We start from the raw sequence: 44,016 nt of genomic DNA on the forward strand, positions 1-44,016 counted from the left end.
AGAAAGTTATAAAAACGACATTACTGATGAGTTCATTGATCCAATTGTAATGGTTGATGGCGATGACAAACCAGTAGCAACTATTCAAAATGATGACGTTGTAATTTTCTTCAACTTCAGAACTGATAGAGGTCGTGAATTGACAGAAGTGCTTTCGCAAGAAGATTTCCACGAGCAAAATATGCATAAATTGAACTTGTACTATGTTACAATGACCAATTATGATGATACCTATAAAAATGTACATGTGATTTATGACAAAGATAATTTGACAGAAACACTTGGAGAAGTTATAGAAAAAGCAGGAAAAACTCAAATTCGTATTGCCGAAACTGAAAAATATCCACACGTTACATTCTTCTTTTCGGGCGGAAGAGAAATTCCATTTGTAGGCGAAACTAGAATTTTGAGAAATTCTCCAAAAGTTGCCACTTACGATTTGCAACCAGAAATGAGTGCTTATGAACTAAGAGATGCACTTGTTCCAGAATTAAACAAAGGCGAAGTTGATTTTGTATGTTTAAATTTTGCTAACGGCGATATGGTTGGGCATACAGGTGTTATGGCAGCAGCAATAAAAGCTTGTGAAGCCGTTGATGCTTGTGTAAAAGATGTTGTAGAAGCAGCTTTTGCAAACAATTACACTACAATAATAATTGCTGACCACGGAAATTGTGAAACCATGATTAATCCTGATGGTTCTCCAAACACAGCACACACAACTAATCCAGTGCCAATTATTTTAGTTGACAAAGAATTAAAAACAATTCATGATGGCGTTTTGGGAGACATCGCTCCTACTATTTTAGAGTTGATGGGAATTGAAAAACCCGCTGTGATGACACAACATTCGTTGTTGTAAAAATCTGATTTAGCAAAAGACAAAACCTATCTAGCCCTGATAGCAATGAAAATAAAAAAGTCCCGAGTGTTTCGGGACTTTTTTATTGTAATGGATAGCAGGAAAAGGGAAAACAAAAATTCCCAAGCTATTCGCTCCTACTACATTTTATTGAATAATTCGTAATACTCTCTTTCGATGCTTTCTTGGTGATTTGGATGTGCAATTCTTACCAATTCGGCAGCACGTTGTTTCAATGTTTTTCCGTATAAATCGGCTATTCCGTTTTCGGTAATTACATAGTGAATGTGTGCTCTTGTGGTTACAACACCAGCGCCTTGTTTTAAGAAAGGAACAATTCTGCTCAATCCTTTTTTGGTAGTTGATGGCAAGGCAATTATTGCTTTTCCACCCTCACTTAATGATGCTCCACGGATAAAATCCATTTGTCCTCCAACGCCAGAATACATTTGTGGCCCAATAGAATCGGCACAAACTTGCCCTGTCAAATCGACTTCGATAGCTGAATTTATAGCTACCATTTTTGGATTTTTTCTAATTCTTGCCGTATCATTTACCATTGAAGATTCTTTCATTTCGATAAATGGATTATCGTGAACGTAATCATACAAACGTTTTGAACCCATTAAGAAAGTTGCTAAAACTCTTCCGCGTAAAGTTCCTTTATAATTACAGTTGATTACATCACTTTCTATTAAATCGATTACACCATCAGAAAACATTTCGGTGTGTAAACCTAGATTTTTATGATTTGTCAATTTGCTTAAAGCAGCATTTGGAATAGAACCAATTCCCATTTGAAGCGTACTTTCGTCTTCAATTAAAGAAGCAATATAGCCTCCAATTTTTTCTTCTTCGTCAGTAAACGGAACAACATCGTGACCGTAAATTGGGGTATCAACCTCAACTAAATAATCAATTTCGGAAACGTGCATAATTCCGTCGCCAAAAGTTCTTGGCATTTGCGGATTTACTTGCGCTACAACAACTTTTGCGTTCTCAATTGCGGCAACGGTTGCTTCTACAGAAACACCGAGCGAACAATAACCATGTCTATCTGGAGGCGAAACGTGTATGAAAGCGACATCAAGTGGTAAAACATTTTTACGAAACAGATGAGGCAATTCACTCAAGAAAACGGGCGTATATGAACCATTTCCTGCTTTAAGAGTATGACGAACATTGGCTCCCATAAAAAACGAATTCACATGAAAACTGTCTCTTAATTCGGGGTTAGCATACCGAGCTTCTCCTTCTATATGAAGGTGACAGACCTCTACGTCTCTTAATTCTGAGGCTCTTTCGGTTAATGCGTTTGCTAATATAGTTGGTGCTGCTGCGGCAGCTTGAAGATAAACTCTATCTCCAGATTTTACGACTTTTACAGCTTCGGCTGCAGTAACATATTTACTCATACCTTTTTTAATTTTAAGCAAATATACGAGGTTTGATTAGTATGAAATATGATAAAACTCATTTCAAAATATGAATCTATAATTTATTAAATAAAAGTTAAAATTTCATAATCAATAGTATTACTATTATATTTGCACTTAACTTTGCTGTTATTAATACTAAACAATATTAATCATGAAAAAAATATTTTACATATTAGCGTTATTACTTGCATTGTCAAACTTATCTTTTGGTCAAAACAATGAAAAAGAAAAAGAATTTACAACACTAAATGATGCCTTAAAAAGTCCTGAAAAAGTTTTTCGTTTAAACCTTAGCAACCAAGATATTTCTATTTCAAGTGAGCAATGGTTACGATTTATAAATTTGGAATATTTAAATTTAAAGAACGATCATTTAAAAGAAATTCCAATTGCTATTACAAAAATTAAATCACTAAAAACGATTGACTTGAGCGGAAATGATTTTACAATTTTGCCAGAGGAGTTTTCAAATTTGACCAATTTGGAAGAAATCTATTTGAATGATGAAAAGAATATGAATCTTCCTAAAACGCTGTCAATTTTGGCAAAACTGCCTAAGTTAAAATCGTTACATCTTGAAAATGATAATTTATCGAAATTGCCAAGCGAAATTTTATTGTTTAAAAACTTAGAAAACTTGTACCTAAATCAAAATAATTTTAAAAAAATTCCTGAAATTCAATCATTAGATCATTTAAAATATCTTGATTTAAAAGACAACAACATCAAACCTGAATTACAGGATATGAAAAACCTAAACTTCGGATTTAAAATAAACTTCTAAAAATACAATCATGATAGATGCTTTAATACCTTTACTTTCCTTAATTGCATTAGAAGTAATTCTAGGAATAGACAACATCATTTTCATTTCGATACTTGCCGATAAACTTCCAGAAAGTCAGAGAAACAAACTCCGTTTTTGGGGAATTGGTTTAGCTATGGTAATGCGATTGGCTTTACTTGCTTTTATTTCATGGATACTAAAATTAGATAAAACGTTATTCTCACTTTTTGAAATTGACTTCACCGGAAAAGGATTAATTCTAATTTTAGGAGGATTATTTTTAATCTACAAAAGCACCAAAGAGATTTATCACAAAACAGAAATCGCAAATTCACACGAAGCCGAACTTCCAAAAAAAGGGAATTTTAGCAAGCTTTTGGGTGAAGTAATTCTGTTAGATTTAGTTTTTTCAATAGATTCAATTATCACTGCAGTTGGTATGGTAGACGAACTTTGGGTAATGTATACTGCTGTAATTGTAACCGTAATCATTATGTTATTTGCCTCTAAACCAATTAGTGGGTTTATCTCTAAACATCCATCTTTCAAAATATTAGCACTTTGTTTTTTAATGATGATTGGAGTTTCACTTATTGCAGAAGGCTTCCACTTTGAAATACCTAAGGGATACATCTATTTTTCAATGGCATTTGCCTTTTTAGTAGATGTAATCCAAATGAAAACGATTCCGAATACTACTAAAAAAGATTAATATCATGCAAAATATACTTTCAAATATCATCATTTCTGTCAACGACAAATTGTACGTAAAAAACCCTGAAACATCAGAATTGGGCAAAAAAATTATCGAACAAAGTATTCTACTAATTGACGAAATCGGATTTGAAAACTTTACTTTCAAAAAATTAGGTGAAAAAATAAGTTCCAACGAAAGTTCTATTTATCGTTATTTTGAGAGCAAACACAAACTAATGTTATATCTTTCCTCATGGTATTGGGGCTGGATAGAATACAAATTAGCATTTGCCACAACCAACGTTTCCAATCCGATGGAACGATTAAAAAAAGGCATTACCATTGTTACCGAAAAAGTAGAAGACGATTCAACAACGTTGCATATTAATGAATCTGTTTTAAATAAAATAATCATACAAGAATTCACTAAAACCTTACTTACCAAAGAAGTAGACGAAGAAAATAAAGAAGGTTTTTTTCTAGTTTACAAAAGAGTAATCAACCGAATTATTGAAATGATTAACGAAGTAAATCCGCAATATGCTTTTGCCAAAAGTTTAGCATCGTCTATTGTAGAAGGCGCATTGCACCAGCACTTTTTGAAAGATCATTTAAAAACGATTACTAATTGTAACGAAAACGTTTCTCCAACAGATTTTTATATTAATCTAATTGAAAACACATTAAGATAATCATGAATCAATCACCTTTACAACGTTATTTTAATTTACTAAAACTAGATAAGAGAGATATTTCTCAAATAGTTTTTTATGCTGTTTTTGCAGGATTAGTAAGTTTATCATTACCATTAGGAATTCAAGCTATTATAAACTTAATTCAAGCAGGACAAGTAAGTGTATCATGGGTTGTACTCGTGGTAATTGTGGTAATTGGTGTAGCTTTAGTTGGAATTTTGTCCTTAATGCAACTAAGAATTACCGAAAACTTACAGCAAAAGATATTTGTTCGTTCCTCTTTTGAATTCAGCTATCGTTTGCCTAAAATTAAATTTGAAGAACTCTACAACCAATATCCACCAGAATTAGCCAATAGATTTTTTGATACTATTTCGATTCAAAAAGGAACTTCAAAATTACTAATTGATTTTTCTACGGCACTTTTACAAATTCTATTCGGAATAATTCTGTTGTCTTTATATCATCCTTTCTTTATTTTTTTCGGAGTTTTACTACTTGTGTTGCTCTATTCTATATTTAAATTCTCGTACAATTCAGGACTTGCTTCAAGTTTGAAAGAATCAAAATACAAGTATAAAGTTGCGAGTTGGTTGCAAGAAATAGCTCGAAATAATTTCAGTTTTAGAAAACAAGACAACTTTGATTTTGCTTTAAACAAAAACAATATCCTAGTAGATGAATATTTAAATTATAGAGAAAAACATTTTAAAGTAATCAAAAGACAATTTTCACAACTTATTGTTTTCAAAGTAATTATAACAGCAGCTTTATTGTTAATTGGTGGTTATTTAGTTTTAAATCAAAAGATGAATATCGGTCAATTCGTAGCCGCAGAAATCATTATTTTGTTAGTAATCAACTCGGTTGAAAAATTAATTGTAGGATTAGAAAGTCTTTATGATGTGTTAACTTCGGTAGAAAAAATTGGTCAAATTGTAGATTTAAATATTGAAGAACCTCAATCTAAAAATCAAGATTATTGTTTTACCAATATCACTTTAGAAACTGAAAACCTTCGATTCAAATTTCCAGATTCTATGGATGATGTTCTAGATAAAATAAATTTAAAAATTGATCAAACAGAAAAAATTTACCTTGAAGGTGATAATGGCTCAGGAAAAACAACACTTTTGCGCATATTATCGGGTGCAATGCAACCAACTTCGGGTTCCTTTTTTATAAATGACGATACCTATCGCAAAATTGACTTAGCACAATACCGTTCGCAAATTGGAACTATAACGCAAGGCGAAACGCCATTTGAAGGAACTATTTTAGAAAACATTACTTTCAACAATCCATTAGTTCCGCATGAAGACATAAAATGGGCGATTGAAAGCGTAAAATTAGGAACGTTCATCAAAACATTACCAAACGGATTAGACACTAAAATATTCCCAGACGGACGACAGTTATCGTCTTCCAATGCACAGAAAATTCTATTAGCTCGAAGCATTGTGGGTAAACCTAAAATCCTTTTCTTTGAAGATCCTTTAGACAAAATGGATGCAGAAGCAACCAAAGAAATCATCGATTTTATTACAGATGCCAAAAACAAATGGACCGTAATTGTCTCTTCTAAAAATGAGTATTGGAAACAAAGATGCTCAAGAAGAATCAAAATGAAAGACGGAAAAATAATTGCTGACACAAAACAATAATTGCCATGCTGAATATTTCTAAAAAAAATCCGATAACCGAAAAAATTGATCAATACAGTACTATAAGAAGTCTTGCCAACAGACCTCATTACAAGATATTGAACAAAATAATCCTATATGTTTCCTTACTTGGAGTTGTAATTTTATTCCTTCCTTGGACGCAAAATATCTCAGGTTCAGGTGCTGTTACTACATTAAAACCAAATCAACGACCACAAACTATTCAATCAGCAATTGCAGGACGAATAGAAAAATGGTACGTTCAAGAAGGTGATTTTGTAAAAAAAGGTGATACTATTTTGTTCATTTCCGAAATTAAAGAAGATTATTTCGATCCAAACTTAGTTCAAAATACCAAAAGCCAAGTGGATGCTAAAAAAATGGCAGGACAATCTTATGGTGGAAAAGTAACTTCCCTTTCTGCTCAAATCAATGCCATTGAAAACGAACGCGTTTTAAAATTACAACAAGCTCAAAATAAAATTCGTCAAGGAATTTTAAAAGTAAAAAGCGATAGTATGGATTTGGAAGCTGTAAAAACCCAAATAAAAATCGCCAACACACAATTCAATCGTTCAGTAACATTAAACAAAGAAGGTCTAAAACCTTTAACTGATGTCGAAGAAAAAAGATTGAAATTACAAGAAGTAGAAGCTAAAATCATTACACAAGAAAACAAACTTTTAGCAAGTAAAAACGAATTGATAAACGCCAAAGTTGAAATTAACCGAATCAGTGCCGAATATGCAGAGAAATCCTCAAAAGCACAAAGTGATCAATTCACGGCTTTGAGTAGCCAATATGATACCGAAGCACAAGTAAATAAACTTGAAAATCAAGTGGTAAATTACCAAATTCGAAACGGAATGTACTACATAAAAGCACCGCAAGATGGTTATGTAAACCGTGCCATTCAATCGGGAATTGGTGAAACTATTAAGGAAGGAACTCAAATTGTGAGCATCATGCCTTCAAAATACGACATCGCAGTAGAAACTTATGTTTCACCAACTGATTTACCTTTAATTCACAAAGGCGAAAAAGTCAGAATTTGGTTCGATGGTTGGCCAACAATAGTATTTTCAGGTTGGCCTAACATGAGTTACGGAACCTTTGGAGGAAAAATTGTAGCCATAGAAAACTTCATTTCTCCCAACGGAAAATTCCGAGTTTTAATCGCACCAGATGAAAAAGAAGATGCTTGGCCAAAACAAGTTAGCATTGGTTCAGGTGCGCAAACACTGGCTTTGCTAGACAATGTACCTATTTGGTTTGAATTATGGCGAACATTAAATGGTTTTCCACCTAATTATTACAAACCAAAAGGCGAAACATCAAAAGAGAAAAAGTAATGAAACAAGTTCAAATTATAGTCTTTCTGTTTTTCTGTAGCTTTGTTTTTGGTCAAGAAAAAAACCTTCAAGAACTCACCTACAATGAGTATTTGGGCTATGTAAAAAAATACCATCCCATGGTAAAAAGTGCCAACCTTGAAGTCAATAGCGCTCAAGCTAATTTAATGATGGCACGTGGTGGATTTGATCCAAAAATTAAAGTAGATTTCGATAAAAAACAATTTAAAGACACCGAATATTATTCGCTTTTAAACAGCAGTTTCAAGATTCCAACATGGTATGGTATTGAAGTAAAAGCAGGCTTTGACAATAGCGAAGGTGTTTATTTAAATCCGCAAAATACACTTCCTAATCAAGGATTGACTTCGCTTGGAATCACAGTTCCATTAGGACAAGGATTATTGATAAACCAACGAATGGCCGATTTACGAAAAGCAAAAATCCAAATCCAATTAAGTCAAGCCGAACGAAAGTTACAAGCCATCGAGGTTTTATACAACGCATCAGTCGCCTATTTTAATTGGAAACGAAATTACAGCGAAGTACAACTTTATACAGAATATTTGCAAAATGCAGAAATACGCTTCAAAGGTGTTTCGAGTTTAATAAAAAACGGCGACAAACCAGCAATAGACAGTGTTGAAGCCGGAATTATTGTAAGAAATAGAAAACTAAGTCTTGAAGATTCGCAGTTGAAATTGGCAAAAGCCAAACTAGAATTGTCCAACTTCTTATGGCTTGAAAACAATGTTCCTTTGGAATTACAAGACACCATAATTCCAGAGATAAAACTTGAAAACACAATCAAAGAAACTTTAAAAACAAACGAACTTTTAGTTGAAACTATTTCGATAGAAAACCATCCAAAAATCAATTCACTTCAAAGTAAATTGGATATTCTAGAAGTAGAACGCAAACTAAAAGCCAACAGTTTGTTACCAAAAATAGATTTGGGTTATCACTATTTATCAGAACCGAATTATTGGAATGATACAAATTTTAACAATTATAAAGTCGGTATGAATTTTAGTTTTCCGTTATTTCTAAGAAAAGAACGCGGCGGATTACAATTGGCGAAATTCAAAATTCAAGACACCAAATATTCACTTGATTTAGAACGCGTTCAACTTAAAAACAAAATCAACGCACAACAAACCGAAATCAATTCGTTAGAAAGACAACGTAAATTAATAAGTGATTTGGTCAAAGATTACAATACGATGTTGACTTCAGAAGAGCGTTTATTCTCTTTTGGAGAAAGTTCAATTTTCTTAATCAACTCGAGAGAAAACAACTTAGTAAGCTCACAATTATCAGAATTAAGTTTAGAAAACCGTTATTTAATTTCGAATGCCGAATTGTTTAAGATTATGGCTAATCCAGATTGATAAATGTTTATTTTAATTTCCATAAATCATTTTTGAATTTGAAATTGTTATTGCAATTGAATTTGAAATTGTTATTGCAATTGAATTTGTTACTTTTGCATCAAGAAATTTAGAAAAATGATTATCCCAAAAACAAGAGAAGAAATTGAATTAATGCGTGAAAGTGCTTTAATCGTTTCTAGAACATTAGGTGAAGTTGCAAAAATCATCAAACCTGGTGTAACAACATTACAATTAGACAAAATTGCAGAAGAATTCATTAGAGATAATGGTGCTATACCAGGATTTCTAGGATTATATGGCTTTCCAAATACGTTGTGTGTAAGTCCAAATGCACAAGTTGTTCATGGAGTTCCAAACAATAAACCACTTGAAGAAGGCGATGTTATATCGGTAGATTGTGGTGCTTTAAAAAATGGATTTTATGGCGATCACGCTTATAGTTTTGAAATTGGAGAAGTTGCTCCAGAAGTCAAAAAACTTTTAAAGGTTACCAAAGAAAGTCTTTATGTTGGTATAAAAGAATTTAGAGCTGGTAATCGTGTTGAAGATGTTGGAAGTGCCATTCAGAAATATTGCGAAAGTCATGGTTATGGTGTTGTTCGCGAATTGGTTGGTCACGGTTTGGGAACCAAAATGCACGAAGATCCCGAAATGCCAAATTATGGTAAAAAAGGTCGCGGAAAATTATTCGTAGAAGGTATGGTTGTTGCTATTGAACCAATGATTAACATGGGAACAAAAAACGTAAAACAACTAAAAGACGGTTGGACAATTCTAACAGCCGACGGAAAACCAAGTGCTCATTTTGAACACGACGTTGCTTTAATCAATGGAAAGCCTGAAATTTTATCAACTTTCAAATATGTTTATGAAGCTTTGGGAATTGTGAGTAATGAAGAAGATGAGTTTCGTTCCATAAAACTATAGATTTCCACACGAATTTCACCAATTTACACGAATTATTATTACGCATAAATTTCACTAATTTATACGTGAAAAACATAAAACTATAAGCCGAAAATGACATTAATCAATATACGCCATGAATGAAATTTATTTAAAAGAAGAAGTTTTTAAAATTGTTGGTTTATGTATGGAAGTACATAAAATTTTAGGAAAAGGGCACAGTGAAGTTGTATACAAAGATGCTTTAGAATATGAGTTTAGAATAAACAACATTCCATTTGAAAGAGAAAAAGAATACAAAATTCATTATAAAGATATTATTCTACCAAGAAAATACAATGCAGATTTTGTTGTTTACGAAGAAATAATTTTTGAAGTAAAAGCAATATCTAATTTGACTATTAGCGACACAAAACAAACATTAAATTATTTAGCATCATCCAAAAACAAATTAGGCTTCTTAGTAAATTTTGGAGAAGACAGCTTAAAATATAAACGAATTATTTTATAGATTAAATTCCATAAACGAAGTTTAAAAATTCGTGAAATAATTAGTTCAATCTAATTCGTGTAAATTAGTGAAATTCGTGTAAAATTTTCATTAATATATGGTATCCATATAAAACAAAAAACTTCCTGAAATTCAGGAAGTTTTTTTTATGAATAAGTTTCAAAAATTATTGCGCTTTTAACTCAGTTGCTTTTGGCTCTTCTTTTTTAGTTTCGTCTGGTAAAACGTTTCCTTTGATAGTCAATACTTTTGTAGCAGCACCTTCAGCATTACTTGTAATAGTAACCGATTTTTGGAAACTACCAACTCTATCAGTAGCGTATTTTACACCAATAACCGCTTTAGCTCCTGGAGCAATTGGTTCTTTTGGATAAGTTGGAACAGTACAACCACATGAACCTTGAGCATTTGTAATAATAAGTGGTTTGTCACCATTGTTAGTCAATACAAATTCTCTTTTTCCATCAGCATTGTGAGCAATTGTTCCATAATCAACAGTTTCTGATTCAAAAACCATTCCTGCACCAGTTACTTTAGCAACTTCTTTTTTTGCTTCAGCAATAGCTGCACCTTTAGTAGTTGTAATTGTTTTAGTAGTTTTAGCTTTAGCTTTTTTTGCTACAGCTTTTGTTTGCGCAGAAGCAGTCGTTAATCCGAATGCTGCTAATACAGTAATTAAAAGTATTTTTTTCATTTTTCTAAAAAGTTTTAAAGTTTAATGAAGCAAATTTATACAAAAAACTTGCCAACACTCACAATGAAGTTTAAATTTTTATTAAATGAAATGTTAATGCTAAATTTTAAATATAAATAATTAAATTCGTCAACTCAATTTAAAATCAAAATTCCCTTGTCATCAAAAGAAAAATCGGTAAAAGAAACTCCTTTAATGAAACAATACAACGAGATTAAAAGGAAATATCCTGATGCTTGTTTGTTGTTTAGAGTAGGTGATTTTTATGAAACTTTTGGAGAAGACGCCGTTCGAGCGTCAAAAATTTTAGGAATTGTACTTACCAAACGCGGTGCTGGTTCTGAAACCGAAACCGCTTTGGCAGGATTTCCGCATCATTCTTTAAATACCTATTTGCCTAAATTAGTAAAGGCAGGTCTTCGAGTGGCTATTTGCGACCAATTAGAAGACCCGAAAATGACCAAAACAATTGTAAAACGAGGCGTTACCGAATTGGTTACACCAGGAGTTTCGATGAATGATGAAGTGTTACAATCCAAATCGAATAACTTTTTAGCTTCGATTTATTTTGCCAAAAAAAATATCGGCATTGCTTTTTTAGATGTTTCAACAGGTGAATTCTTAACAGCTCAAGGAAACGAAGAATACATTGACAAACTATTACAAAATTTTCAACCAAGTGAAGTTTTAATTCCGAAACAAAATAAAGGTGATTTCAAAGAAAATTTTGGCGATGATTACCACAGTTTTTATCTCGAAGATTGGATTTACAAAGAAGATTACGCCTTTGAAACTTTAACCAATCATTTTCAAACCAATTCACTAAAAGGTTTTGGAATTGAAGAATTAGCCGATGGCATTATCGCTTCAGGTGCGATCTTGTATTATTTATCAGAAACGCAACACAATAAAATTCAGCATATTACCAATATTTCGCGTATTGCAGAAGATGCCTACGTTTGGATGGATCGCTTTACCATCAGAAATTTAGAATTATACCATAGTTACAATCCAAATGCGGTTACCTTACTAGATGTAATCGATAAAACGCTTTCGCCAATGGGCGGACGACTGCTAAAACGTTGGTTGGCTTTACCATTAAAAGACCTCAACAAAATAAGAAGTCGTCACGAAGTTGTTTCTTTTTTGAAAGAAAACAAAGAAGTACTGTCGAAAATTCAACTTCAAATCAAACAAATTTCTGACTTAGAACGTTTGATTTCCAAAATTGCCACCGGAAAAGTTTCGCCACGTGAGGTTGTTCATTTAAAAGAATCGCTTGATGCTATTATTCCAATAAAATCATTGGCTTTAGAGAGCAAAAACGAAGCTTTAAAGATTATTGGTGATAGTTTGCATAGTTGTGATTTGCTACGAGAAAAAATCAAATCAACTCTAAATCAAGAAGCTCCAGTTGCTGTTGCAAAAGGAAATGCAGTCGCAAAAGGCGTAAACGCTGAACTTGACGAATTAAGAGCTATTTCAACATCGGGCAAAGAATTTTTAGAAGGAATTGAAAAAAGAGAATCTGAGAAAACAGGAATTTCCTCTTTAAAAATTTCATTCAATAACGTTTTTGGTTATTATATTGAAGTTAGAAATACGCACAAAGACAAAGTTCCAGAAGAATGGATTCGTAAACAAACTTTGGTGAATGCCGAAAGATACATTACCGAAGAATTAAAAGAATATGAAACCAAAATTCTGGGTGCCGAAGAAAAAATATACAAACTCGAATCTGAAATTTTCGATCAATTAGTAGCTTGGATTGCAACTTATATAAAACCAGTTCAACTCAATGCCAATTTGGTTGCGCAGTTGGATTGCTTGACTTCGTTTACACAATTAGCCATAGAAAACAAATATGTTTGCCCGTCGCTAGATGAATCATACGAATTAGACATAAAAAATGGTCGTCATCCAGTAATTGAAAAACAATTGCCGGTTGGAACACCTTATATTGCAAATGATGTTTTTTTAGATAGAGAAACACAACAATTAATCATGATTACTGGACCAAACATGTCGGGTAAATCAGCCATTTTACGTCAAACAGCTTTGATAGTTTTGTTGGCACAAATGGGAAGTTTTGTTCCTGCTGATAGTTTGCAAATGGGCGTTATCGATAAGATTTTCACACGTGTTGGAGCAAGCGATAACATTTCGATGGGCGAATCAACCTTTATGGTCGAGATGAACGAAACAGCTTCGATTTTGAATAATATTTCCGATAGAAGTTTGGTTTTATTAGACGAAATAGGTCGCGGAACAAGTACTTATGATGGAATTTCGATAGCATGGGCAATTGCCGACTATTTACACGAACATCCATCAAAACCTAAAACGCTTTTTGCAACTCACTACCACGAGCTAAACGAAATGTCTGAATCGTTGTCCCGAATTCAGAATTACAATGTATCGGTCAAAGAACTGAAAGACACTGTTTTATTTGTTAGAAAATTAGTAAAAGGCGGAAGTGCTCATAGTTTTGGTATTCATGTTGCCAAAATGGCTGGAATGCCACAAACAGTAATTTTGAAAGCACAAAAATTATTAAAAAAGCTAGAAAAAGACCATTCAAATGATGCTTTAAACGGAATAAAAGCTGAAAAGGAAGAAATGCAAATGAGCTTTTTTAATCTTGATGATCCTTTGTTGGAAGAAATAAAAGAAGAGATTTTAAACCTCGATATTAATACACTAACACCTATTGAAGCGATGATGAAACTCAACGAAATCAAAAGAATGTTGGGTAAAAAATAAAAAAGCAATTTTTAAAGTTCAAGCAATCAAATCATTAGTAAATTATAAAGTTTTTTTAATCAAAACCCTTGTGTAATTAAATTAATGTTATAAATTTGCATCCGCAATACAGTTAAGTATTGAAGTTCTTACACAGACAATCACGCGAAAATAGCTCAGTTGGTAGAGCGCGACCTTGCCAAGGTCGAGGTCGCGGGTTCGAGCCCCGTTTTTCGCTCAAAACCATATTCTGCTGATAATTTTAATAATTAAAAGCAAATTATCAGATTGAAAAGTTATTTGATGTAATCATCAAACATCTATTCAAAAAGAAAAATGCTCGGATGGTGTTCTCTTTACTTAATTTTTTCTAAAAATTAGCTAAAAAAACATTTAAAAGCAAAATGCTCGGATGGTGAAATTGGTAGACACGCTGGACTTAAAATCCAGTGAACAGCAATGTTCGTGCGGGTTCAAGTCCCGCTCTGAGTACAAAAAAGCTTCAAAGAAATTTGAAGCTTTTTTTATTTATTCAAACTTGGAATTTGGAATTTAATTTTTTGGAATTTTAAAAACTTATGGGCGCATTTGTTATAAGCAAACGTTTTGACGATAGATATAAATATGAATTCACTTCAAGAAAAGGGAAAACTATTTTTAGTAGTATTCCGTATGAATTGAAGTTTGAATGCATTGAAGATATTGAGCACATTAAGCAAAATCTAGCAAATTGCGTGTTTGAAAAATCAAAATCGCCTGGCGGAAAGTTTTTTTTCAAAATGACTTTAAACGAACGTTTTCTTGCTATAAGCCGAAAATATACCACCGAATTACGTCTTCAAAAAGGAATTGACGAAATTGTAAAATACGGAGCCAATTCAGAAATCCTCGATTTTACGAGTTCTGAAAACATTTTTGCAGATTAAATTCTTACTATCAAATTTAGATAGTATTTTTGAGCAGATTTTTTCAATACAACATTACATGAAAAAAATATTCAAATTTATCTTAAACACCATTCCAAGACCTTTACTAATTAGGTTGAGTTATGTAGCTAGACCTATTTTAGCTTTTCTTTTAAAAGGAACTAAATTTACTGACCCAATTGACGGAAGAAGTTTCAGAATGTTTTTACCTTATGGTTACGGAAACCAGCGAAACAATGTTTTATCGCCAAGCACACTTTCACTTGAAAGACATCGGCTTTTATGGTTGTATTTAAAAAACGAAACTGATTTTTTTACAGCTCCAAAAAAAGTATTGCATTTTGCACCTGAACAAGCTTTTTACCAACTTTTTAGAAATCAAAAAAACTTAGCTTACACAACTACCGATTTATTTTCACCATTGGCTGATGTGAAAGCTGATATTTGCAACTTGCCTTTTGAGGACAATTCATACGACATTATTCTGTGTAACCACGTTTTAGAACATATTCCAGACGACACCAAGGCAATGCAAGAGTTATATAGAGTATTAAAACCTGGCGGAATGGGTATTTTTCAGATTCCGCAAGATTTGTCTCGTGCGACAACTTTTTCAGATGATTCTATTGTGGACCAAAAAGAAAGAGCTAAAATTTTCGGGCAATATGATCATGTGAGAGTTTATGGCAGAGATTATTTTGATAAATTACGTTCAATAGGTTTCAACGTAATTGAGGAAGATTACACCACAAAAATTTCACCTGAATTGGTTGAGAAATATTGTTTAGCAAAAGGCGAAATTATTCCTGTTTGTTATAAATAAGAGCTCTTTCGTTTAATCAATTGTACCTAAAGCATTAAGTTTACCTTAAAACTTAATTCCTTAACTTTCTTAATCGTTTATAATATTTGTACTAATTTCTATCAGATTTAATCCTTTGGTATAATATTAGATAAGAATATTTGTTATATTTACATTCCTAAAGAATTGATTATGCTTAAAAAATGGTTCATACTTAGCGTTTTTCTTATTTCAAATTTTGTAGCTTTTTCTCAAGTTCAAAAAGAAATTGCAGCACCCTATCATATAAAAACAATTACTTTTGTTCAAAATGGACAAAATACAATCCCAATATACCGTCTTGGCGATTCTTTTCAATTACAATTTGATGATCTATATGGCAATGAAGCCAATTATTATTATCAAATCACTCATTGCAACTATGATTGGAAACAGTCCGATTTGGCACAAGCAGAATACATTGCTGGCTTCGATAATCAGCGCATTCAAGATTACGTCAACTCATTTAATACCTTACAACTCTATTCGCATTACCGTCTTTCATTTCCTAACCAGTTTACAAGATTTTTAGTTACTGGAAACTATATGTTATCGATTTTAAATGAAGATAGAGAAGTTGTTTTCTCTAGAAAATTTATTTTATACCAAGACCAAGTTCAAGTCCCATTACAAATAAAAAGAGCACGAGAAGTTAAAGATGTCGAATACAAACACAACTTAGATTTTGCCATAAAATCAAAAGATATGATTTTCCAAAGTCCGCTCACTAATGTAAAAGTTATGCTAATACAAAATGGACAGCTAAACAATGCTATAACCAATATAAAACCAATGTACACTGTTGGCAATGACTTAATTTATAAATACGACAAAGAAACACAATTTTGGGCAGGAAATGAGTATTTATTTTTTGAAAATAAAGATGTTAGAGCGGCAGGAAATAACGTAGCAAAAATTGATTCAAATGGAGGAGTTTATAACACTTATTTATTCCCCAATTATGCTAGAGCAAAAAACCCATATACCTTTTTCCCAGATGCAAATGGAAATTTTATTATTAGAAACATAAATGCAGAACAAAACGAAGTCGAATCCGATTATACATGGGTTTTCTTTTCTCTTTCCGCTCCATCCTATTATGGGAAAGATTCAATATATATTACAGGTCTGTTTAACAATTATGACCTTACAGACGAATATAAAATGGATTATAATCGTGAAAAAGGTATTTATGAAAAAGCCCTTATGCTCAAACAAGGATTCTATAATTACAAATACACTATTGCCGATAAATCTGGAAAAATTGATGGTGAAAATGCTATTGATGGTAATTTTTACCAAACAGAAGATAACTATTTTGTCATGGTATATTACCGCGAAAACAATCAACGTTATGACAAAGTCATCGGAAAAGGCATCGCAACTTCAACTGATATAACAAATTAGCAATAATTTAACGGTAAAACCATTTTGAGATTTTATAAATTTTGTAACTTTACAAAAAGTTTCAATATGGTTACCCAAATAACAAGAGGCATAAAAATATCTGTTTTGACGAGTTTTGAAGGTACATACTTCAAAAATCACAAACTGCATTTTGCCTTTTCGTACGAAATAACCATTGAAAATCATAGCAAAGATTCCGTTCAACTAACTTCACGCCATTGGGAAATATTAGATTCGCTAAACGAAATCGAAATTGTAGATGGCGAAGGCGTAATTGGCAAAAAACCCGTTTTAAAACCTGGCGAATTACACACATACAGTTCAGGTTGCCTTCTTTCATCACCGCATGGTTCTATGCAAGGTTATTTCAACATGATTAACTTTACAACTACAAAATCATTTAAAGTAATTGTGCCAACATTCAAATTGAATGCACCTTTTGCGTTAAACTAATTTTTTGAAGCAATCTCCAGCTATACATTGCAATATTTATAGAACAATTCTTTTTTTGTAAGCCCTAAAAAGAGCTTCTATGGTCGCTTTTTTAGCGCAACAAAAAAATAGAATTCTTTCTATAAATGATTTTCATTACTATCTGGGCTAACCTTATCGGTAAGCTAAATTGACTACAGAAAGTTTTGTAACACTTGTTATCAAAAGTTCAAAAAAACCTTTGTACTTTTGTTACAAATTAAATAATTCGCATTTTATACTAAGTCTATCATCTAAAAGTCTAACAATCTAACAGTCTATATCATGCCAAAAGGTTTCTTTAACGTACCCAAAGCGGTCAACGAGCCAGTAAAATCGTATGCTCCTAATTCACCAGAAAAAGCAGGCGTTCTTGCTGCTTATAAAAAAATGTGGAACGAAACAATCGATGTGCCAATGTACATTGGTTCTGAGCAAATAAAAACGGGAAATACACGCACCATGTCGGCTCCACACGATCATAAACACATAGTTGGAACGTACCATTTAGCCGAAAAATCTCATGTTGAAAAAGCAATTGCATCAGCTTTAGAAGCCAGAAAAAAATGGGCAAACATGCCATGGGAACATCGCGCTGCCATTTTTCTAAAAGCAGCCGAATTAATTGCTGGTCCATACCGTGCTAGAATTAACGCAGCAACCATGATTGCTCAATCGAAAACTATTTTTCAAGCAGAAATTGACGCATCATGCGAATTGATTGACTTCTTACGTTACAACGTGGAGTTCATGACGCAAATTTACCAAGACCAACCAGCATCAAACTCAGATGTTTGGAACAAAGTTGAGTATCGTCCACTTGAAGGATTTGTATATGCTATTACACCTTTTAACTTCACAGCTATTGCAGCTAATCTTCCAGCGAGTGCAGCTTTGATGGGAAATACAGTGGTTTGGAAACCTAGTGATAGTCAAGTTTTTTCTGCAAAAATCATAATTGATGTTTTCAGAGAAGCTGGTGTTCCAGATGGTGTTATCAACGTAGTTTTCGGTGATCCTGTCATGATTACTGATACTGTTTTAGCAAGTCCAGATTTTGCTGGAGTTCATTATACAGGTTCAACATTCGTTTTCAAAGAAATTTGGAAAAAAATTGGAACTCAAATTCATTCTTATAAAACATACCCAAGAATAGTTGGTGAAACAGGTGGAAAAGATTTTGTTGTAGCACATCCTTCAGCGAATGTAAAACAAGTAGTTACCGGAATTACTCGTGGTGCATTTGAATTTCAAGGACAAAAATGTTCGGCAGCATCAAGAGCTTATATTCCACAAAGTTTATGGTCAGCTGTAAAAGAACAATTAATCATTGATGTAAATTCAATGAAAATGGGAAGTCCAGAAGATTTTTCAAACTTCATTACAGCAGTAATTCACGAAGGATCATTTGACAAATTAGCAAGTTATATTGACCAAGCTAAAAAAGATGCTGATGCCGAAATTATCCTTGGTGGAAACTATGATAAATCAAAAGGATATTTCATTGAACCAACTGTTATTGTTACCACAAATCCAAAATATACCACAATGGAAACGGAGCTTTTTGGTCCAGTTATCACTATCTATGTTTATGAAGATACCAAGTGGAACGAAACATTAAAACTAGTTGATGAAACTTCAGAATATGCCTTAACTGGAGCTATTTTCAGTCAAGATAGATATGCTACAATTGAAGCTACAAAAGCTTTAGAAAACGCAGCAGGAAATTTCTATATCAATGACAAACCAACTGGTGCTGTTGTAGGAATGCAACCTTTTGGTGGAGCAAGAGCTTCTGGAACCAACGATAAAGCAGGTTCTATGCAAAATTTATTGCGTTGGGTTTCTCCAAGAACTATTAAAGAAACATTTGTAACACCTGAAGATTATAGATATCCATTTTTAGGAGAATAATTTTAAGGTACGAGTTACGAAATTAGAAGTGCTTAATATTTTAAAAAGTTCATTCAGTGATGTTTGGACTTTTTTTATATATTTACATCTCAAAACAAATAACAACTTTAAGTTATGAAAACAAAACTACTTTTAATCTTAGTTCTAATTTCGATAAAAACTACAGCACAAACTCCAATCAATACTCTTGAAATTGAAAATGGAAATATTTTTGAAATTGTAAACTCAACTAATACATTAGACGAATCCTCAAGTGGCGCAAATTTAATATGGAATTTTACCGATTTAGTTTCTCTAGGACAAAACGTTATTTATAATTTTGAACCTACAACCGATGAAGTCACTACCTATCCAAACACATCAAATGTTTTAGTTTCTACAAGTGACATGAATGGGGTAACTAATGTTTCGAAATTATTCACTAAAACTGTTGGAAATACATTTTCAATTACTGGACTAAACAGTACCGAAATTGATTTGAATTTTGCAACAAATAATGCATCAATTGGAACCTTACCTATGAATTATGGTTACTTAAACACTGACACATTAGCTGGAACTTATACTTTTGGAACATATTCAGGGACTTTAACCGGAACAATCGCAAGTTCAGTTGATGCTTATGGCACTATGTCTACGAATTTTGGTTTGCTAAGCAATACTTCTGTTACAAGGTTAAAATCGGTTCAAAATATCAATTTGAACTATCAAATTTTTTCTAACGTTGGTACTGTTGTGCAAACTACTTACAACTATTACCCTGATCAAGGCATAGGAATTCAAACACCATTATTTAGAAGCACAACAACCTCAATTAATGTCCCTTTGTTAAGTATTAATCAAACTGTAACTCAATACGAAGTTTGGGTTGGACAATTGTTAGGAACAACTTCTAACGATTATAAAAACTTTGTTTCTCTTTATCCAAATCCCGTACAAGATGTTTTGAAAATTAGAAATGAATCGGATTCAACTATCAATTCAGTTTCAATTACTGATAACAATGGTCGTGTTGTTTTAAATACAACTTCTTTTGAAAATGGAATAGATGTTAGTACTTTACAAAACGGAATTTATTTTGTAAAAATCACAACAGATAAAGGAACAAGTAATCAAAAAATGATTAAAAACTAATTACTTAAGTGGTTTCAAAGCCAAATGCACTACTTTTTTGGTTTCAAAAAATTCATCTTTAAAAAAGTCGGACAAGTTAAATTGTTCGGCTTTTTTATAATCTTTTAATTCTTCAGTTAAATCACCACCTTTTAGATACAAAATACCATTTTGAAGCTCGTGTTTTGAAATTTTTCTGATTTTACCATTTACCCAAGAAACAAAATCGGGCATATTCGTTACAGCACGACTTACTATAAAATCAAATTCTTGGTTTACCAATTCGGCACGTTTTTGTTCTGCTTTTACATTTTTTAATCCTAATGCAGAAGTAACCTCGTTGACAACTCTTATTTTTTTGGCAATAACATCTATCAAGTAAAAATCAACTTCGGGAAATAAAATCGCTAATGGAATTCCAGGAAAACCGCCGCCAGTTCCAACATCCATAATTTTAGAACCAGGTTTAAACTCTAATACCTTAGCGATCCCTAACGAATGTAGTACGTGACGCGTATATAATTCATCAATATCCTTTCTCGAAATTACATTGATTTTAGCGTTCCAATCATCATATAAATTTTGTAACATTTCAAATTGTTGTATCTGATTATCAGTCAGATTTGGAAATTGCTTTAGAATTTCTTCCATAAATTGAATTTTTAACAAAAATAGTCTTTTTGGTTAATAATTATGATTTGTTTTTACTTCTAAAAAAAATATAATATTTACCTTTGAACAAATTATTAGAATTCCAAATTATGAGTACCAACACACCTGTCTTTTCTAAAAGCGACAATCTTAAATTTTTTAGAACTTTAAATAAAAGAGTAAACGATTACTTCAAAGAAAATAATATTGACAAAACTGGAAACTGGAAATTACATTTAAAAACAATTGTAATGTTTACTATTTTCCTAACTCCATACTTCTTTTTACTTGCAATGGAAATGCCTTTCTGGACTTACCTTTTACTAAATGTAGTGATTGGCGTTGGAATGGCAGGCGTTGGAATGAATGTAATGCACGATGGAAATCACGGTGCCTATTCTAACAAAGGTTGGGTAAATAAATTCATGGGTGGAAGTATCTATATTTTAGCCGGAAATGTTTACAATTGGCAAGTACAACACAATGTTTTACACCATACTTACACGAATATTCTTGGCCATGATGAAGATTTAGAAGCTGGAAGAATTTTGCGTTTCACCAAAGAGGCAAAATGGTACAGTCATCACAAATTTCAACATTATTATTCATTTATTCTTTACGGATTATTGACTTTCAATTGGGCAATCACAACCGATTTTCAACAAATGAGACGTTATTTAAAGAGAAATTTATCTTATGGTGAGTTCAAAAAACCTGTAATTCGTTGGACAACATTAGTGATTACAAAAGTGATATATTTTTCTATGTGGATTGTTATTCCAATTCTTGTTGGACATGTTAGCTGGTGGCAAGTTTTAATCGGATTCTTCATTATGCATTACACGGCTGGAGTTATCTTGAGTGTTGTATTCCAATTGGCTCACGTAGTACATGAAACGGATAATCCAATTCCAAATGATGAAGGAGAAATAGAAAACACTTGGGCAATTCATCAGTTATATACAACAGCTAATTTTGCTCCAAAAAATTGGTTAGTAAATTATTACACAGGTGGATTAAATCATCAAATTGAGCATCATATCTTTCCAAATATTAGCCATATTCATTATAATAAAATAGCTGAATTTGTAAGAGAAACTGCAAAAGAATGTAATCTTCCTTACTACGAATTCAAAACAACTAGAGCTGCAATTTATTCGCACTTTACTCATTTGAGAGATTTAGGAAGACAACCACAATTATCGTAAAGAGAATTAAGATTGAAGTATTAAGTATTAAGATATTTTAGATACTTCAATTTTTTCGATTAAATATAAACACACAACAATGAGCAACCCATTATCAGACAGAATTAATAATTTAACTACATCACAAACTCTTGCCATGGCTGCATTAGCAAGAGAATTAAAAGCACAAGGAAAAGACATTATCAGTTTAAGTTTGGGCGAACCCGATTTTAATACACCCGATTTTATCAAAGAAGCTGCTAAAAAAGCTATTGACGAAAACTATTCAACCTATTCACCAGTTGATGGTTATATGGAATTGAAAGAAGCTATTTGTAGAAAATTCAAACGAGATAATAATTTAGATTACAAACCTGCCAACATTGTAGTTTCTACTGGTGCAAAACAATCTTTATACAATATTGCTCAATGTATGATAAATCCTGGTGATGAAGTAATTCTTCCTGCGCCTTATTGGGTTTCTTATTATGAGATTATCAAAATTGCAGGCGGAATTCCAGTTGAAGTTCCGACTTCTGTAGAAAGTGATTTCAAAATTACACCGGAACAATTAGAAAAAGCTATTACTCCAAAAACTAAAATGATTTGGTATAGTTCGCCATGTAATCCTAGTGGTTCTGTATATAATCGTGAGGAATTGACGGCTTTATCAAAAGTGATTTTGAATCAACCAAACGAAATTTATGTAGTTTCAGATGAGATTTATGAACACATTAATTTCTCTGGAACTTTTTGCAGTATCGCTACTATTGACGGAATGTTTGACAGAACGATTACTGTAAATGGTGTTGCAAAAGCATTTGCCATGACAGGTTGGAGAATTGGATATATTGGTGCTTCTGAAATAATCGCAAAAGCTTGTACTAAAATGCAAGGTCAAGTTACTTCTGGAGCGAATTCTATTGCTCAAAGAGCTACAATTACAGCAGTTGATGCTGACCCAAGCGTGTTGAACGAAATGGTTTCTGCTTTCAAAAATCGTAGAGATTTAGTAGTTGGTTTAGTTAAAGAGATTCCAGGATTCAAACTAAATGTTCCGGAAGGAGCTTTTTATGTTTTTCCTGATGTTTCTTATTATTTTGGAAAAACTTTACGTGGAAAATTAATCAATAATGCTGATGATTTTTCGATGTATTTATTGGCAGAAGCTAATGTTGCAACAGTAACTGGCGATGCTTTTGGAAATCCAAATTGTATTCGTTTTTCTTATGCAACTAGCGAAGCATTATTGGCTGAAGCTATGAAACGTATTAAAGAAGCGGTTTCTTAAAAAAATAAATTTAATTAAAAAAAGACCTCAAAATTCAAACTTTGAGGTTTTTTTTATTGGTTTAATTTTCTAATCACTTTAGCAGGATTTCCAACAGCGAGTGAATTCTCTGGAATATCTTTGGTTACAACTGAACCTGCGCCGACCGTACAACCATTCCCTATTTTTACACCTGGACAAATCACCGAGTTACCTCCTATCCAACAATCGTCACCTATTGAAACTGGTTTTGAAAACTCAACTGTTCGTCTTTCAACAGCGTCAAGTGGATGTGTTGCTGTATAAATATGGACATTTGGACCAAAGAAAACATTATTACCAATTTCGATTTTCATGGTATCAAGAACTACACAATTCACATTGAAATATACATTTTCACCTGAATGAATATTATAACCATAATCGCAATGGAATGGTGGCTCGATATATAATCTTTTGTGAGCATTGGGCATTAGTTCACGCAGAATATTTCTTGAATTTCCATTCATTACATACTCTGTAATATTGAATCTATGAAGTAATTTTTTTGCTCGTAATCTTTCTGCTATTAAAACTTTATCGTTAGCAAAATAGATTTCGCCATCTAGCATTTTTTCTTTTTCGGTTTTCATAATTCAAATATATAAAATATCTTTTTTGGAACACAGATTTGGAGAAATCAGAGAAATTTTAATAATCTGTTTAATTTCTTAAATCTCTGTTCCGAAATAACAAGTTAAAAATTGTATTTTTGAACTAATGCAATCTATTCTACAAAATATCGCCAAGCATGTTTCTTTAACTCCTGAAGAAGAAACTTTGTTTTTATCTAAAATAGAAACCAAACAATTTAAAGCTAAGACCATTTTATTGAGTTCAGGAGAAATTGCCGATTGTACTTACTTTGTGAATTCTGGTATTTTGAGAAGTTTTAATATTAACGATAATATTATCGAACATGTTTTGCATTTTGCTTGTGAAGGTTGGTGGATTGGCGATATGTACAGTTATATTTCGGGAAAACCTGGTAATCTTTTTATTGAAGTTTTAGAAGATGCTGAACTTGTTATAATTTCAAAAGAAAATCATCAAGAGCTTTATAAAGAAATCCCAAAACTAGAACGCTTTTTCAGAATTTTAGCTGAAAACTCATTGGTTTCACACCAAGAACGCTTAATGGATAATTTAAGTTTATCTGCAGAAGAACGCTTCGAAAAATTCTGTTCTAAATATCCAACACTAATTCAAAAAATACCTCAAAAGCAAATTGCTTCTTATATTGGAGTAACCCCTGAGTTTTTTAGTAAAATGAAAGCACGATTACTAAAAAAATAATTTCTTAATCTACATTAAGTGCTTCACGAATCTTATCGCTGTAAATTTGTATCGTAATAATTAATACATTTATACATTATGAAAAATATAGTTTTACACAAAGCAGATTCAAGAGGTCACGCCAATCATGGTTGGTTGAATGCTTATCACAGTTTTAGTTTTGCAAGTTGGTACAATCCCGATAGAGTTCAATTTGGAATGTTACGCGTTTTAAACGACGATACTGTTGCTGCAGGAATGGGTTTTGGGACACATCCACACGACAATATGGAAATAATCACTATTCCACTAGAAGGAGATTTAGCTCATAAAGACAGCATGGGAAATACTGAAACCATCAAAACAGGTGATGTTCAGGTTATGAGTGCTGGAACTGGAGTGCAACACAGCGAATTCAATCCGAATGCTGACCAACACACTAAATTATTTCAAATTTGGTTGTTTCCGAAATATAGAAATGTAGAACCTCGTTACCAACAAATTACTTTAGATGTAACCGAGCAAAAAAATAATTTTGCACAAATTCTTTCGCCAAATGCGGATGATGCTGGAGTTTGGATTCATCAAGATGCGTGGTTTTATTTGAGTGATTTTGATAAAGATTTCTCAAAAAAATTGACCCTTAAAAAAGAAGGAAACGGATTTTACATCATGAATATTGAAGGTGAAATTGAAGTTAACGGAGAAAAATTAGAAAAAAGAGATGCGATTGGAATTTGGGAAACTTCTGAAATTGAAATTAAAGCAAATACCGATTCAAAGTTTTTAGTGATGGAAATTCCGATGGAACAGTAATTAGTGTTCAGTTAAAAAATAAATTATGAACGAAGTACAATTAAAAATCAATGATAAAAATGGTATTTTTTATATTGATGTTGATGGCAAACATGAAGCAATGATGACTTTTGTTTTTGCAGGCGAAGACAAAATAATTATCGATCATACCGAAGTAAATCCGGAAAATGAAGGCAAAGGCTTTGGTAAAAAAATGGTAGTAAAAGCAGTAGAATATGCTCGTGAAAAAGGAATTAAAATTATTCCGCTTTGTCCATTTGCCAAAAGTGTATTTGATAAAACTCCGGAATTTAGAGACGTTTTATAATGTAAAAAATCAATTATGAATTCAAACGACTTAACAAAAGAATATTGTAATGGCGAGGTTAGCATTGTATGGAAAATTGGTTTATGCAAACACGCGGCTGAATGTGTAAAAAACAATCCAGATGTTTTCAAACCTAAAGAAAAACCATGGATAATCGCAGAAAATTCAACAACTGAAAAAATTATTGAAACTATAAAAAAATGCCCTTCTGGTGCATTGACTTATTATTTAAACGAAAAATAGAATGGTACAATTCACCACAATTGTAAATGCCACACTAGAAAAAGTCTGGGAGTATTTGATTTATAAAATTGAAAAACCAGAACATTTTGTTCCTGGCGTTAGTGATGTGGTTATTTCTGAAAAGAATAGTGATTTTGTTTTACGACAAATGACCGTAACAACTCCTGACAACAAGACTATTTTAAAAGAAAAAATAACATTTATTCCCTACAAGGTTCGGTTTCTATTATTGGAACATCCGACGCTGGAAGGCTATGTTGATAATGACATTAGAATGATTTCAGAAACCGAAACCGAAATGACTTTCACCATCAATTGGATTGATAAAACAACCCAAATTGAAATCAACAATCAAGAATTGGCAAAAAACGCTGTATTAAAAACTAAGACTTATATAGAAGAAAATTAATGAAACAACCACCTAAATGGAAATTTGCAGTAATGGTTTGGATAGCAATTTATCCAACGATTACATTAGTAAGTATTTTAATTGGAGATTATATTAAAAATTTACCATTGCCTTTAAAAACATTAATCATGACGGGGATTTTAGTTCCATTAATGGTTTTTGTTTTACTTCCTTTTCTTGGAAAAATATTAGGTCACTGGTTAAAAAAATAACAAATGAAAAAAATTATCGCTTTTGGAGCATCGTCAAGTAAGACTTCTATAAATAAACAATTGGCAACTTATGCAGCTCATCAATTTCAAAATACTACAGTAGAAGTTTTGGATTTAAATGACTTCGAAATGCCAATTTATTCGGTAGACAAAGAAAATGATAACGGAATTCCGCAATTAGCTCAAGATTTTTATGCAAAGATTGGAAGTGCTGATTTAATTGTGATTTCGTTTGCAGAACACAATGGTGCTTATTCGACAGCTTTCAAAAATATTTTTGATTGGACATCAAGAATCAATGCCAAAACATTTCAAGAAAAACAAGTGCTTTTACTAGCAACTTCACCTGGACCGCGTGGCGGAAGTTCTGTTTTAGAAATTGCAAAAAATCGTTTTCCTTTTCAAGGTGCTGTTGTTAAAGGAAGTTTTTCTTTGCCAAGTTTCAATGATAATTTCGATACCGAAAAAGGAATAACAAATGAAGATTTAAAGAATAAATTATTAGGAATTATAAACACAATCGAATTCTAATAAAAATGTTATTTTTGTATTTATTTTTTTAGGAACTTTTAAACTCCTAAACTTTTTTAAACTTTTAAACTCAAAAAATGAAAGCATACATATTTCCGGGTCAAGGTGCACAATTCTCAGGTATGGGAAAAGATTTATATGAAAATTCAGCAGTAGCAAAAGAATTATTCGAAAAAGCTAATGAAATATTAGGCTTTAGAATTACAGATATTATGTTCGAAGGAACTGCAGAAGAATTAAAAGAAACAAAAGTTACCCAACCAGCTGTTTTTTTACATTCGGTAATTTTAGCTAAAACATTGGAAGATTTTTGTCCAGAAATGGTTGCAGGTCATTCGTTAGGTGAATTTTCAGCTTTAGTTGCCAATAGAGCTTTATCTTTTGAAGACGGATTAAAATTGGTATCACAAAGAGCAATCGCAATGCAAAAAGCCTGTGAAATTACTCCATCAACGATGGCAGCCGTTTTAAATTTAGATGATAAAATAGTAGAAGATATTTGTGCTTCAATTGATGGTGTTGTAGTTGCTGCAAATTATAACTGTCCAGGACAATTAGTTATTTCTGGAGAATACAAAGCGGTAGAATTGGCTTGCGAAAAAATGAAAGAAGCTGGTGCAAAACGTGCTTTAATTCTGCCTGTTGGCGGAGCATTTCACTCACCAATGATGGAACCAGCAAGAGAAGAATTAGCAGCAGCTATTGAAGCAACTACTTTTTCAAATCCGATTTGTCCGGTTTATCAAAATGTGACAGCAAGTGCGGTTTCTGATGCAAATGAAATTAAGAAAAATCTAATCATCCAATTGACTGCTCCTGTAAAATGGACACAATCTGTTCAGCAAATGATAAAAGATGGAGCTACAAGTTTTACAGAAGTTGGTCCAGGAAAAGTATTAGTTGGATTAGTAAATAAAATTGATAAAGAAGTTGAGACTATTTCTGCTTAACTGATTCATTATGCAAAACTTTATAAATTTATTATCCACATTAGATGCTAGTAAGGTTATTGAACCAAATATAGGATATAATGATTATGTGGCTTTAGATTTGTCAATTTCAAATAATGATTTGAGCAATCATAAACTAGAAAGCGCATCAGATTATGAAGTTTTTATTGAAAACTATCTTTCTTTAAACAATGCCAAAATTGCTTTTGGAGGCTATTTAGAGACAAGAAATTTATATAAAAGAAGTTCTGTTTTTAACAATAATAATTCAGAAGAACGCAACATTCATATTGGATTAGATTTATGGATAAACAAACAAGCTTCTATTCATGCAGTTTTAGATGGAACAATTCATAGTTTTCAAAACAACACTGGTTTGGGCGATTATGGTCCAGCAATAATTTTGGAACACGAAATAGGTCAGTTCAAATTTTATACCTTATATGGTCATCTTAGTGAAAACAGTTTAGTAGATAAAAAAGTAGGTGAACAAATAAAAAAGGGAACACAAATAGCAACTTTAGGTTTGCCTCCAATAAATGGTGATTACGCGCCTCATTTGCATTTTCAAATTATTATAGATATGGAAGGAAAGACAGGAGATTATCCTGGAGTTTGTTCTAAAAATAATTTGAATTTTTATCAAAAAAATTGTCCTAATCCAAATACGTTATTAAAATTTAAATAGTATGAAAAAAATAATTTTATCCTTAGTGTTCGCAACACTATTAATTTCTTGCAAAGAAGAAACTACAGAAAAAGTAAAACAAGCAACAAAAGCAGTAAGCGCCGACTTAAAACAAGCTGCTGATTCTGCAAAAGTAAAAGCGAAAAAAGTCTTAGATTCTACAAAAATGGGCGAAAAAGCAAAAGTAATTATTGCTAAAGGTGCTGAAAAAGTAGAAGAAGGCGCAAAAAAAATAAAAGAATCTGTTAAAAAATAAAGTTTGGCATTGGTTTTGCTCTGTAATAAACTGAAAATTAAAATCAATTATTAATTCAAAAACAATTTAACCATGAAAAAAGTATTTTTAAGTTTAGCTTTAGTTGCATCATTATTAGTAGTTTCTTGTAAAGAAACAACACAAGACAAAGTAGAAGACGCTACAGAAGCTGTAGGAACAGAAGTTGATGCTGCTGCTGAAGGTGCTGTTGATGCTATTGATTCAACTGCAACTGTTGCTGGAGACGCTGTAGAAAACGCTGCTGCTGAAGGAGCTGCTAAAGTAGAAGAAGCTGCTAAAGAAGTTAAAGAAGAAGTTAAAAAATAATTTTTTATTTCTTAAGAAAATTAAGCCCAATCTTAAAAGATTGGGTTTTTTATTTGGAATATATCAACTATTTCTTTTTGTAATTGATTATAAAGACACCCAAAATAATCAAAGCTGTAGCAATAATAAAGTCAATTGTAATAATTTCATCTAGCACAAGCCATCCTAAAAAGACAGCTATGACTATGTTTATATAATTTAAAATTGAAACTTGAAGAACAGTAACTCTTTTTAGAGCATAATAATAACAGAAAAAAGCCAAAACCGAGCCAAAAACAGCTAGATACAAAACCGCTGAAATACTGCGTAAACTCCAAGTATTCACATCTGTGTTAGAAGAAAATATAAAAGCTAAAGCAAATTGAATTAGGGAAGAAATAGAGAATTGGTAAAATAAATTCAATGCAATGTTATTAGATTTATGCGTATGTTTTTTGGAATAAACCATTCCAGCAGACCAACTCAAAATGGCAATACTTAAAAACAACATTCCAGTTTTGTAGTTTGGATCTAAAATATCATCCAATCCATTTCTGAAAATAAAAACCACACCAAGAAAACCTAATAAAACACCAATAAATCCTTTTAATCTAGGTTTTTCAATTCCAAAAAGAATACCTCCAATAAAAATAATCACAGGAGAAAGTGCACTCATTATAGAAGTCAAACCGCTTGGTAAAGTTTGTTCGGCAATAGTTGTAAAACCGTTGGCTATAACAATCATCAACAAAGAAGGAATCAATTGGTATTTTAAATTATTCCAACCAATCCAAGACAATTGTTTTTTGTAAAGTAAAATTCCAAGAACAATTAACGCTGCAATTCCTTGACGAATAGAAGTTATAAACCAAGGCGGAATGCTCTCAACAGCAACACGAATACCTAAATAGGTGGTTCCCCAAACTATCCCGACAATTACTAAGGAAAAAATTAATTTTAAATCGGGTTTTTGGTTGGTCATTCTTTTTTAATTTAACTTGTAAATTTCATCATAAGTTACATAATCTTTTCTTCCTATTGTATACATGACTTTACCATTTTCATCAAATAGCAATCCAACACTTTCATCCTTTTTGGGAAAATAAATTTGATAACCACGACCATCTTCAAGTAAAATTCCATAAGTTTCAATAGAATTTTCAGATTTAATCGAGTTTTGTGTGTATTTATACCCATTAGATTTGCCAAGACTATCTTTAATATAAAAACTAGTCGGCGAAAAAACTATTTCAAACTTCTTACCAGTTGAATCCATAGCTTTCCACTTTCCTTGATAGGAATCTGAACCTTCACAAGATATTAATAAAGCTAAAATTAAAACTAAAAAAAAGCTAAGTTTTTTCATAAATAAATTTAGATTAAAATAGTTAAATATAAAGATTTAAAATAAATAATTGAGATTCCTCCGGAATGACAAACTGTAAACGAATGATTAAGAATAAATACTGAAAACTGCGACTGAAAACTGAAAACTAACCTCTAATCTTCTTTTCCCATTTCCAAGCACTTGCCAAACTATCCTCTAAAGTTGATTGTGCTTTCCAGCCTAAAACATTATTAGCTTTATCAGTATTGGCATAAGCCGAAGTTATATCGCCTTCTCTTCTACCCACAATCTGGTAATTCAGTTTTTGTTCCGAAACTTTTTCAAAAGCAGTAATCACTTCCAAAACCGAACTTCCTGTTCCAGTTCCAAGATTGAAGGTTTCAACTTTTTCTAAATTTTGCTTGTTCAACAAACGTTGCATTGCTATAACATGGGCTTTCGCCAAATCAACAACATGGATATAATCACGAATTGCTGTTCCGTCTGGAGTTGGATAATCATCTCCGTAAACAGAAAGTTTCTCACGCATTCCAATAGCAGTTTGTGTAATAAATGGAACTAAATTTTGAGGAACACCAAGTGGTAATTCTCCAATTTCAGCACTAGGATGAGATCCAATTGGATTAAAATATCTTAATAAAATGGAATTGATATTGGTAACTTTAGCAACATCAGTTATAATTTCTTCGCCAATTTGTTTGGTATTTCCATAAGGCGACATCGCTGGTTGCACAGAAGCATCTTCAGTAATTGGCATTTTTTCGGCTTGACCATAAACAGTACAAGAAGAACTAAAAATGAAATTAGCATTTGGCAATTCTTTCAATTCCTGAAGAACATAAACCAACGCATTAATGTTGTTTTCGTAGTACAATAAAGGATTTTCAACACTTTCACCCACTGCTTTTGAAGCTGCAAAATGAATCACACCATCAACATCATTATGTTTTTTAAAGAAATTTTGAACCGACGCTTTATCACGCAAATCCATTTTTTCAAAAATTGGTTTTTTACCTGTAATTTTTTCAATTCCGTCCAAAACACTTTCAGATGAATTCGATAAATTATCAATGGCAACCACTTCAAAACCTTCGTTTTGTAATTCAACAACTGTGTGTGAACCTATAAAACCTAAACCTCCTGTTACTACTATTTTCATATTTTATTTTATTCAGCAGAGACGGAATGCATTCCGTCTCTACGTATAATTAAACGTATTCTAAAACTGTATCCGTTATAAATTTAATTTGCTCGTCGTCCAATTCGGTGTGCATTGGTAATGCAATCACTTCTTTACATAATTGATTGGTTACTGGAAAATCTTCTTCTTTGTAACGAGAATCAGCATAAGCTTTCTGACTGTGCAACGGAATTGGATAATAAATCGCGCATGGAATTCCTTTTTCTTGCAAATGAGCTAATAATCCGTCGCGTTTTCCGTTCGTAATTCTGATAACATATTGATGAAAAACATGGCAATCGCAAGTTTCACAAATAAATGGTGCCCAAATATTTGAATTTACACTCAACGCAACAGAATATTTTCTAGCAGCATCTTGACGTGCTTTATTGTATGTATCTAAATGTGGTAATTTCGCTTTCAAAACGCCCGCTTGAATACTATCCAAACGTGAGTTAACTCCTACTACATCATGATGGTAACGCTCATACATTCCGTGATTTACAATTCCTCTTAAAATATGAGCTAATTTATCATCGTTGGTAAAAATCGCTCCGCCATCACCATAACAACCTAAGTTTTTAGATGGAAAAAACGACGTTGCACCAACATGACCAATCGTTCCTACTTTTACTTTAGAACCATCTTTTGAAGTATAATCGGCTCCAATTGCTTGCGCATTATCTTCAATAACATACAAATTATATTCGTTTGCAATTTCCATAATCGCATCCATATTGGCAGCACGACCAAACAAATGCACTGGAACAATCGCCTTAGTTTTTGGTGTAATCGCTTTACGAATTCCGTCTAGCGAAATATTCATATTATTCATATCCACATCAACCAAAACGGGAGTTAATTGTAACAAAGCAATAACTTCAACAGTAGCAGCAAAGGTAAAATCGGCAGTAATTACCTCATCACCAGGTTTCAAATCCAATCCCATCATGGCAATTTGCAACGCATCGGTTCCGTTTGCACAAGGAATTACGTGTTTTACTCCTAAATAATCTTCTAAATCATTCTGAAATTGATGAACCAAAGGTCCGTTTATATAAGTATTTGTTTCTAAAACTTCTTGAATAGAAGCATTCACTTCCTCTTTTATTTTTTCGTATTGACCTTTCAAGTCAACCATTTGTAGTTTTTTCATTCTAAAAAAATTTGAGTTACAAAAGTAAACTTTTTCTAGTTATTTGGAGCGAATGGTTCGGGATTTTTTGGTTTCCCTTTTCCTGCTTTTCGCTCTACTTCGGTGCCGCTGCAATCAGGGCTAGACAGTAAACGTCTTTTGTAAAAATAAATTGCTTAATTTAGCCACACAAATAAAAACAGATGCTTTTTCTATACAATTTAATCATACTTCTCGCTTCACAAGTAGTAAAACTATTGGCACTTTTCAGTCTAAAAATGAAACTTTTTGTTAATGGTAGAAAAGAAGTTTTCTCTATTTTACAAAGCAAAATCAATCCAAACGACAAAACCATTTGGTTTCACGCAGCATCATTAGGCGAATACGAGCAAGGTTTACCCGTTATTGAAAAAATAAAAGAAAAATTTCCAAATCATAAAATAGTAGTGACTTTCTTTTCTCCATCGGGTTACGAAGTTCGAAAAAATAATATAGTTGCCGATGCCACGGTTTATTTGCCATTAGACACAAAATCAAATGCTCAAAAATTCATAAAAACCATAAATCCAGAACTCGTTTTCTTTATAAAATATGAATATTGGCCTAATTATTTGAACGAACTGAAAAAACTTCAAATAAAAACGTATTTAATTTCAGGAATTTTCAGAGAAAACCAAGCTTTTTTCAAATGGTACGGCGGATTTTACAAAAACGCTTTAAAAACATTTGAGTACTTTTTTGTACAAAACGAAAGTTCAAAAAAATTGATTCAAAGCATTGGTTTCAACAATGTAAAAGTTTCAGGCGACACGCGTTTCGACAGAGTAGTTTCCATTTTAGAAAGAGGCAATTCTTTAGATTTTATTGAAAATTTCAAAGACAACAAAACCACCATCGTAATTGGAAGCTCATGGCCTAAAGACGAAAATTTATTGGTAGAATACATTAACAAATCATCTGCCGAAATTAAATTTATCATCGCACCACACAATATAAAAGCGGAGCAAATTCATGAATTAAAAAAATCCATTACAAAAAAAACAATGTTGTTTTCCGAAAATGTAGAGACAAGGCATGCCTTGTCTCTACATGAAAACAACGTTTTCATCATCGATACCATCGGAATTTTAACGAAAATTTATTCCTACGCCGATATTGCCTATGTTGGTGGCGGATTTGGAAATCCAGGCGTACACAACATTTTAGAACCAGCAACATTTGGCGTTCCGATTGTAATTGGACCAAATTATTCTCATTTTGCAGAAGCAACAGCTTTGGTTCATCAAGAAGGCTGTATTTCAATTTCAAATCAAAATGAATTAAACGAAGCCTTTAACAATTTAATTTTCAACGAAGATATTCGCCACGAAAAAGGACATATTTGTTCCACTTTTGTGCAAATGAATAAAGGTGCAACAGATATTATTTTGAAACATATTTCTTAGTGAGTTTATTATATTACATATTATTGAGATGCAATACTGATTATTATAGAGGTGTTGTTCTTTTTATGTCAATACAATGGATTTGGCTTATTTTACTTCCTTTGACAATGATTCAAAGTCCGTTACTTAATCTAACTATTGACGATAATGTTAAATCACCTGTTTTTTTATCTTGTTTTATACTAACAATAATATTTGACTATATTTTTTATTTTAGAGAAATAAAAAAAGTTGAAATTTTAAAACTATATACCAACAAATATTCAATAATTGAAAATCATCCTCTTTCTTGTTTCTTTACTATATATTTTGCATTACTATTCATTGGATTATTTTTAATTTCTTTAATCCCAAAATAATTTTACAAAAATATAAAACATGTAAAAATGACCACTTTCCAACCTTTAGAAAACCATCAAATCGAAACCATCACCAAAATGATGCAAGATTTCTATGCAATTGATAATTATCCAATCGATATAGCCGTTTCTAAAAAACTATTTCAAGAATTTATTTCTGACGAAAAACTTGGAAAAGCTTGGTTGATCTATTCGGATGAAGAATTGGTTGGTTACGTAATTCTAACTTATGTTTTTAGTTTTGAATACAAAGGAAGAATAGCATTTTTAGACGAATTATATATTAAAGAAACTTATCGCGGAAAAGGAATTGGAAAACAAACTATTGATTTTATAAAAGAGCAAGCATCAAATCAAAATGTTAAATTGATTTATCTCGAAGTGGAAAACCATAATCAAAACGCACAAAAATTGTATCTTGCCAACGATTTTGAAGTTCACAATCGCAAATTATTAAAACACAAACTATCCTAAAATATGAAATTTATTAAATTACTACTATTACTATTCGTCATTCAAATCCAAGCACAACAAGGCGGCATGTGGATTCCATCATTACTAAAAGGAATGAACGAAAACGAGATGAAAACACTTGGCATGAAACTTACTGCCGAGCAAATTTATTCGGTAAACAAATCGAGTTTGAAAGATGCCGTTCCACAATTTGACGGTGGTTGTACAGCCGAAGTGATTTCAGATAAAGGTTTGATTTTGACCAATCACCATTGTGGATATGACAATATTCAAAGCCATTCTACTGTCGAGCACGATTACCTAACAGATGGCTTTTGGGCTTATAAAATGGAAGATGAATTACCAAACAAAGGTGTTGTAGTGAGCTTTGTTGTTCGTATTGAAGATGTTACAACAAAAGTTTTAGAGGGCGTTGCAACACTGACATCAGAAGCTGAAAAACAAAAGAAAATTCAAGAAAACATTTCCAACTTGACCAAAACACTACCTAAAGAGTCTTGGCAAGAAAATAGCATTCGTACTTTTTATGACGGGAATCAATATATTCTTTTTGTAACTGAAACATTCAAAGACATTCGTTTGGTTGGTGCGCCACCAAGTTCTATCGGAAAATTTGGATCGGACACCGACAATTGGGTCTGGCCAAGACACACAGGCGATTTCTCATTGTTCAGAATTTATGCTGATAAAAACAATCGCCCAGCCGAATATTCGACAGAAAACGTTCCATATAAACCAAAACATTTCTTTCCGATTTCTGCAAAAGGCGTTAAAGAAAATGATTTTACCATGGTAATGGGTTATCCTGGAAGAACACAAGAATATTTGCCTTCGTATGCTGTTGAACAAATTGTAAACGATTTGAATCCTGCTAAAATTGAAGTTCGTGATGCTGCTTTGAAAGTACAAGATGGTTTTATGCGAAAAGACAATGCAATCAAAATTCAATATGCTTCCAAATATGCTGGAATTGCGAATTATTGGAAAAAATGGATTGGAGAAACTAAAGGTTTAAAAAAATCGAATGCAGTTGCCATCAAACAAAAATTTGAAAAAGATTTCCAAGAAAAAGTCACAAAAGCAGGAAAACAAGCTGAATATGGAAACTTACTAGCTGATTTTCAAAAAAATTATACTGAAATAAAAGACTACGCATTAGCAAGAGATTTGTTTTCTGAAATTGCGTTACGTAACAACGAATTACTTTCAGTTGGTTATAAATTATACCAATTAGAACAAATTTTAACCAACAAAGGCGAACAAGCTTTTAACGATAGAAGAAACAATTTAATCAACGGATTAGGTGATTTTTATAAAGATTTTAATGCCAATGTTGACGAAAAAGTATTCGAACAATTAATTGGAATTTACTCCAAAAAATATCCAAAACAATTTTTACCAAGTAATCTAGAAAACGTAGATGCAAAAACCTTAGCAACAAACGTTTATACCACTTCTAAATTGGTTAGTTACAACAAAATAAAAGAGCTTTTGACTGGCGAAACCAAAACAGTTTTAGAAAAAATGAATAACGATTCAGGTTTTCAAGTGGTAAAAATGATGGCAGATAGTTTTACCAAAAACGTTGCTCCTAAATATGACGAAATCAATTTGAAAAACATTGCAGCACAAAGAACTTACATGAAAGGAATTTTAGAGTTAAGTCCAAAATCGGCTCGAATTTTTCCTGATGCCAACAGCACTTTACGTGTAACTTATGGAAAAGTTAAAGGTTACAAGCCAAATGATGCAGTTATTTACGAACCAATTACTTTCTTAGATGGTGTTATAGAAAAATATATTCCTGGTGATTATGAGTTTGATGTTCCTAAAAAACTGATTGATTTGTATAACACAAAAGATTTTGGAAAATATGCCGATAAAAATGGGAAAATGCCCGTTGCTTTCATAGCTACTAACCACACAACAGGAGGAAATTCAGGAAGCCCAGCTTTGGACGCAAATGGAAATTTAATTGGCTTGAATTTTGATAGAGTTTGGGAAGGTACCATGAGTGATATTTACTATTCTCCAGAAATTTGTAGAAACATTATGGTAGATGCTCGTTATATATTGTTTGTAATAGACAAATATGCTGGTGCAAAAAATATCATTAACGAATTGAAAATCATTTACCCAGCCGAAAAGAAAATAATTTCTAAGAAAAAATAAGTTTGGCACGAAGTTTGTGAGGTATGTTTTCGGAATTCAGAGAGAAAAATTTAAAAAAAGTTTAACTAAAAGTTTTTCCGATTAAAAAAATTTATATCTTTGCTCCGAATTAATAATTAACCTTTTATATTAAATTAAGATGAAAAAAGTATTTTTAAGTTTAGCTGTTATCGCTGCATTAACTGTAGTATCTTGTAAACAAGCAGAAGAAGCTCCTGCTGAAGAAGTAGTAACTGAAGAAGTTGCTCCAGTTGCTGAAGAAGCTGCTGCTGTTGTTGATTCTGCTGCTGCTGTAGTTGATTCTGCTGCTGCTGCTACTACTGAAGCTGCTGCTCCAGCTGCTGAAGCAAAAAAATAATTAGAAATTAATTTCTAGTATTTTAAAAACCCTTCACAATGTGAAGGGTTTTTTTATTTCAATTATTTAATTTTATATTTAAATGCGTAAACTTGAAAATAGCGAATTAGACAGAAAATCAATTCAAGATTTTAAAAACTCTACGAAAACACCTCTTATCATTATTCTTGATGATATTAGAAGTTTGAATAATATTGGCTCTGTATTTAGAACTAGTGATGCCTTTTTGATAGAAAAAATCTATTTGTGCGGTATAACTGCAACACCTCCAAACAAAGAAATTCACAAAACTGCTCTTGGCGCAACTGAAACTGTGGCTTGGGAATATGCTGAAAATGTTCAAGAAGTAATTCAAAACTTGAAAAAAGAAAAAGTCAAAGTTTACGCAATCGAACAAGTAGAAAACTCCATTTTTCTTCAAGATTTCACAATCGAAAAAGAAACAAAATACGCTTTAGTATTTGGAAATGAAGTTTTCGGAGTTAATCAAGAAGCTATTCAACTCTGTGATGGTACAATTGAAATACCTCAACTCGGCACTAAACACTCACTAAATATTTCTGTAAGTGCAGGAATAGTTATTTGGGATTTGTTTAAAAAAATAAACTACCTTTAGTTTTTTTAAAACAAACATGCTACCAAAATCAATAAAAATAGTTTTTTTTCTACTATCGTTTCTACCAAATATTGTTTTTGGAAACTACAATCCTACTCCAAAAAGTAGCTTAAATAATGTTGCTCCAATACTTATTGCAACAGGAAATCAAGTATATTGTCCTGCCACATCAATAAATATTGTAACAGATTTCACAATTACCGATCCAGACGATACTGGAATTGACGCTCTCTATATTCAAATCTCTCAAGGTTATGTTATTGGTCAAGACCAACTTGTTTTGACCGGAGTCCATACAACAATTTTAAGCTCGTGGAATCCAACTTTAGGAAAACTAACCTTGACTGGCGTTGCATCACAGCCAACATACACTGAATTAATTGCTGCCGTTAAAGACATCAAATACTCAAGTAGTTCATCAAACCCTAGCGGAATCAGGAATTTTTCCATTACTGTTGGACAAGCAAATTATCTTCCCTCTAATGGACATTACTATCAATTTATACCAAACTTAGGCGTTACTTGGTCATCAGCAAAAAATTTAGCGCAAACTTCAACGTATTATGGACTACAAGGTTATCTAGCCACGATAACGTCTTCGGATGAAGCTAAAATTTCGGGCGAACAAGCATCTGGCGCTGGATGGATTGGAGGTAGTGACGAACAACAAGAAGGCATTTGGAAATGGATGACTGGGCCAGAAACTGGAACCATCTTCTGGAATGGAAGCATCAATGGCTCTACGCCAAATTTTGCTTTTTGGAATTCAGGCGAACCTAACAATCTTGGAAATGAAAATTATACACATGTAACTGCTCCTGGAGTTGGTCTACTAGGCTCATGGAATGATTTGTCAAACAACGGAGAAACAAGCGGGAATTACCAACCAAAAGGATATATTGTTGAATACGGCGGCATGCCAGGTGACCCTGTTTTACAAATTTCAACAAGTACCATAATAACTATTCCTACTATATCTGGTTTTACAAATTTAAGTAGTTGCGGCTCATCAAGTTTAACTTTGAATGCAAGTGCTACAAACGGAATTGTCAATTGGTATTCTACACCAAGTGGCGGAATACCTATTGCAAATGGAAACAACTTTACAACTCCTCTCTTAACAACTACAACAACCTATTATGTTGACACCTACCCAATTGGTTGCTTAACTGGAATAAGAACGTCAGTAACTGCGACAATTAATGAAATTCCAACAATTACTGCAACAAACCCAAATCCGTCATGTAAAGGCTTTTCTGCAACTTTAAGTGCATTAGCTTCGGCAGGAACTTTAAATTGGTATAATGTAATTTCTGGCGGAACAATCATTGCAACTGGAACTAATTTTACAACTCCTATTCTCAATGAAAACGCAACCTACTATGCAGAAGCAAATAATAATGGCTGTCTTTCAATAAACAGAATTCCAATAAATATAACTGTCGTTTCTTTTCCTTCAATAAATGATGAAACTATAACGATTTGCAAAGATGAAATTGTAACATTAAATGCTGGAATTGCCAATTATGACTATCTCTGGTCAACTGGCGCGACTACACAATCTATTCTATCAAATGGATTATTGAATTATTCGGTTGTTATCACTTCACCAGAAGGTTGTATCAAAACAAAGAATTTCACATTAGTTGAAAACCCAATTCCAATAATCAAAACTATTTTGGTTGAAGATATAAATGCAACCATAATTACCGAAAACGGTGGTGATTTTGAATATTCTATTGATGGAATAAATTACCAAAACTCCAATACTTTCTCAATTCCGCAAGGCGGATTATTTACGGCATTTGTTAGAGATAATAAATCTTGTGGAGAAGACAAAGAGGATTTTATTATCCTGCTTTTGCCAAAATATTTTACTCCAAACAACGACGGATTCAATGATTTTTGGACAGTTGATGAGATGAAATATTACCCAAAAATGGAAATTACTATTTTTGATAGGTATGGAAAATTGTTAACCAAACTCACGCCATCAAATCCAACTTGGGATGGAAAACTAAAGCAAAAACCTTTACCAGCTGATGATTATTGGTATATCTTAAAAATTGATAATACAGAACCCGAAAGAAAAGGGCATTTTTCGATAAAAAGATAAATTATTTAATTCGCTGACTAATTTCGTTCAGGATATAAAGGTAATCTTGTTGGTTTTTAACAAAATCTTTATCGGAAATATCAATTACTAGAACATTCAAATCTTTCTGTGTTTTTATATAATCTAAATAACCAAAATTGATTTTTTCTAAATAATCGGCTTCTATGTCTTGCTCATAACTTCTGCCTCGAACTTTAATATTTTCGAGCAATCTTTCGGTATTTTGATACAAATAAATATACAAATCTGGCTTGGGCATTTCTTTGTAAATTATCTCAAAAAGCTTTCTGTACAAACGATATTCGTCTTCGGTAAGCGTTACTTTGGCGAAAAGCAATGATTTGAAAATATGATAATCGGCTACGATAAAATCTTTAAACAAATCAAATTGTGCCAAATCATCCGAAATTTGTTGGTATCTATCAGCCAAAAAAGACATTTCTAGCGGAAAAGCATATCGGTTTTGATCTTCGTAAAATTTTGGTAAAAACGGGTTATCAGCAAATCGTTCTAAAACTGTTTTAGCGTTAAAATCTTCTGCTATTTTATTAACCAAAGTTGTTTTTCCCGCGCCAATATTCCCTTCAATAATAATGTAATTGTAATTTTCTAAATGAATCGATTCCAACGGTGATTTCATTTTTTGAACCAAAACACAATTCATTTCTCCATCAAAATTTGAAATAAGTTCCGCAATATGTTTTTTATTGACAGGATGAATCCAATTAGAATCTAAATCGCGAATAGGTAATAAAACAAATAATCGTTCTTGCAAAAAAGGATGCGGCACAACTAAATTTTCAGTTTCAATTACAGATTCATTGAAAGAAATTATATCAATATCGATAATTCGTTGTTGATAACCTTTCTTTTCGGAACGAACACGTCCTAGTTTTTTTTCAATTTCTAAAATTTGAAGTAAAATTTCATCAGCATTTGAATAACTATGAATCAAAATCGCACAATTATAAAAAGGCTCACTTTCAAATCCCCAAGAAGGTGATTCATATAAATTTGAAATTTTTACAACTGTACCGACTTCATTATGAATGCTTTCAATTGCCAATTCGATAGTTGTAAATCGATCGCCTTGATTACTTCCTAAGCCTAAAATGATTTGATTTTGCTCGTTCATACGTAAAGACAAATTAAGTAAAACAATTTCAGAATTGAAGTATATTTGCGCCGACTGTTAATAAATTTATTTGTCTAGATTTGTAACAATATACAAAATCAGCCAACTAATAAGTAAAAAAATAGAATATGAGATTTTTAGGAAATGTTTTAGCAACGGTAATTGGAATTTTTGTTTTCCTTATGTTGCTATTTTTTGGAATTGTACTAATTTCTGCCATAGCAGGCAACAGTTCTGATGTTGTAGAAGTAAAAGAAAATTCGGTTATCGAACTTGATTTATCAGAAGTAACAAACGATTATGCTGGGAAATTCACTTTTGAAAAAATGCCGTTTTTGAATGATACCGATTCACACGACGGTTTAACAGATGTTATTTACGCCATTGAAAACGCAAAAACGGATGAAAACATCAAAGGAATTTCGATTCTTAACAACACTTCAATGCTTGGAATGGCTCAAAGTAAAGCCTTACGTGATGCATTAGAAGATTTTAAAAAATCGGGGAAATTTGTTTATGCTTACGCAAATGCTTTTACCCAAAAAGAATATTATTTGAACTCTGTTGCCAACAGTGTTTATCTAAATCCAGTTGGTGATATGGATTTTAAAGGGCTTTCATCTGAAGTAATGTTTTTTAAAGATTTTCAAGATAAATCGGGTATAAAAATGGAAGTAATTCGTCACGGAAAATACAAAAGTGCCGTTGAACCTTTCCTTGAAAATAAGATGAGCGATGCCAATAGAGAACAAATTACCTCGTTACTAAATTCAGTTTGGAGTTCAGTTGTAAAAGACATTTCGACAAGCAGAAAAATTCCTGTTGAAAAACTAAATGCTATCGCCGACGGACTTTTAGCAAGAACGCCAGCAATGGCAAAAGCTGAAAAATTAGTTGATAAAGTAGCTTATGAAGATGTTTATCATGACGACATCAGAAAAATGCTAAAAGTTGAAAAAGACGAAGACTACAACTCTATAAAAATTTTAGATTATGCTCAAAATGTGGCAACAACGGCTACCAAACCATCTTCTGAAAATAGCATTGCGGTAATTTATGCACAAGGTGAAATTATGGATGGTGAAGGCGATGTTGATATTATTGGCGAAGGTTCAATGCGTCGTTCACTTATTGAAGCTAGAAAAGATGAAAGTATAAAAGCAATTGTACTTCGAGTAGATTCTCCTGGCGGAAATGCGTTAACTTCAGATTTAATTTGGAGAGAAATTGAATTGACCAAAAAAGTAAAACCTGTTATTGTTTCTATGGGGAATTATGCCGCATCTGGTGGTTATTATATTGCTTGTAATGCCAATAAAATATTTGCCGAAGAAAATACAATTACAGGTTCGATAGGTGTTTTTGGAATTTTGCCGAACTTTAATATTGCTGCTACAAAATTTGGTTTGCATTCTGAATTAGTAAAAACGCACTCTAATGCTAGCGATTATAGTCCGTTTGTACCATTAGATGATAATTTTAAAAACTTCACCCAAGAAATGGTCGAAAACATCTATACAACTTTTGTTTCACGAGTTGCTGTTGGTAGAAAAATGACAACAACTCAAGTAGATTCTATTGCGCAAGGAAGAGTTTGGTCGGGAAGTGAAGCAAAAAAAATCGGCTTAGTTGATGAAATCGGCGGAATGGACGCAGCATTAAAATACGCGGCTTCTTTAGCAAAAGTTAAAGAATATAGAACTATCAATTATCCTGAATACAAAAAAGATCCAAGAGATTTACTTAGCGGATTAGGTTTTCCGTTTGCAAAAACTAAAGAAGCTTTAATCAAAGAAGAAATTGGTGCTGAAAACTACAAAGTAATGCAAGAAATCAAACGTTTTTCATTGAGAAAAGGCGTTCAAGCTTCTATGCTTTACGAAATTGTGATTAAGTAAATTTTCAAAATAATTTTTAATTATAGTAATAATCCGTTTGGTAATTCAAGCGGATTTTTTTTGTGAAAACTTTACAATTCAACTTCTTGCAAAAAAATGTAACTTTGCGTAGTTAATAGGGCAAGGTTTTTGCTTGCAATAATTCAGTTTAAAAAGAAATCGTATGTTAAAGAAAATCTTACTATCGTTAGGTGTATTACTAGTTTTACTAATTGGTTCATTAATA

General features: G+C 32.3%; 45 protein-coding genes and 2 tRNA genes (1 of these 47 cut by a window edge). 38 read left to right on the forward strand and 9 right to left on the reverse strand.

Features of this window, described 5'->3' with window-relative positions; all coding sequences use genetic code 11:
• On the forward strand, positions 1-862 hold the 3' portion of the coding sequence (gene gpmI / locus O9267_RS11535) for a 2,3-bisphosphoglycerate-independent phosphoglycerate mutase (RefSeq protein WP_298179606.1). 656 nt of this gene lie to the left of the window's left edge; only the last 862 of its 1,518 coding nucleotides appear in the window; its start codon lies beyond the left edge, outside the window; its stop codon occupies positions 860-862.
• 140 nt (positions 863-1,002) lie between these two features.
• Here gpmI and O9267_RS11540 read toward each other — a convergent pair whose 3' ends face one another.
• A complete protein-coding gene (locus tag O9267_RS11540) occupies positions 1,003-2,277 on the reverse strand; it encodes an acetyl-CoA hydrolase/transferase C-terminal domain-containing protein (protein ID WP_298179609.1) in 1,275 nt (424 codons plus the stop codon).
• Positions 2,278-2,452: 175 nt separating this feature from the next.
• On the opposite strand from O9267_RS11540, the gene O9267_RS11545 reads away from it, so the two are divergent.
• The 8 genes from O9267_RS11545 (at position 2,453) to O9267_RS11580 (ending at position 10,306) form a co-directional block, all read left to right on the forward strand.
• Positions 2,453-3,085 carry a leucine-rich repeat domain-containing protein gene (locus O9267_RS11545; RefSeq protein ID WP_298179611.1) on the forward strand — a complete coding sequence of 211 codons (633 nt, stop codon included), beginning with the start codon at positions 2,453-2,455 and terminating at the stop codon, positions 3,083-3,085.
• A gap of 10 nt (positions 3,086-3,095) precedes the next feature.
• Positions 3,096-3,800, forward strand: coding sequence for a TerC family protein (locus O9267_RS11550; protein ID WP_298179613.1), 705 nt, complete (start codon positions 3,096-3,098; stop codon positions 3,798-3,800).
• A 4-nt stretch (positions 3,801-3,804) separates the two neighbouring features.
• On the forward strand, positions 3,805-4,476 hold the full coding sequence (locus O9267_RS11555) for a TetR/AcrR family transcriptional regulator (protein ID WP_298179615.1): 672 nt from the start codon (positions 3,805-3,807) through the stop codon (positions 4,474-4,476).
• 2 nt (positions 4,477-4,478) lie between these two features.
• Positions 4,479-6,143: an ATP-binding cassette domain-containing protein gene (locus O9267_RS11560; RefSeq protein WP_298179618.1), complete on the forward strand. Its 1,665-nt coding sequence runs from the start codon at positions 4,479-4,481 to the stop codon at positions 6,141-6,143.
• 5 nt (positions 6,144-6,148) lie between these two features.
• Positions 6,149-7,495 (forward strand): HlyD family efflux transporter periplasmic adaptor subunit, encoded by a 1,347-nt coding sequence (locus tag O9267_RS11565; RefSeq protein ID WP_298179620.1) that lies wholly within the window; start codon positions 6,149-6,151, stop codon positions 7,493-7,495.
• A complete protein-coding gene (locus O9267_RS11570; RefSeq protein ID WP_298179622.1) occupies positions 7,495-8,886 on the forward strand; it encodes a TolC family protein in 1,392 nt (463 codons plus the stop codon). Before O9267_RS11565 ends, O9267_RS11570 begins: the two co-directional genes overlap by 1 nt.
• Before the next feature lie 117 nt (positions 8,887-9,003).
• On the forward strand, positions 9,004-9,816 hold the full coding sequence (gene map, locus O9267_RS11575; RefSeq protein WP_298179624.1) for a type I methionyl aminopeptidase: 813 nt from the start codon (positions 9,004-9,006) through the stop codon (positions 9,814-9,816).
• Between the two features lie 115 nt (positions 9,817-9,931).
• A complete protein-coding gene (locus O9267_RS11580; RefSeq protein ID WP_298179627.1) occupies positions 9,932-10,306 on the forward strand; it encodes a GxxExxY protein in 375 nt (124 codons plus the stop codon).
• A gap of 166 nt (positions 10,307-10,472) precedes the next feature.
• Here O9267_RS11580 and O9267_RS11585 read toward each other — a convergent pair whose 3' ends face one another.
• Entirely contained in the window at positions 10,473-11,000 is a 528-nt protein-coding gene (locus tag O9267_RS11585; protein WP_298179629.1) for a DUF1573 domain-containing protein, read from the reverse strand.
• Positions 11,001-11,156: 156 nt separating this feature from the next.
• Between O9267_RS11585 and mutS the strand changes: the two genes are divergently transcribed.
• The 9 genes from mutS (at position 11,157) to O9267_RS11630 (ending at position 20,435) form a co-directional block, all read left to right on the forward strand.
• Entirely contained in the window at positions 11,157-13,763 is a 2,607-nt protein-coding gene (gene mutS, locus O9267_RS11590; protein WP_298179631.1) for a DNA mismatch repair protein MutS, read from the forward strand.
• Positions 13,764-13,907: 144 nt separating this feature from the next.
• Positions 13,908-13,980: transfer RNA gene (locus O9267_RS11595), tRNA-Gly, on the forward strand.
• A gap of 168 nt (positions 13,981-14,148) precedes the next feature.
• A tRNA-Leu gene (locus tag O9267_RS11600) sits at positions 14,149-14,234 on the forward strand.
• Between the two features lie 86 nt (positions 14,235-14,320).
• On the forward strand, positions 14,321-14,668 hold the full coding sequence (locus tag O9267_RS11605; RefSeq protein WP_298179633.1) for a DUF1508 domain-containing protein: 348 nt from the start codon (positions 14,321-14,323) through the stop codon (positions 14,666-14,668).
• Positions 14,669-14,726: 58 nt separating this feature from the next.
• The gene (locus O9267_RS11610; protein WP_298179636.1) at positions 14,727-15,491 is read left to right on the forward strand and encodes a class I SAM-dependent methyltransferase; all 765 of its coding nucleotides are present in this window, start codon (positions 14,727-14,729) and stop codon (positions 15,489-15,491) included.
• 171 nt (positions 15,492-15,662) lie between these two features.
• Positions 15,663-16,916, forward strand: a complete 1,254-nt coding sequence (locus O9267_RS11615) for a type IX secretion system plug protein domain-containing protein (RefSeq protein ID WP_298179639.1) — start codon at positions 15,663-15,665, stop codon at positions 16,914-16,916.
• A 66-nt stretch (positions 16,917-16,982) separates the two neighbouring features.
• A complete protein-coding gene (gene apaG, locus O9267_RS11620; RefSeq protein ID WP_298179642.1) occupies positions 16,983-17,369 on the forward strand; it encodes a Co2+/Mg2+ efflux protein ApaG in 387 nt (128 codons plus the stop codon).
• Positions 17,370-17,672: 303 nt separating this feature from the next.
• The gene (gene pruA / locus O9267_RS11625; protein WP_298179644.1) at positions 17,673-19,301 is read left to right on the forward strand and encodes an L-glutamate gamma-semialdehyde dehydrogenase; all 1,629 of its coding nucleotides are present in this window, start codon (positions 17,673-17,675) and stop codon (positions 19,299-19,301) included.
• Positions 19,302-19,415: 114 nt separating this feature from the next.
• On the forward strand, positions 19,416-20,435 hold the full coding sequence (locus O9267_RS11630) for a T9SS type A sorting domain-containing protein (protein ID WP_298179646.1): 1,020 nt from the start codon (positions 19,416-19,418) through the stop codon (positions 20,433-20,435).
• On the opposite strand, the gene rsmG is transcribed toward O9267_RS11630, so the two are convergent.
• On the reverse strand, positions 20,436-21,065 hold the full coding sequence (gene rsmG, locus O9267_RS11635; RefSeq protein WP_298179649.1) for a 16S rRNA (guanine(527)-N(7))-methyltransferase RsmG: 630 nt from the start codon (positions 21,063-21,065) through the stop codon (positions 20,436-20,438).
• A 110-nt stretch (positions 21,066-21,175) separates the two neighbouring features.
• On the opposite strand from rsmG, the gene O9267_RS11640 reads away from it, so the two are divergent.
• Both O9267_RS11640 and O9267_RS11645 read left to right on the forward strand, forming a co-directional pair.
• Positions 21,176-22,273, forward strand: coding sequence for an acyl-CoA desaturase (locus O9267_RS11640; protein ID WP_298179651.1), 1,098 nt, complete (start codon positions 21,176-21,178; stop codon positions 22,271-22,273).
• A 79-nt stretch (positions 22,274-22,352) separates the two neighbouring features.
• Positions 22,353-23,543, forward strand: a complete 1,191-nt coding sequence (locus O9267_RS11645) for a pyridoxal phosphate-dependent aminotransferase (RefSeq protein WP_298179654.1) — start codon at positions 22,353-22,355, stop codon at positions 23,541-23,543.
• A 53-nt stretch (positions 23,544-23,596) separates the two neighbouring features.
• Here the strand turns inward: O9267_RS11645 and O9267_RS11650 are convergent, their stop codons facing one another.
• Positions 23,597-24,154 carry a sugar O-acetyltransferase gene (locus O9267_RS11650; RefSeq protein WP_298179657.1) on the reverse strand — a complete coding sequence of 186 codons (558 nt, stop codon included), beginning with the start codon at positions 24,152-24,154 and terminating at the stop codon, positions 23,597-23,599.
• A gap of 127 nt (positions 24,155-24,281) precedes the next feature.
• Between O9267_RS11650 and O9267_RS11655 the strand changes: the two genes are divergently transcribed.
• The 11 genes from O9267_RS11655 (at position 24,282) to O9267_RS11705 (ending at position 29,575) form a co-directional block, all read left to right on the forward strand.
• Positions 24,282-24,857, forward strand: coding sequence for a Crp/Fnr family transcriptional regulator (locus O9267_RS11655; protein ID WP_298179660.1), 576 nt, complete (start codon positions 24,282-24,284; stop codon positions 24,855-24,857).
• A 78-nt stretch (positions 24,858-24,935) separates the two neighbouring features.
• Complete coding sequence (locus O9267_RS11660) at positions 24,936-25,652, forward strand: pirin family protein (protein WP_298179663.1); 717 nt, start codon at positions 24,936-24,938, stop codon at positions 25,650-25,652.
• Between the two features lie 25 nt (positions 25,653-25,677).
• On the forward strand, positions 25,678-25,959 hold the full coding sequence (locus tag O9267_RS11665; RefSeq protein ID WP_298179666.1) for a GNAT family N-acetyltransferase: 282 nt from the start codon (positions 25,678-25,680) through the stop codon (positions 25,957-25,959).
• Between the two features lie 15 nt (positions 25,960-25,974).
• Positions 25,975-26,202: a (4Fe-4S)-binding protein gene (locus tag O9267_RS11670; protein WP_298179668.1), complete on the forward strand. Its 228-nt coding sequence runs from the start codon at positions 25,975-25,977 to the stop codon at positions 26,200-26,202.
• A 1-nt stretch (position 26,203) separates the two neighbouring features.
• The gene (locus O9267_RS11675) at positions 26,204-26,611 is read left to right on the forward strand and encodes an AtaL-like protein (RefSeq protein ID WP_298179670.1); all 408 of its coding nucleotides are present in this window, start codon (positions 26,204-26,206) and stop codon (positions 26,609-26,611) included.
• Complete coding sequence (locus tag O9267_RS11680; protein WP_298179672.1) at positions 26,611-26,823, forward strand: hypothetical protein; 213 nt, start codon at positions 26,611-26,613, stop codon at positions 26,821-26,823. The genes O9267_RS11675 and O9267_RS11680 overlap by 1 nt, the downstream gene beginning before the upstream one ends.
• Before the next feature lie 3 nt (positions 26,824-26,826).
• Complete coding sequence (locus O9267_RS11685; protein ID WP_298179676.1) at positions 26,827-27,354, forward strand: NAD(P)H-dependent oxidoreductase; 528 nt, start codon at positions 26,827-26,829, stop codon at positions 27,352-27,354.
• 77 nt (positions 27,355-27,431) lie between these two features.
• Positions 27,432-28,304 carry an ACP S-malonyltransferase gene (gene fabD, locus O9267_RS11690; RefSeq protein WP_298179678.1) on the forward strand — a complete coding sequence of 291 codons (873 nt, stop codon included), beginning with the start codon at positions 27,432-27,434 and terminating at the stop codon, positions 28,302-28,304.
• 10 nt (positions 28,305-28,314) lie between these two features.
• Positions 28,315-28,992, forward strand: a complete 678-nt coding sequence (locus O9267_RS11695; protein ID WP_298179680.1) for a peptidoglycan DD-metalloendopeptidase family protein — start codon at positions 28,315-28,317, stop codon at positions 28,990-28,992.
• Between the two features lies 1 nt (position 28,993).
• A complete protein-coding gene (locus O9267_RS11700) occupies positions 28,994-29,248 on the forward strand; it encodes a hypothetical protein (RefSeq protein WP_298179683.1) in 255 nt (84 codons plus the stop codon).
• A 72-nt stretch (positions 29,249-29,320) separates the two neighbouring features.
• Positions 29,321-29,575, forward strand: coding sequence for a hypothetical protein (locus O9267_RS11705; RefSeq protein ID WP_298179686.1), 255 nt, complete (start codon positions 29,321-29,323; stop codon positions 29,573-29,575).
• Between the two features lie 67 nt (positions 29,576-29,642).
• Here the strand turns inward: O9267_RS11705 and O9267_RS11710 are convergent, their stop codons facing one another.
• From O9267_RS11710 to O9267_RS11725, 4 genes are all read right to left on the reverse strand, one after another.
• Positions 29,643-30,536: an EamA family transporter gene (locus tag O9267_RS11710; RefSeq protein ID WP_298179689.1), complete on the reverse strand. Its 894-nt coding sequence runs from the start codon at positions 30,534-30,536 to the stop codon at positions 29,643-29,645.
• Between the two features lie 6 nt (positions 30,537-30,542).
• The gene (locus tag O9267_RS11715) at positions 30,543-30,920 is read right to left on the reverse strand and encodes a hypothetical protein (protein WP_298179692.1); all 378 of its coding nucleotides are present in this window, start codon (positions 30,918-30,920) and stop codon (positions 30,543-30,545) included.
• 127 nt (positions 30,921-31,047) lie between these two features.
• Positions 31,048-32,061 carry a UDP-glucose 4-epimerase GalE gene (gene galE, locus O9267_RS11720; protein ID WP_298179695.1) on the reverse strand — a complete coding sequence of 338 codons (1,014 nt, stop codon included), beginning with the start codon at positions 32,059-32,061 and terminating at the stop codon, positions 31,048-31,050.
• A gap of 49 nt (positions 32,062-32,110) precedes the next feature.
• Positions 32,111-33,238, reverse strand: a complete 1,128-nt coding sequence (locus O9267_RS11725; protein ID WP_298179698.1) for a DegT/DnrJ/EryC1/StrS family aminotransferase — start codon at positions 33,236-33,238, stop codon at positions 32,111-32,113.
• Between the two features lie 182 nt (positions 33,239-33,420).
• On the opposite strand from O9267_RS11725, the gene O9267_RS11730 reads away from it, so the two are divergent.
• The 6 genes from O9267_RS11730 to O9267_RS11755 all read left to right on the forward strand — a co-directional run bounded on the left by O9267_RS11730 (position 33,421) and on the right by O9267_RS11755 (position 40,757).
• Positions 33,421-34,662, forward strand: coding sequence for a glycosyltransferase N-terminal domain-containing protein (locus O9267_RS11730; protein WP_298179701.1), 1,242 nt, complete (start codon positions 33,421-33,423; stop codon positions 34,660-34,662).
• 386 nt (positions 34,663-35,048) lie between these two features.
• Positions 35,049-35,495 (forward strand): GNAT family N-acetyltransferase, encoded by a 447-nt coding sequence (locus O9267_RS11735; protein ID WP_298179704.1) that lies wholly within the window; start codon positions 35,049-35,051, stop codon positions 35,493-35,495.
• A gap of 3 nt (positions 35,496-35,498) precedes the next feature.
• Positions 35,499-37,667 (forward strand): S46 family peptidase, encoded by a 2,169-nt coding sequence (locus O9267_RS11740; protein ID WP_298179706.1) that lies wholly within the window; start codon positions 35,499-35,501, stop codon positions 37,665-37,667.
• A gap of 139 nt (positions 37,668-37,806) precedes the next feature.
• Positions 37,807-38,025 carry a hypothetical protein gene (locus tag O9267_RS11745; protein ID WP_298179709.1) on the forward strand — a complete coding sequence of 73 codons (219 nt, stop codon included), beginning with the start codon at positions 37,807-37,809 and terminating at the stop codon, positions 38,023-38,025.
• A gap of 82 nt (positions 38,026-38,107) precedes the next feature.
• The gene (locus O9267_RS11750) at positions 38,108-38,641 is read left to right on the forward strand and encodes an RNA methyltransferase (RefSeq protein WP_298179711.1); all 534 of its coding nucleotides are present in this window, start codon (positions 38,108-38,110) and stop codon (positions 38,639-38,641) included.
• A gap of 16 nt (positions 38,642-38,657) precedes the next feature.
• Positions 38,658-40,757, forward strand: coding sequence for a T9SS type B sorting domain-containing protein (locus tag O9267_RS11755; RefSeq protein WP_298179713.1), 2,100 nt, complete (start codon positions 38,658-38,660; stop codon positions 40,755-40,757).
• Position 40,758: 1 nt separating this feature from the next.
• Here the strand turns inward: O9267_RS11755 and folK are convergent, their stop codons facing one another.
• Positions 40,759-41,892 carry a 2-amino-4-hydroxy-6-hydroxymethyldihydropteridine diphosphokinase gene (gene folK, locus O9267_RS11760; RefSeq protein WP_298179716.1) on the reverse strand — a complete coding sequence of 378 codons (1,134 nt, stop codon included), beginning with the start codon at positions 41,890-41,892 and terminating at the stop codon, positions 40,759-40,761.
• Between the two features lie 128 nt (positions 41,893-42,020).
• Here folK and sppA point away from each other — a divergent pair, with 128 nt between their 5' ends.
• Complete coding sequence (gene sppA / locus O9267_RS11765; RefSeq protein ID WP_298179718.1) at positions 42,021-43,790, forward strand: signal peptide peptidase SppA; 1,770 nt, start codon at positions 42,021-42,023, stop codon at positions 43,788-43,790.
• Positions 43,791-44,016: the final 226 nt, after the last annotated feature.

The organism is Flavobacterium sp. (assembly GCF_027531705.1).
Classification (GTDB): Bacteria; Bacteroidota; Bacteroidia; order Flavobacteriales; family Flavobacteriaceae; genus Flavobacterium.

Bases quoted from the DNA above. Each gene is read 5' to 3' on its own strand.
- O9267_RS11540 (WP_298179609.1), bottom strand. From the start codon at position 2,277: ATGAGTAAATATGTTACTGCAGCCGAAGCTGTAAAAGTCGTAAAATCT.
- O9267_RS11545 (WP_298179611.1), top strand. From the start codon at position 2,453: ATGAAAAAAATATTTTACATATTAGCGTTATTACTTGCATTGTCAAAC.
- O9267_RS11550 (WP_298179613.1), top strand. From the start codon at position 3,096: ATGATAGATGCTTTAATACCTTTACTTTCCTTAATTGCATTAGAAGTA.
- O9267_RS11555 (WP_298179615.1), top strand. From the start codon at position 3,805: ATGCAAAATATACTTTCAAATATCATCATTTCTGTCAACGACAAATTG.
- O9267_RS11560 (WP_298179618.1), top strand. From the start codon at position 4,479: ATGAATCAATCACCTTTACAACGTTATTTTAATTTACTAAAACTAGAT.
- O9267_RS11565 (WP_298179620.1), top strand. From the start codon at position 6,149: ATGCTGAATATTTCTAAAAAAAATCCGATAACCGAAAAAATTGATCAA.
- O9267_RS11570 (WP_298179622.1), top strand. From the start codon at position 7,495: ATGAAACAAGTTCAAATTATAGTCTTTCTGTTTTTCTGTAGCTTTGTT.
- map (WP_298179624.1), top strand. From the start codon at position 9,004: ATGATTATCCCAAAAACAAGAGAAGAAATTGAATTAATGCGTGAAAGT.
- O9267_RS11580 (WP_298179627.1), top strand. From the start codon at position 9,932: ATGAATGAAATTTATTTAAAAGAAGAAGTTTTTAAAATTGTTGGTTTA.
- O9267_RS11585 (WP_298179629.1), bottom strand. From the start codon at position 11,000: ATGAAAAAAATACTTTTAATTACTGTATTAGCAGCATTCGGATTAACG.
- O9267_RS11605 (WP_298179633.1), top strand. From the start codon at position 14,321: ATGGGCGCATTTGTTATAAGCAAACGTTTTGACGATAGATATAAATAT.
- O9267_RS11610 (WP_298179636.1), top strand. From the start codon at position 14,727: ATGAAAAAAATATTCAAATTTATCTTAAACACCATTCCAAGACCTTTA.
- O9267_RS11615 (WP_298179639.1), top strand. From the start codon at position 15,663: ATGCTTAAAAAATGGTTCATACTTAGCGTTTTTCTTATTTCAAATTTT.
- apaG (WP_298179642.1), top strand. From the start codon at position 16,983: ATGGTTACCCAAATAACAAGAGGCATAAAAATATCTGTTTTGACGAGT.
- pruA (WP_298179644.1), top strand. From the start codon at position 17,673: ATGCCAAAAGGTTTCTTTAACGTACCCAAAGCGGTCAACGAGCCAGTA.
- O9267_RS11630 (WP_298179646.1), top strand. From the start codon at position 19,416: ATGAAAACAAAACTACTTTTAATCTTAGTTCTAATTTCGATAAAAACT.
- rsmG (WP_298179649.1), bottom strand. From the start codon at position 21,065: ATGGAAGAAATTCTAAAGCAATTTCCAAATCTGACTGATAATCAGATA.
- O9267_RS11640 (WP_298179651.1), top strand. From the start codon at position 21,176: ATGAGTACCAACACACCTGTCTTTTCTAAAAGCGACAATCTTAAATTT.
- O9267_RS11645 (WP_298179654.1), top strand. From the start codon at position 22,353: ATGAGCAACCCATTATCAGACAGAATTAATAATTTAACTACATCACAA.
- O9267_RS11650 (WP_298179657.1), bottom strand. From the start codon at position 24,154: ATGAAAACCGAAAAAGAAAAAATGCTAGATGGCGAAATCTATTTTGCT.
- O9267_RS11655 (WP_298179660.1), top strand. From the start codon at position 24,282: ATGCAATCTATTCTACAAAATATCGCCAAGCATGTTTCTTTAACTCCT.
- O9267_RS11660 (WP_298179663.1), top strand. From the start codon at position 24,936: ATGAAAAATATAGTTTTACACAAAGCAGATTCAAGAGGTCACGCCAAT.
- O9267_RS11665 (WP_298179666.1), top strand. From the start codon at position 25,678: ATGAACGAAGTACAATTAAAAATCAATGATAAAAATGGTATTTTTTAT.
- O9267_RS11670 (WP_298179668.1), top strand. From the start codon at position 25,975: ATGAATTCAAACGACTTAACAAAAGAATATTGTAATGGCGAGGTTAGC.
- O9267_RS11675 (WP_298179670.1), top strand. From the start codon at position 26,204: ATGGTACAATTCACCACAATTGTAAATGCCACACTAGAAAAAGTCTGG.
- O9267_RS11680 (WP_298179672.1), top strand. From the start codon at position 26,611: ATGAAACAACCACCTAAATGGAAATTTGCAGTAATGGTTTGGATAGCA.
- O9267_RS11685 (WP_298179676.1), top strand. From the start codon at position 26,827: ATGAAAAAAATTATCGCTTTTGGAGCATCGTCAAGTAAGACTTCTATA.
- fabD (WP_298179678.1), top strand. From the start codon at position 27,432: ATGAAAGCATACATATTTCCGGGTCAAGGTGCACAATTCTCAGGTATG.
- O9267_RS11695 (WP_298179680.1), top strand. From the start codon at position 28,315: ATGCAAAACTTTATAAATTTATTATCCACATTAGATGCTAGTAAGGTT.
- O9267_RS11700 (WP_298179683.1), top strand. From the start codon at position 28,994: ATGAAAAAAATAATTTTATCCTTAGTGTTCGCAACACTATTAATTTCT.
- O9267_RS11705 (WP_298179686.1), top strand. From the start codon at position 29,321: ATGAAAAAAGTATTTTTAAGTTTAGCTTTAGTTGCATCATTATTAGTA.
- O9267_RS11710 (WP_298179689.1), bottom strand. From the start codon at position 30,536: ATGACCAACCAAAAACCCGATTTAAAATTAATTTTTTCCTTAGTAATT.
- O9267_RS11715 (WP_298179692.1), bottom strand. From the start codon at position 30,920: ATGAAAAAACTTAGCTTTTTTTTAGTTTTAATTTTAGCTTTATTAATA.
- galE (WP_298179695.1), bottom strand. From the start codon at position 32,061: ATGAAAATAGTAGTAACAGGAGGTTTAGGTTTTATAGGTTCACACACA.
- O9267_RS11725 (WP_298179698.1), bottom strand. From the start codon at position 33,238: ATGAAAAAACTACAAATGGTTGACTTGAAAGGTCAATACGAAAAAATA.
- O9267_RS11730 (WP_298179701.1), top strand. From the start codon at position 33,421: ATGCTTTTTCTATACAATTTAATCATACTTCTCGCTTCACAAGTAGTA.
- O9267_RS11735 (WP_298179704.1), top strand. From the start codon at position 35,049: ATGACCACTTTCCAACCTTTAGAAAACCATCAAATCGAAACCATCACC.
- O9267_RS11740 (WP_298179706.1), top strand. From the start codon at position 35,499: ATGAAATTTATTAAATTACTACTATTACTATTCGTCATTCAAATCCAA.
- O9267_RS11745 (WP_298179709.1), top strand. From the start codon at position 37,807: ATGAAAAAAGTATTTTTAAGTTTAGCTGTTATCGCTGCATTAACTGTA.
- O9267_RS11750 (WP_298179711.1), top strand. From the start codon at position 38,108: ATGCGTAAACTTGAAAATAGCGAATTAGACAGAAAATCAATTCAAGAT.
- O9267_RS11755 (WP_298179713.1), top strand. From the start codon at position 38,658: ATGCTACCAAAATCAATAAAAATAGTTTTTTTTCTACTATCGTTTCTA.
- folK (WP_298179716.1), bottom strand. From the start codon at position 41,892: ATGAACGAGCAAAATCAAATCATTTTAGGCTTAGGAAGTAATCAAGGC.
- sppA (WP_298179718.1), top strand. From the start codon at position 42,021: ATGAGATTTTTAGGAAATGTTTTAGCAACGGTAATTGGAATTTTTGTT.